This window comes from Pseudomonas sp. UBA6310 (genome assembly GCF_002438225.1).
Taxonomy (GTDB): domain Bacteria; phylum Pseudomonadota; class Gammaproteobacteria; order Pseudomonadales; family Pseudomonadaceae; genus Pseudomonas_O; species Pseudomonas_O kuykendallii.
Genome location: NZ_DJTK01000029.1, coordinates 1 through 56,417, shown reverse-complemented (window position 1 = coordinate 56,417; position 56,417 = coordinate 1). Strand labels below are relative to the sequence as shown.

At 66.3% G+C, this 56,417-nt stretch carries 50 protein-coding genes, 1 tRNA gene and 2 pseudogenes; 28 read left to right on the top strand and 25 right to left on the bottom strand.

Annotated elements, in window-relative coordinates:
- The 3 genes and pseudogenes from B3E91_RS06480 to fabF form a co-directional block, all read left to right on the top strand.
- Positions 1-483, top strand: a pseudogene (locus B3E91_RS06480) (translational GTPase TypA); the annotation flags it as partial.
- A 168-nt stretch (positions 484-651) separates the two neighbouring features.
- Positions 652-1,467 (top strand): SDR family NAD(P)-dependent oxidoreductase, encoded by an 816-nt coding sequence (locus B3E91_RS06475; protein WP_287028772.1) that lies wholly within the window; start codon positions 652-654, stop codon positions 1,465-1,467.
- Between the two features lie 111 nt (positions 1,468-1,578).
- Positions 1,579-2,853, top strand: coding sequence for a beta-ketoacyl-ACP synthase II (gene fabF, locus B3E91_RS06470; protein WP_287028771.1), 1,275 nt, complete (start codon positions 1,579-1,581; stop codon positions 2,851-2,853).
- A gap of 53 nt (positions 2,854-2,906) precedes the next feature.
- Here the strand turns inward: fabF and B3E91_RS06465 are convergent, their stop codons facing one another.
- The 6 genes from B3E91_RS06465 to rpsU form a co-directional block, all read right to left on the bottom strand.
- Positions 2,907-3,446: a PaaI family thioesterase gene (locus B3E91_RS06465; protein ID WP_287028770.1), complete on the bottom strand. Its 540-nt coding sequence runs from the start codon at positions 3,444-3,446 to the stop codon at positions 2,907-2,909.
- Between the two features lie 81 nt (positions 3,447-3,527).
- Positions 3,528-4,091: a TetR/AcrR family transcriptional regulator gene (locus B3E91_RS06460; RefSeq protein ID WP_287028769.1), complete on the bottom strand. Its 564-nt coding sequence runs from the start codon at positions 4,089-4,091 to the stop codon at positions 3,528-3,530.
- A 95-nt stretch (positions 4,092-4,186) separates the two neighbouring features.
- Positions 4,187-4,263 (bottom strand) — tRNA-Ile (locus tag B3E91_RS06455).
- Between the two features lie 139 nt (positions 4,264-4,402).
- Positions 4,403-6,247 (bottom strand): RNA polymerase sigma factor RpoD, encoded by a 1,845-nt coding sequence (gene rpoD, locus B3E91_RS06450; RefSeq protein WP_287028768.1) that lies wholly within the window; start codon positions 6,245-6,247, stop codon positions 4,403-4,405.
- Positions 6,248-6,313: 66 nt separating this feature from the next.
- Positions 6,314-8,260 (bottom strand): DNA primase, encoded by a 1,947-nt coding sequence (dnaG, locus tag B3E91_RS06445; protein ID WP_287028767.1) that lies wholly within the window; start codon positions 8,258-8,260, stop codon positions 6,314-6,316.
- Between the two features lie 148 nt (positions 8,261-8,408).
- Positions 8,409-8,624: a 30S ribosomal protein S21 gene (gene rpsU / locus B3E91_RS06440; RefSeq protein ID WP_010795989.1), complete on the bottom strand. Its 216-nt coding sequence runs from the start codon at positions 8,622-8,624 to the stop codon at positions 8,409-8,411.
- Between the two features lie 203 nt (positions 8,625-8,827).
- Between rpsU and tsaD the strand changes: the two genes are divergently transcribed.
- Complete coding sequence (gene tsaD, locus B3E91_RS06435; RefSeq protein WP_287028766.1) at positions 8,828-9,853, top strand: tRNA (adenosine(37)-N6)-threonylcarbamoyltransferase complex transferase subunit TsaD; 1,026 nt, start codon at positions 8,828-8,830, stop codon at positions 9,851-9,853.
- An 18-nt stretch (positions 9,854-9,871) separates the two neighbouring features.
- Here the strand turns inward: tsaD and plsY are convergent, their stop codons facing one another.
- Positions 9,872-10,441, bottom strand: a complete 570-nt coding sequence (plsY, locus tag B3E91_RS06430; RefSeq protein WP_090225225.1) for a glycerol-3-phosphate 1-O-acyltransferase PlsY — start codon at positions 10,439-10,441, stop codon at positions 9,872-9,874.
- Positions 10,442-10,514: 73 nt separating this feature from the next.
- Here plsY and folB point away from each other — a divergent pair, with 73 nt between their 5' ends.
- Together folB and folK are read left to right on the top strand one after the other, a co-directional pair.
- On the top strand, positions 10,515-10,868 hold the full coding sequence (gene folB / locus B3E91_RS06425; protein WP_287028765.1) for a dihydroneopterin aldolase: 354 nt from the start codon (positions 10,515-10,517) through the stop codon (positions 10,866-10,868).
- Entirely contained in the window at positions 10,865-11,398 is a 534-nt protein-coding gene (folK, locus tag B3E91_RS06420) for a 2-amino-4-hydroxy-6-hydroxymethyldihydropteridine diphosphokinase (RefSeq protein WP_282344505.1), read from the top strand. The genes folB and folK overlap by 4 nt, the downstream gene beginning before the upstream one ends.
- Before the next feature lie 3 nt (positions 11,399-11,401).
- Here the strand turns inward: folK and B3E91_RS06415 are convergent, their stop codons facing one another.
- The 11 genes from B3E91_RS06415 to B3E91_RS06365 form a co-directional block, all read right to left on the bottom strand.
- Complete coding sequence (locus tag B3E91_RS06415) at positions 11,402-12,628, bottom strand: multifunctional CCA addition/repair protein (protein WP_287028764.1); 1,227 nt, start codon at positions 12,626-12,628, stop codon at positions 11,402-11,404.
- 103 nt (positions 12,629-12,731) lie between these two features.
- Positions 12,732-14,297: a SpoVR family protein gene (locus B3E91_RS06410; RefSeq protein WP_273234165.1), complete on the bottom strand. Its 1,566-nt coding sequence runs from the start codon at positions 14,295-14,297 to the stop codon at positions 12,732-12,734.
- Positions 14,297-15,565, bottom strand: a complete 1,269-nt coding sequence (locus tag B3E91_RS06405) for a YeaH/YhbH family protein (RefSeq protein ID WP_273234166.1) — start codon at positions 15,563-15,565, stop codon at positions 14,297-14,299. Before B3E91_RS06405 ends, B3E91_RS06410 begins: the two co-directional genes overlap by 1 nt.
- Positions 15,566-15,651: 86 nt before the next feature.
- Positions 15,652-17,574 (bottom strand): PrkA family serine protein kinase, encoded by a 1,923-nt coding sequence (locus B3E91_RS06400; RefSeq protein ID WP_273234167.1) that lies wholly within the window; start codon positions 17,572-17,574, stop codon positions 15,652-15,654.
- A gap of 280 nt (positions 17,575-17,854) precedes the next feature.
- A complete protein-coding gene (gene glpE / locus B3E91_RS06395; protein WP_273234168.1) occupies positions 17,855-18,184 on the bottom strand; it encodes a thiosulfate sulfurtransferase GlpE in 330 nt (109 codons plus the stop codon).
- Between the two features lie 17 nt (positions 18,185-18,201).
- Complete coding sequence (locus B3E91_RS06390; protein WP_287028763.1) at positions 18,202-19,014, bottom strand: symmetrical bis(5'-nucleosyl)-tetraphosphatase; 813 nt, start codon at positions 19,012-19,014, stop codon at positions 18,202-18,204.
- On the bottom strand, positions 19,014-19,394 hold the full coding sequence (gene apaG / locus B3E91_RS06385) for a Co2+/Mg2+ efflux protein ApaG (protein ID WP_273234171.1): 381 nt from the start codon (positions 19,392-19,394) through the stop codon (positions 19,014-19,016). Before apaG ends, B3E91_RS06390 begins: the two co-directional genes overlap by 1 nt.
- Before the next feature lie 39 nt (positions 19,395-19,433).
- A complete protein-coding gene (rsmA, locus tag B3E91_RS06380) occupies positions 19,434-20,237 on the bottom strand; it encodes a 16S rRNA (adenine(1518)-N(6)/adenine(1519)-N(6))-dimethyltransferase RsmA (protein ID WP_273234173.1) in 804 nt (267 codons plus the stop codon).
- 133 nt (positions 20,238-20,370) lie between these two features.
- The gene (gene pdxA, locus B3E91_RS06375; protein ID WP_287028762.1) at positions 20,371-21,372 is read right to left on the bottom strand and encodes a 4-hydroxythreonine-4-phosphate dehydrogenase PdxA; all 1,002 of its coding nucleotides are present in this window, start codon (positions 21,370-21,372) and stop codon (positions 20,371-20,373) included.
- A gap of 102 nt (positions 21,373-21,474) precedes the next feature.
- The gene (locus tag B3E91_RS06370; protein ID WP_287028774.1) at positions 21,475-22,767 is read right to left on the bottom strand and encodes a peptidylprolyl isomerase; all 1,293 of its coding nucleotides are present in this window, start codon (positions 22,765-22,767) and stop codon (positions 21,475-21,477) included.
- Complete coding sequence (locus B3E91_RS06365; RefSeq protein ID WP_287028761.1) at positions 22,748-25,540, bottom strand: LPS-assembly protein LptD; 2,793 nt, start codon at positions 25,538-25,540, stop codon at positions 22,748-22,750. The genes B3E91_RS06370 and B3E91_RS06365 overlap by 20 nt, the downstream gene beginning before the upstream one ends.
- Before the next feature lie 127 nt (positions 25,541-25,667).
- On the opposite strand from B3E91_RS06365, the gene B3E91_RS06360 reads away from it, so the two are divergent.
- The 3 genes from B3E91_RS06360 to B3E91_RS06350 are packed head-to-tail and all read left to right on the top strand — an operon-like array spanning position 25,668 to position 28,130.
- Entirely contained in the window at positions 25,668-26,690 is a 1,023-nt protein-coding gene (locus B3E91_RS06360; RefSeq protein WP_287028760.1) for an aminoglycoside phosphotransferase family protein, read from the top strand.
- Positions 26,687-27,355 carry an N-acetylmuramate alpha-1-phosphate uridylyltransferase MurU gene (murU, locus tag B3E91_RS06355; RefSeq protein WP_287028759.1) on the top strand — a complete coding sequence of 223 codons (669 nt, stop codon included), beginning with the start codon at positions 26,687-26,689 and terminating at the stop codon, positions 27,353-27,355. The genes B3E91_RS06360 and murU overlap by 4 nt, the downstream gene beginning before the upstream one ends.
- Positions 27,324-28,130 (top strand): TerB family tellurite resistance protein, encoded by an 807-nt coding sequence (locus tag B3E91_RS06350; protein ID WP_287028758.1) that lies wholly within the window; start codon positions 27,324-27,326, stop codon positions 28,128-28,130. The genes murU and B3E91_RS06350 overlap by 32 nt, the downstream gene beginning before the upstream one ends.
- A gap of 175 nt (positions 28,131-28,305) precedes the next feature.
- On the opposite strand, the gene B3E91_RS06345 is transcribed toward B3E91_RS06350, so the two are convergent.
- Complete coding sequence (locus B3E91_RS06345) at positions 28,306-29,232, bottom strand: alpha/beta hydrolase family protein (RefSeq protein WP_287028757.1); 927 nt, start codon at positions 29,230-29,232, stop codon at positions 28,306-28,308.
- A 116-nt stretch (positions 29,233-29,348) separates the two neighbouring features.
- Here B3E91_RS06345 and B3E91_RS06340 point away from each other — a divergent pair, with 116 nt between their 5' ends.
- The 17 genes and pseudogenes from B3E91_RS06340 (at position 29,349) to trpC (ending at position 49,754) form a co-directional block, all read left to right on the top strand.
- Positions 29,349-31,736, top strand: a complete 2,388-nt coding sequence (locus B3E91_RS06340) for a PAS domain-containing sensor histidine kinase (RefSeq protein ID WP_287028756.1) — start codon at positions 29,349-29,351, stop codon at positions 31,734-31,736.
- Entirely contained in the window at positions 31,733-32,362 is a 630-nt protein-coding gene (locus tag B3E91_RS06335) for a response regulator (RefSeq protein ID WP_090225096.1), read from the top strand. The genes B3E91_RS06340 and B3E91_RS06335 overlap by 4 nt, the downstream gene beginning before the upstream one ends.
- 350 nt (positions 32,363-32,712) lie before the next feature.
- Positions 32,713-33,822, top strand: coding sequence for an ABC transporter ATP-binding protein (locus B3E91_RS06330; RefSeq protein WP_282342384.1), 1,110 nt, complete (start codon positions 32,713-32,715; stop codon positions 33,820-33,822).
- A 47-nt stretch (positions 33,823-33,869) separates the two neighbouring features.
- On the top strand, positions 33,870-34,901 hold the full coding sequence (locus tag B3E91_RS06325) for an ABC transporter substrate-binding protein (RefSeq protein ID WP_287028755.1): 1,032 nt from the start codon (positions 33,870-33,872) through the stop codon (positions 34,899-34,901).
- Positions 34,902-35,054: 153 nt separating this feature from the next.
- Positions 35,055-36,302 carry an ABC transporter permease gene (locus tag B3E91_RS06320; protein ID WP_287028754.1) on the top strand — a complete coding sequence of 416 codons (1,248 nt, stop codon included), beginning with the start codon at positions 35,055-35,057 and terminating at the stop codon, positions 36,300-36,302.
- Between the two features lie 10 nt (positions 36,303-36,312).
- Positions 36,313-37,140 (top strand): ABC transporter permease, encoded by an 828-nt coding sequence (locus B3E91_RS06315; protein ID WP_287028753.1) that lies wholly within the window; start codon positions 36,313-36,315, stop codon positions 37,138-37,140.
- A 195-nt stretch (positions 37,141-37,335) separates the two neighbouring features.
- Positions 37,336-38,706 carry a sigma-54 interaction domain-containing protein gene (locus tag B3E91_RS06310; protein WP_287028752.1) on the top strand — a complete coding sequence of 457 codons (1,371 nt, stop codon included), beginning with the start codon at positions 37,336-37,338 and terminating at the stop codon, positions 38,704-38,706.
- Between the two features lie 167 nt (positions 38,707-38,873).
- Positions 38,874-40,022 (top strand): iron-containing alcohol dehydrogenase, encoded by a 1,149-nt coding sequence (locus tag B3E91_RS06305; protein ID WP_287028751.1) that lies wholly within the window; start codon positions 38,874-38,876, stop codon positions 40,020-40,022.
- A gap of 78 nt (positions 40,023-40,100) precedes the next feature.
- A complete protein-coding gene (locus B3E91_RS06300) occupies positions 40,101-41,543 on the top strand; it encodes a hypothetical protein (RefSeq protein WP_287028750.1) in 1,443 nt (480 codons plus the stop codon).
- 10 nt (positions 41,544-41,553) lie between these two features.
- Complete coding sequence (gabD, locus tag B3E91_RS06295; RefSeq protein WP_414708201.1) at positions 41,554-43,014, top strand: NADP-dependent succinate-semialdehyde dehydrogenase; 1,461 nt, start codon at positions 41,554-41,556, stop codon at positions 43,012-43,014.
- 350 nt (positions 43,015-43,364) lie between these two features.
- On the top strand, positions 43,365-44,039 hold the full coding sequence (gene rpe, locus B3E91_RS06290) for a ribulose-phosphate 3-epimerase (protein ID WP_287028749.1): 675 nt from the start codon (positions 43,365-43,367) through the stop codon (positions 44,037-44,039).
- A pseudogene (locus B3E91_RS06285) lies at positions 44,036-44,855 on the top strand (phosphoglycolate phosphatase). Before rpe ends, B3E91_RS06285 begins: the two are co-directional and overlap by 4 nt.
- A 67-nt stretch (positions 44,856-44,922) precedes the next feature.
- Complete coding sequence (gene trpE / locus B3E91_RS06280; RefSeq protein WP_287028748.1) at positions 44,923-46,410, top strand: anthranilate synthase component I; 1,488 nt, start codon at positions 44,923-44,925, stop codon at positions 46,408-46,410.
- Positions 46,411-46,483: 73 nt separating this feature from the next.
- Positions 46,484-46,984 (top strand): hypothetical protein, encoded by a 501-nt coding sequence (locus B3E91_RS06275; protein WP_287028747.1) that lies wholly within the window; start codon positions 46,484-46,486, stop codon positions 46,982-46,984.
- A gap of 300 nt (positions 46,985-47,284) precedes the next feature.
- Positions 47,285-47,881 (top strand): aminodeoxychorismate/anthranilate synthase component II, encoded by a 597-nt coding sequence (locus tag B3E91_RS06270; protein ID WP_273234214.1) that lies wholly within the window; start codon positions 47,285-47,287, stop codon positions 47,879-47,881.
- On the top strand, positions 47,878-48,924 hold the full coding sequence (trpD, locus tag B3E91_RS06265; protein ID WP_090225115.1) for an anthranilate phosphoribosyltransferase: 1,047 nt from the start codon (positions 47,878-47,880) through the stop codon (positions 48,922-48,924). The genes B3E91_RS06270 and trpD overlap by 4 nt, the downstream gene beginning before the upstream one ends.
- Positions 48,921-49,754 (top strand): indole-3-glycerol phosphate synthase TrpC, encoded by an 834-nt coding sequence (trpC, locus tag B3E91_RS06260; RefSeq protein WP_273234219.1) that lies wholly within the window; start codon positions 48,921-48,923, stop codon positions 49,752-49,754. Before trpD ends, trpC begins: the two co-directional genes overlap by 4 nt.
- Positions 49,755-49,809: 55 nt before the next feature.
- On the opposite strand, the gene crp is transcribed toward trpC, so the two are convergent.
- Positions 49,810-50,454, bottom strand: a complete 645-nt coding sequence (crp, locus tag B3E91_RS06255) for a cAMP-activated global transcriptional regulator CRP (protein WP_090225118.1) — start codon at positions 50,452-50,454, stop codon at positions 49,810-49,812.
- Between the two features lie 391 nt (positions 50,455-50,845).
- On the opposite strand from crp, the gene B3E91_RS06250 reads away from it, so the two are divergent.
- Positions 50,846-51,268 (top strand): OsmC family protein, encoded by a 423-nt coding sequence (locus B3E91_RS06250; protein WP_090225120.1) that lies wholly within the window; start codon positions 50,846-50,848, stop codon positions 51,266-51,268.
- 65 nt (positions 51,269-51,333) lie between these two features.
- On the opposite strand, the gene coq7 is transcribed toward B3E91_RS06250, so the two are convergent.
- Positions 51,334-51,981: a 2-polyprenyl-3-methyl-6-methoxy-1,4-benzoquinone monooxygenase gene (gene coq7 / locus B3E91_RS06245; protein ID WP_090225121.1), complete on the bottom strand. Its 648-nt coding sequence runs from the start codon at positions 51,979-51,981 to the stop codon at positions 51,334-51,336.
- 86 nt (positions 51,982-52,067) lie between these two features.
- Complete coding sequence (locus B3E91_RS06240) at positions 52,068-52,409, bottom strand: histidine triad nucleotide-binding protein (RefSeq protein WP_090225123.1); 342 nt, start codon at positions 52,407-52,409, stop codon at positions 52,068-52,070.
- A gap of 83 nt (positions 52,410-52,492) precedes the next feature.
- Here B3E91_RS06240 and B3E91_RS06235 point away from each other — a divergent pair, with 83 nt between their 5' ends.
- On the top strand, positions 52,493-53,974 hold the full coding sequence (locus B3E91_RS06235) for an AAA family ATPase (protein WP_287028746.1): 1,482 nt from the start codon (positions 52,493-52,495) through the stop codon (positions 53,972-53,974).
- Positions 53,975-53,977: 3 nt separating this feature from the next.
- Here B3E91_RS06235 and B3E91_RS06230 read toward each other — a convergent pair whose 3' ends face one another.
- From B3E91_RS06230 to B3E91_RS06220, 3 genes are all read right to left on the bottom strand, one after another.
- Positions 53,978-54,766 carry an SDR family NAD(P)-dependent oxidoreductase gene (locus B3E91_RS06230; RefSeq protein ID WP_287028745.1) on the bottom strand — a complete coding sequence of 263 codons (789 nt, stop codon included), beginning with the start codon at positions 54,764-54,766 and terminating at the stop codon, positions 53,978-53,980.
- Positions 54,767-54,825: 59 nt separating this feature from the next.
- Positions 54,826-55,806: a DUF805 domain-containing protein gene (locus B3E91_RS06225; protein WP_287028744.1), complete on the bottom strand. Its 981-nt coding sequence runs from the start codon at positions 55,804-55,806 to the stop codon at positions 54,826-54,828.
- A 135-nt stretch (positions 55,807-55,941) separates the two neighbouring features.
- On the bottom strand, positions 55,942-56,417 hold a 476-nt coding region (locus B3E91_RS06220; RefSeq protein WP_287028743.1), incomplete at its 5' end, for an NAD(P)H-dependent flavin oxidoreductase.

Genomic DNA, 56,417 nt, shown 5'->3' with positions numbered 1-56,417 from the left:
CCGGCACGTGGCCTGATCGGTTTCCGTAACGCCTTCCTGACCATGACCTCCGGCAGCGGCGTGCTGACCAGCACCTTCAGCCACTACGGTCCGATCAAGGTCGGCGACGTCGGCCACCGCCTCAACGGCGTGCTGGTTTCGATGGCCACCGGCAAGGCGCTGACCTATTCGCTGGAAACCCTGCAGGATCGCGGCAAGCTGTTCCTCGAGCCTGGCCAGGACATCTACGAAGGCCAGCTGTGCGGCATCAACAGCCGTGACAACGACCTGGTGATCAACCCCACCAAGGGCAAGAAGCTCGACAACATGCGCGCTTCGGGCAAGGACGAAACCATCGCCTTGGTTCCGCCGATCAAGTTCACCCTGGAGCAGGCGCTGGAATTCATCGACGACGACGAGCTGGTCGAAGTGACGCCGAAGTCGATCCGTCTGCGCAAAAAGTTCCTCAACGAAAACGACCGCAAGCGCGCCAGCAAAAGCTGATAACGCTCGCGTTCGACGATGAAGGCGCCTTATGGCGCCTTTTTCGTTTCCGGATTTCCAATTTCGCTCACTCGTATGGCCGTTTCGTGATTGCTTATCAAAGGCTTGGCGATCATTAGATTATGGTATTAATATAAGCCCACGATCCCTTACTTGCGGAGCAACAACATGAGCGTCCCTTCACCAAAAGGCGTGGCACTGGTTACCGGAGCTTCCAGCGGAATCGGCGCCGGCTATGCGCAGCGCCTTGCTCAGCGCGGCTACGATCTGCTGCTGGTGGCGCGCGACGAGCAGCGCCTGAATGCGCTGGCTGCGCGTCTGGGCGGCGAGGCCGGGGTGAAGGTCGAGGTGCTGCGCGCCGACCTCACCGACAAGGCGGATCTGCTGCGCGTCGAGCAGCGCCTGCGCAGCGATGACTCGATCAGCCTGCTGGTGAACAACGCCGGCATCGCGGTGAAGGGTACGACGCTGGAAACCGATCTGGACGCCTTCGAGCAGATGGTCCAGCTCAACGTGGTCGCCCTGACGCGGCTGGCGATGGCCGCCGGCACGCGTTTCGGTGCGGCTGCCGGCGGCACGCTGATCAACATCGCCTCGGTGCTGGCGCTGGCGCCGGAGTTGTTCAACGGCCCCTACAACGCCACCAAGGCTTATGTGCTGAGCCTCACCCAGAGCCTGCAGAATGAGCTGGTGCCGCTGGGCGTTCGCGTCCAGGCGGTGCTGCCGGGCGCGACCCGGACGGAAATCTGGGAGCGTGCCGGTCTGGACGTGGACGGCTTCCCGGCGAGCATGGTGATGGAGACCATGGAGATGGTCGATGCCGCGCTGGCCGGTCTCGATCTGGGCGAGAACGTCACCATCCCTGCGCTGCCGGACGTTGCCGACTGGGAGGCGTTCGCTGCCGCGCGCCTGAAGTTGATGCCCAACCTGTCGTTGAGCCAGGCTGCCAAGCGCTACAAGTCGGCGGGCGAAGACGCCGCCTGAAGTTCCCCCGGACGCTGCGGGTACGCAGCGCCCTTACGCCTGCCGTGAACCTTTGCGGCGGGCTTTTTATTATCTGGGTGTCCGGTTTTTCCGGCGCCCCGGAGGCTGGATATGACTGCAACGAGAATCGTGGTGACCGGCATGGGGTTGGTTTCGCCGCTGGGTTGTGGGACCGAAATCGTCTGGCGCCGCCTATTGGCCGGTCAGTCGGGCATCGGGCGTCTGCCTGACGATGTCGTCGCCGACCTGCCTACGGCGATTGGCGGTGCGGTGCCGACGTTGGAGGAAGACGCAGAGGCCGGTTTCGACCCGGAGCGCGCCGCGCCGGCCAAGGAGCGCAAGAAGATGGATCGCTTCATCCTGTTCGCCCTCGCCGCCGCCCGCGAGGCGCTGGAGCAGGCGAACTGGTTCCCGCGAAGCGCTGCGCAGCAGGAGCGCACGGCGACCATCATCGCGTCCGGTATCGGCGGTTTCGGCACCATCGCCGAAGCGGTGAGGACGACCGACAGCCGGGGCCCGCGGCGCCTCTCGCCGTTCACCATTCCGTCCTTCCTGGTCAATCTCGCGGCGGGTCACCTGTCCATCCAGCATGGTTTCAAGGGACCGCTGGGTGCGCCGGTCACCGCGTGCGCGGCGGGCGTGCAGGCGATCGGCGATGCGGCGCGGATGATTCGTGCGGGTGAGGTGGACATCGCCGTGTGCGGTGGCGCCGAGGCGGCGATCGACCGTGTCAGCCTGGGCGGTTTCGCCGCGGCCCGGGCGCTTTCGAGCGATTTCAACGAGACGCCCGAGCGCGCCTCGCGGCCCTTCGACCGTGATCGCGACGGCTTCGTCATGGGCGAGGGCGCCGGTGTGCTGGTGATCGAATCGCTCGAGCATGCGCTGGCCCGGGGCGCGCTGCCGATCGTCGAGCTGGTCGGCTACGGCACCAGTGCCGATGCCTATCACCTCACCGCCGGGCCGGAAGATGGCAATGGCGCGCGTCGCTCGATGGAGCTGGCGCTGCGCCAGGCCGACATCGCGCCTGCGCAGGTGCAGCACCTCAACGCCCACGCCACCTCTACACCGGTCGGTGACAAGGGTGAGTTGGCGGCGATCAAGGCGCTGTTCGGCGCGGAAGGCGGTATTGCGGTGACGTCCACCAAGTCCTCCACCGGCCACCTGCTCGGCGCGGCCGGCGGTATCGAGGCGATCTTCACTGCCCTTGCGCTGCGCGATCAGAAGGTCCCGGCGACGCTCAACCTGGAGCACCTCGACGAGGCGGCGCAGGGTGTCGACATCGTTCATGGGGCGGCGCGCCCGATGCGCATCGAGCATGCGCTGTCCAATGGCTTCGGTTTCGGTGGGGTGAACGCCAGCGTGCTGTTCAAGCGCTGGCAGGGCTGAGCCAGTGGGCGGTATCGATCACCCCGCGGGGCGATCGATACCGGTAGGCTCCGTCAGCCTCGGGGACCGAGGATCATGCAGGTCGTGGTGCCGGTGGCGTAGAGGCGGTCGTCCACGTCGTAGATGCGGCCTTCGGCGAGGGCGATGGTGCGTCCGATGTGGACGATCGTGCCTTCCGCCCGGACCGGTCCGGTATCGCTGGTCAGGGCGCGTACGTAACTGATGCGCAGATCGACGGTGGTGTAGGCCTGGCCTTTCTTCAGCCCAGTGTGCACCGCGCAGCCCATGGCGGAGTCCAGCAGCGTCGCGGCATAGCCGCCGTGCACGCTGCCGAGCGGGTTGTAGTGGCGCTTCCCGGGCGTGCCCTGGAAGACAAAGCACCCCTCGGACCATTCGATGGGGTAGAAACCTATCAGGTCGCCGATGGCCGGGCTGGGGAAGTCGCCGCTGCCTATGCCGGCAAGGTAGTCCGTCGGTGCCAGTTCAAGCAGCTGCTCGATGCTGGTGCTGCCAGGCGCGGCGAGGCGAGCACGCATGGCGGCCTCCACGGCATTCCACTCCTCGATTTTGCGGGTGCGTTCGGCTTCGTTCATGGCTGTTCCTTTATTAGCGTTGTATGACGGTCAACATGCTGCTGCGCAAGGGCTCGCTCTCCTGAGAGAGCAAGCGGGGTGTCAGTCGCGGGGGTTGCAGGTTTGCTCGATGAGCCAGTCGCGGGTCGTGTCGAGGATGCGTTCGGACAGCTCGGGATCGACCACGCTGCGCGAGATCATCAGCGCGCCGAGCATGGCACAGAAGGTACCGATGCTGTCGCGTTCGGCTTGGGCGCCACCGATCTTGCCTTCGAGATTCGCCAGGCGGTTGCGCACCAGTTCATCGGTCGTGCTGCTGGGTTGGCCGCGCTGGCCCAGCTCGGAGGACATGGTCGGCAGCGGGCAGCCCTTGCCGGGATTGTCGCGGTGCGCGGTGGATAAATAGCCGGTGATCAGCGTGCGCAGGTCGCCGCTCAGGGTATTGTTCTGGGCGCTGTTCAGGTTGCTGGATGCCGCGCGAAGCGCTTCTTCGACCAGCTCGTCCTTCGACTTGAAGTGCGCATAGAAGCCGCCGTGGGTCAGCCCCAGCGCCTTCATAAGGGGCTGCAGCCCGGTGGCGCCGATGCCGTCGCGACGGAACCGCTCGGAGGCTTCGTCGATGATGCGCTGATGGGTACGCGCCTTGTGGTCTTCCGAATATCGCACGGACATGCCTCCGCTTAGATTGTGACCGTAATTTAACACGGAATGGGCGGTGTACGAAAAGCAGGACGCGGTGTTTCGGCGGGGTGCTGAAGAAATGGTGGGCCTTCCCGGGCTCGAACCGGGGACCGAGCGATTATGAGTCGCGCGCTCTAACCAACTGAGCTAAAGGCCCTTATTGCGATGCCGACGACCAATGTCGCTCGGCGGTGGCGGGTCGCCCGTGAGGGCCGGCGGATTATAGGGCGCGCGTCGCCACGCGCCAAGCCATTGAGCAGAAAGCAAAACCCCAGCTTGCGGCTGGGGTTCTGTTGTTACTCGTCGAGGAACGAACGCAGGTGCTCGCTTCGCGACGGGTGGCGCAGCTTGCGCAGCGCCTTGGCTTCGATCTGGCGGATACGCTCGCGGGTGACATCGAACTGCTTGCCGACTTCCTCGAGGGTGTGGTCGGTATTCATGTCGATGCCGAAGCGCATGCGCAGCACCTTGGCTTCACGAGCGGTCAGCCCGGAGAGCACTTCGCGGGTCGCTTCCTTGAGGCTTTCCACGGTCGCCACGTCGATCGGCGACTGCATGCTGGAGTCCTCGATGAAGTCGCCCAGGTGCGAATCTTCGTCGTCGCCGATGGGTGTTTCCATGGAGATCGGCTCTTTGGCGATCTTCAGTACCTTGCGGATCTTGTCCTCGGGCATCTCCATGCGCTCGCCCAACTCTTCCGGAGTGGGCTCGCGACCCATCTCCTGCAGCATCTGGCGGGAGATGCGGTTGAGCTTGTTGATCGTCTCGATCATGTGCACCGGAATACGGATGGTGCGCGCCTGGTCGGCGATCGAGCGGGTGATCGCCTGGCGAATCCACCAGGTGGCGTAGGTCGAGAACTTGTAGCCGCGGCGGTATTCGAACTTGTCCACCGCCTTCATCAGGCCGATGTTGCCTTCCTGGATCAGATCGAGGAATTGCAGGCCACGGTTGGTGTACTTCTTGGCGATCGAGATCACCAGGCGCAGGTTCGCCTCGACCATCTCTTTCTTGGCACGACGGGCCTTGGCCTCGCCGATGGACATGCGACGGTTGACGTCCTTGATCTCGGCGACGGTCAGCTCGGCTTCGTCCTGCAGCGCGGCCAGCTTGCGCTGGGCGCGGACGATGTCGTCCTGCAGACGGCCGATGGCTTCGGCGTACTTGCTCTTGCCCTTGGCCAGTCCGGCGGCCCAGGTTTCATCGGTTTCATGGCCGGGAAACTGGCGCAGGAAGTCGGCTCGCGGCATGCGGGCATCACGAACGCACAGCTGCATGATCGCGCGTTCCTGCTGGCGAACAAGATCCAGGGCGCCACGGACGCGGCTGACCAGCACTTCGAACTGCTTCGGAATGACCTTGATCGGCATGAACAGCTCGGCCAGCGCCTGCAGTTCGGCGACGGCCTGCTTGCTTGCGCGACCGTGCTTCTTCAGGGCTTTCTTGGCCTTGTCCAGCTGTTCGGAAACGGCGGTGAAGCGGCGCAGCGCTTCCTCCGGGTCCGGGCCGCCGTCGCCTTCTTCCTCGTCTTCGCTGTCGCTATCGTCCTCTTCCTCGTCGTCCTTGGCGGCAGCGGCGTCGGTTTGCGGCTGCACGGGCTCGACTTCCTCGGCCGGCGCGCTGCCGTCATCGGGGTCGATATAGCCACTGAGGACGTCGGACAGGCGGCCACCTTCGCTGGTGACGCGCTGGTATTCGCCGAGGATGTAGTCGACGGTGCCGGGAAAGTGGGCGATGGCGCCCATGACTTCGCGGATGCCTTCCTCGATGCGTTTGGCGATTTCGATCTCGCCTTCGCGGGTCAGCAGTTCCACGGTGCCCATTTCGCGCATGTACATGCGCACCGGGTCGGTGGTACGGCCGATGTCGGTTTCCACGGCAGCGAGAGCGGCAGCGGCTTCTTCGGCGGCGGCTTCGTCGGTGTCGGCTTCGGCCAACAACAGGGCATCCGCATCCGGAGCACTCTCGAATACGTTGATCCCCATGTCGTTGATCATGCGGATGATGTCTTCCACCTGTTCCGGATCGGAAATATCCTCCGGCAGGTGGTCGTTGACCTCCGCGTAAGTCAGGTAACCCTGCTCACGACCGCGGGCGATCAACTCTTTCAAACGAGACTGCTGTTGCGCTTTTCCGGACATAACACCCTATCCACTTAGGTCTTGGCGGGCAAAAAATAAGCTGAGCATTATAGCTGAGCCTTGACCTCACGCGCCAGTTGAGGTCGGGGAGACGGGAGATGCATTTCGACTGAGCAGGTCCCGAAGCTGGTCTTTCTCTTCGGCGGTCAACTCACTTTGACGTGCTTTACGAAGCAGGTGTTCGAGGCTTCGCTCGCGTTGGCGGGCTGCAAGCCTAGTTATAGTGTCGAAAAACTGTTGTTCAAGGTTATCGGCCGAAATCAGCCATTCCTTCTCGGCCAGCGCCCGCAGCAGCCGACCCTGTTCTGTGCCGTGCCAGCGCGCGATCAATTGCAGCGAGCGCAGCTTGGGGTTCTTCTGCATCGCTTCGAGCAGCGATACCAAAAGCTGCGCGTATGTGTCGTCTTCCGCGGCGAAATGGCTGGCATCTTCGACCTTGTGCGCGAGTTGCGGATGGTGAAGAAGCGTCCGCAGTGCGGTCAGCGTCGGTGATTCGACGGCGGTTGGAATGCGTGGGCCGCGCGGTTTCGGCTCCCCCTTGCGTCCGTCCTTCTTCCAGTCCTTCTTGCCATCCCACTTCTTTCTCTCGCCGGTGCCTGGGTTGGGCCTCTCGAAAGCGGCCGGCTCGTAATCGTGTTCGTGCGCCGGCATGGCTTCGTAGTAGGCGCTGCCGTCGTCCAGCGGTGGCGGGCCATCGACCGCGGGGGCGCTGTGCGCCATATGCTGCAATGCATCGCCCTGCAGGCCGGTGATCTCGCTCAGGCGCTGGCGCATCAGTGCGCGCAGATTGGCGCCGGGAATCTTTTCGATCAACGGTGCCGCGAGTGTGGCCAGATGGGCCTTGCCTTCGAGCGAGCGCGGGTCGGCTTCGTCGGTCAACTGCTGGAAGAAATAGTCCGCCAGCGGTTGCGCATGCTGGTTGATGCGCGCGTGGAACGCGTCGGTACCTTCGGCGCGTACCAGGCTGTCCGGGTCCTCTCCCTCGGGGAGGAACAGGAAGCGCGCCCGGCGTCCGTCCTGCAGGCTCGGCAATGCCGATTCGAGGGCGCGCCAGGCGGCCTTGCGCCCGGCGGAGTCGCCGTCGAAGCAAAACAGCACGTTGGGCACCAGGCGAAACAGTCGCTTGATGTGCTCCTCGCTGGTCGCGGTGCCGAGGGTGGCGACGGCGTTGCGCAGGCCCTGCTGGGCCAGCGCGATGACATCCATGTAGCCTTCGACCACCATGATTTCGTGCAGGTCGCGGTTGTTCTGGCGCGCTTCATAAAGGCCGTACAGCTCCTGGCCTTTGTGGAACACCGGCGTCTCCGGGGAGTTCAGGTACTTCGGCTTGTCGTCACCGAGCACCCGGCCGCCGAAGGCGATCACGCGTCCGCGGCTGTCGCGGATGGGGAACATCACTCGATCGCGGAAGCGGTCGTAGCGCTTTCCAGTTTCGGCGTTCTCGATCAGCAGGCCAGCATCGATCATGGTCTTCTGCTGCAATGCATCGCCGCCGAAGTGCTTGAACAGATTGTCCCAGCCGGGCGGGGCGAATCCCAGGCCGAAGTCGCGGGCGATCTCGCCGGTCAGTCCGCGTCCCTTCAGGTAGGTGACTGCAGCCTTGCGCGTGGGGTGGCTTTTCAGCGCCTGGCGATAGAACTCCGCCGCGGCCGCGAGCAGCGGGTAGAGCGGCGAGTCGGTGGGTTGCCGGGCTTTCTGACCGCGGCCGCCTTCCTCGCGCGGCACCTCCATGCCGGCACGCTTGGCCAGGTCCTCGACGGCCTGGACGAAGTCCAGGTGGTCGTGGTCCATGATGAAGCCCAGGGCGTTGCCGCCAGCGCCGCAGCCGAAGCAGTAGTAGAACTGCTTGTCCGGACTGACCGTGAAGGACGGCGTCTTTTCCTTGTGGAACGGGCAGCAGGCGCTGTAATTCTTCCCGGTCTTCTTCAGCGAGATGCGCGAGCTCACCACGTCGACAATGTCGGAGCGGTTGAGCAGATCATCGATGAACGACTGGGGAATCAGTCCGGCCATGGGTGCGTCGGGCGCTCGCTATCAGCGGTGGGCGAAAACGAAAAAACTCCGACCATCGCCAATCGGCGAAGCGGAGTCTGTCGGCGCTTGAAAAGCAAAGCCCGGCAGAAGCCGGGCAATGCGGGGCGTCAGCGGCGCAGGCTGTAACTCAGTACAGGCGCTCGCGACGGCGCTGTTCGCGCTGCACTTTCTTGGCGTGACGCTTGACTGCAGCAGCAGCCTTGCGCTTGCGCTCGGAAGTGGGCTTCTCGTAAAACTCGCGGCTGCGGACTTCAGCCAGTACACCGGCTTTTTCGCAGGAGCGCTTGAAACGACGCAGGGCTACGTCGAAGGGTTCGTTCTCTTTAACTTTGACGGCGGGCATCCAGGTCGTACCTTCATTAATACCGGTGGTGGAACGCTCTCCCGGCAATCGGCTCTGGGAGTACGTCGGTTTTCAAGGGTTGCGGATAGTAACGTCTCATGCCGCAGAATGCAAAGCCCTTCAGTCGAAAAGCACTGGTCTGCCCTCGGGGCGGCGATTATCATGCGCGCCTTCGAATTTGCCTAGCGGGAAGCTCACTGCCCATGCGTGTGCTGGGATTGGAAACCTCTTGCGACGAGACCGGTGTCGCGCTCTACGACAGCGAGCGCGGTCTGCTGGCCGACGCGCTGTTCAGCCAGATCGACCTGCACCGCGTCTACGGTGGCGTGGTCCCCGAGCTGGCCTCGCGCGACCACGTCAAACGCATGCTGCCGCTGATCCGCCAGGTTCTCGCCGAGGCCGATTGCGGCACCGGGCAGGTCGACGCGATCGCCTACACCGCCGGCCCCGGCCTGGTCGGCGCGCTGCTGGTGGGCGCTTCCTGCGCCCAGGCGCTGGCGCTCGCCTGGGGTATCCCGGCGCTCGGCGTGCACCATATGGAAGGTCACCTGCTGGCGCCAATGCTGGAAGAGCAGCCCCCCGAGTTTCCGTTCGTCGCCTTGCTGGTTTCCGGGGGGCACACCCAGCTGGTTCGCGTCGACGGCATCGGGCGCTACCAGCTGCTTGGCGAGTCCCTCGACGATGCGGCGGGCGAGGCGTTCGACAAGACCGCCAAGCTGATGGGCCTGAATTATCCGGGTGGGCCGGAAATCGCCCGGCTGGCCGAGGCCGGTACGTCGGGCCGGTTCACCTTTCCGCGGCCGATGACCGATCGCCCCGGCCTGGATTTCAGCTTCAGCGGGCTGAAGACCTTCGCCCTGAATACCTGGCAGCACTGCCGAGCCTCGGCTGACGACGGCGAGCAGACGCGCGCCGATGTGGCGCTGGCGTTCCAGCAGGCGGTTGTCGACACGCTGACCATCAAGTGCCGCCGCGCCCTCAAGCAGACCGGCCTGAGCAGCCTGGTGATCGCCGGCGGCGTCAGCGCCAACCAGGCCCTGCGCCAGTCGCTGGAGCGCATGCTCGGCGAATTCGGCGGCCATGTGTTCTATGCCCGCCCGCGGTTCTGTACCGATAACGGTGCGATGATCGCCTACGCCGGCTGCCAGCGGCTGCTTGCCGGGCAGCAGGACGGTCCGGCGATCAAGGTGCACGCGCGTTGGCCGATGGAGTCCCTTCCAGCGATTTGATCTGCACTTTCCGGTCGTTCAGAAGTGCCGTTCGCGGCCGCCGAACAGGTCGCGCAGGTTGCCGCGATGGCGCCAGACAATCAGCGCGCAGAGTGCGCTCATCGGCAGCAGGGCGCCGGGTTGCTGCCAGGCCAGCAGTGGCAGCGTCAGCGGCGTGGCCACCAGCGCGGCCAGCGAACTGATGCGGGTGAGGGCGAACGTCAGCAGCCAGGCGGCCGCGGCGAGCAGCGCCGCCGGTGGATAAAGACCGAGCAGCATGCCGGCGGCGGTGGCGACACCCTTGCCACCACGAAAACCGAAATACAGCGGATACAGGTGCCCGACCACCGCCGCCAGGCCGATCCAGGCCTGCTGCTGGACGGAGAAGCCGAGCAGCTTGACGATCAATACCGGCAGGCAACCCTTGAGCAGATCGCCGAGCAGGGTGAGGATGGCCAGGCGTTTGCCGGCCACACGCAGCATGTTGGTGGCGCCCGGGTTGCCCGAGCCGCTGGCGCGAGGGTCCGGGCCGCCGGCCACGCGGCTGAGCAGAATGGCGAAGGACAGCGAGCCGAGCAGGTAGGCGAGGGCCGCCAACAGCCAAAACATGGTATCCATCCCGGGGCGAGAGAGTCCCGATTCTAGCGGGGCGCAGGCCCCTTGTCGTGCCGCGGAGAGCGAAGTGGACAGAGTGTTTATCGACGGGCTGGAAGTCGACACCGTGATCGGTGCCTACGACTGGGAGCGGGAGATCCGCCAGTGCCTGAGGCTCGATCTGGTGTTCGCCTGGGACAACCGGGCGCCCGCCGAGCAGGACGACCTGAGCAAGGCGCTGGACTACGCCACGGTTTCCGAGCGGATCGCCGCCTTCGCCGCCGAGGCGCGCTATGAGCTGGTGGAAACCTTCGCCGAGCGGCTCGCCGCCTGCCTGATGGACGAGTTCGGCATGCCTGGCCTCTGGCTCAAGGTGACCAAGCCTGGCGCGGTGCCCAGCGCGCGCGGGGTCGGTGTGGAAATCCGCCGGGGTAACCTGTGACGCCGATCCTGCTGGGCCTTGGCAGCAACACCGAGCGCACCGCGCACCTCAGCGCCGGACTGGAGGCGCTGGACGGCTTCCTGCAGAACATCGCCTGTTCGCCGGTGTTCGAGAGCCTGCCGGTGGGCATCAAGAGCGGACCGTTCTACAACCTGGTGGTGTCGGCGCAGACCGATCTTCCGCTCGGCGAGCTGGATCGCCGGCTCAAGTTCATCGAGGCCGACAACGGTCGCTATGCGCCGGATCGGCGCGGCTTGCCCCTGGACATCGACGTGCTGACCTACGGCCAGATGACCGGCAACTTCGACGGCCTGATCCTGCCGCGCGGGGAAATCCTGAAGAACGCTTTCGTGCTCTGGCCGCTGGCGCTGCTGGTGCCGGAGGGACTGCATCCCGGCAGCGGCATCAGCTTCGCCGCGCTCTGGCGCGACGCGCAGATCGAACAGACCCTGTGGCCGGTGGCCTTCGAGTGGCGCGGCGTCGCGCTGACGCCCGCGAGCCTGATCGAGCGCCATCCGCGCCCGGTCTGAACGCTACTCGCGGTTCTGCTTGTAAGCCTTCAGCGCCGCCAGTCGCTCACGGTTCAGTGCCTCGCCCAGCTGTGCGCCCTGGAAACCCTTCTCCAGCAAGGGCCGCACCGCCACCGCCCGCGCCGCGTCGGCCGCGCCGCGCAGGTAGTCGGCCTGCGGATAGTCGCGCTGTTCGAGGCCCAGGCGCCCGCGCGCATCCATCTCGCTGGCCGCGATGAACTCCTCGAAGCGCTGCGGGCGGCGGTAGATGTCGAATTGCTGGAGCAACTCGAACAGCGTCGAGGGGCGCAGCTCCAGGGCCCGATGGGCATGGGTGTGGTATTCGCCCACCAGCAGCGCTAGCTCGGCGCACTCGCGCGGCACCTTGCAGCGCGCGTTCACCGCAGCGATCGGCTTGCGCCCCTTGTGTTCATGGGCGATGTGCTTCGGCCATTCCTCCGGCGGGGTGAGGCCCTTGCCGAGATCGTGCAGCAGGCAGGCCCAGCGCACGGTGAGCGGCTGGCCGTGTTCGGCGCATTGGCGCAGCACGGCCAGCACATGGGCGCCGGTATCGATCTCGGGATGGTGCTGCGGCGGCTGCGGCACGCCGAACAGGGCGTCGACCTCCGGCAGCAATTCGGCGAGGGCGCCGCAGTCGCGTAGCACCTGCACGAAGACGTCGGGGCGCGGCTCCATCAGCGCCCGGGAGATTTCCTTCCAGCTGCGCTCGGGCGTCAACGCCTGCAACTCGCCGGACTCGGCGAGCTGCCGCATCAGCGCCTGGGTTTCCTCGGCGACGCGAAAGCCAAGCGGGGCATAGCGCGCGGCGAAGCGGGCGACGCGCAGCACGCGCAGCGGGTCTTCGGCGAAGGCGGGGGAGACGTGCCGCAGCAGCCTGGCTTGCAGGTCCTGCTGGCCGTGGTAGGGGTCGATCAACTGACCGTGGTCATCCTCGGCCATCGCGTTGATGGTCAGGTCGCGGCGGATCAGGTCTTCCTCCAGGGTGACCCGTGGATCGGCGAAGAAGGTAAAGCCGCCATAGCCCCGGCCGCTCTTGCGCTCGGTGCGCGCGAGCGCGTATTCCTCGCCGGTCTTCGGATGCAGGAAAACCGGGAAATCGGCGCCCACCGGGCGAAATCCCAGGGCTTGCATCTCCTCCGCCGTCGAACCGACCACCACCCAGTCGACCTCGGTAACCGGTCGCCCCAGCAACCGGTCACGCACGGCCCCACCCACCTTGAAAATCTGCATGTTCACCTCCGAGCCGCGGAGGATAACGGTTGGCGGCCGACGACACACCTGCGTCGCGGTACGCGAGAGACGGCCGGGGCGATCGCGCGCTCCGGCCGGTGGGTCAGATCGGCGGCAGGGCCAGATCGAGTCGCGGGTAGCCGCCGTCGTTGTCGTGCTCGCCCTTTGCCGGAACGTGATGGGTGTGCATGACCTTGTCGCCCTGCACGGTTTCCAGGTGCACGTCGAAGCCCCACAGCCGATGCAGGTGCTTGAGCACCTCTTCGGTCGACTCGCCCAGCGGTTTGCGGTCGTGCTGGGTGTGGCGCAGGGTCAGCGAACGGTCGCCACGGCGGTCGACGTTCCAGATCTGCACGTTGGGTTCGCGGTTGCCGAGGTTGTACTGTGCTGCGAGCAGCTCGCGGATGGTGCGATAGCCGCTCTCGTCGTGGATCGCCGGGACCAGCAGCTCGTCCTTCTGGTCATCGTCGAGGATGCCGAACAGCTTGAGGTCGCGGATCACCTTGGGCGAGAGGAACTGCAGGATGAAGCTCTCGTCCTTGAAGCTGCTCATGGCGAATTTCACCGTGGTCAGCCAGTCGCTGCCAGCGATCTCGGGGAACCAGCGGCGATCCTCGTCGGTGGGGTTCTCGCACATGCGGCGGATGTCGGTGTACATGGCGAAACCCAGCGTGTACGGGTTGATGCCGCTGTAATAGGGGCTGTCGAAACCGGGCTGGAAGATCACGCTGGTGTGCGACTGCAGGAACTCCATCATGAAGCCGTCGCTGACCAGGCCCTCGTCGTAGAGGTCGTTCATCAGCGTGTAGTGCCAGAAGGTCGCCCAGCCTTCGTTCATCACCTGGGTTTGCCGCTGCGGATAGAAGTACTGCGCGATCTTGCGCACGATGCGCACCACTTCGCGCTGCCAGGGCTCCAGCAGCGGCGCGTGCTTCTCGATGAAATAGAGGATGTTCTCCTGCGGTTCGGGCGGAAACCGCTTGCTGTCGTGGCCATCCTCCTTGCCGGCGCCTTTGGGGATGGTCCGCCAGAGGTCGTTGATCTGCTTCTGCAGGTGTTCCTCGCGGTCCTTCTGCCGGCGCCGCTCTTCTTCGGCGGAGATCGGGTAGGGGCGCTTGTAGCGGTCGACGCCGTAATTCATCAGCGCGTGGCAGGAGTCCAGCAGGTCCTCCACGGCGTCGATACCGTGGCGCTCCTCGCACTGCATGATGTACTGCTTGGCGAACACCAGGTAATCGATGATCGAGCTGGCATCGGTCCAGGTGCGGAACAGGTAGTTGCCCTTGAAGAAACTATTGTGCCCGTAGCAGGCGTGGGCAATCACCAGCGCCTGCATGCAGATGGTGTTTTCCTCCATCAGGTAGGCGATGCACGGGTCGGAGTTGATCACGATCTCGTAGGCCAGGCCCATCTGCCCGCGCGTGTAGGACTTTTCGGTGCTGAGGAAGTGCTTGCCGTAGGACCAGTGGTGATAGCCGAGCGGCATGCCCACCGACGCGTAGGCGTCCATCATCTGCTCGGCGGTGATCACTTCGATCTGGTTCGGATAGGTGTCCAGCGCGTAGCGCTCGGCGATCCGGCCGATCTCGCGGTCGTAGGTGCGGATCAGGTCGAAGGTCCATTCCGAGCCGGTGGAAAGGGGCTGGGCCCTGCGTTCACGTGCGCTCATCAGGCGAGCCTCCGTTGGAACAACTCGCGGAATACCGGGTAGATGTCGCCGGCCGAAACCAGTTGCTGCTGGGCGAAGCTGTCGTCGAAGGCCTCGCGCACGGCCTCGTACTCGTACCACAACGCCTGGTGTTCACGCGGGGTGATCTCGACATAGGTGAAGTACTGGACGAAGGGCATGATCTGCTTGATGAGGATGTCCCGGCAGATCGGCGAGTCGTCGTTCCAGTTGTCGCCGTCCGAAGCCTGGGCGCCGTAGATGTTCCATTCGTTGACCGGATAGCGCTCTGCCATGATTTCCTGCATCAGCTTCAGTGCGCTGGAAACGATGGTGCCGCCGGTTTCCCGCGAGTAGAAGAACTCTTCCTCGTCCACTTCGCGGGCGCTGGTGTGGTGACGGATGAACACTACTTCGATCTTGTCGTAGCTGCGCTTGAGGAACAGGTAAAGCAGGATGAAGAAGCGCTTGGCGACGTCCTTGGTCGCCTGCGTCATCGAGCCGGAGACGTCCATCAGGCAGAACATCACGGCTTTGGAGCTGGGATTGGGTTGCTTGGTCAGCAGGTTGTACTTGAGATCGAAGGTGTCGAGGAACGGCACCCGTGCGATGCGCCCGCGCAGCCGGGCGATCAGTTCCTCGGTCTCGCGGATGTCGCTGAAGTTGTCCGGCTCCTCGAGCCGGAGCCGCTCCAGTTCGATCTCCGCCGCGCGCAGCTTGGCGCGGCTGCTGCCGGACAATGCGATGCGCCGGGCATGGGCCGAACGCAGGGTGCGGATGATATTGATACGCGACGGGTTGCCCTCGCTGCTGATGCCGGCGCGGACGGTCTTGAAGGTGTCGCTGCCTTCCAGGTGGCGTTTCACCAGGTTCGGCAGCTCCAGGTCCTCGAACATGAACTCGAGGAATTCCTCCTGGGTGATCTGGAAGACGAACTCGTCCATGCCTTCGCCGGAGTTGCTCGCCTTGCCCTGGCCGCCGCCACCGCCGCCGCCCTGAGGGCGCGGGATGCGTTCGCCTGCGGTGAACTCCTTGTTGCCCGGATGGACGATGGACTGCTTGCCGCCGCGCCCATGGTGCAACACGGGCTCATCGATATCGCGGCCAGGAATGCTGATGTTCTCGCCATGCTCCATGTCGGTGATGGAGCGGCGGCCGACGGCCTCCTCGACCGCCTTCTTGATGTGATCACGGTAGCGCCGCAGGAATCGCTGGCGGTTCACCGTGCTCTTGTTCTTACCGTTCAGGCGTCGGTCGATCACGTAACTCATAGGCCCCTCCGAGGAGCAAGCTCCGGCTACGCACCCACGGGCGATCCCCGGGGGCGCGTAGCCGGGTGCTTATGGCTTGAGGCGGGTTACTGCGATTTGCGCACCCGCAGATACCACTCGGAGAGCAGGCGCACCTGCTTCTCGGTGTAACCGCGCTCGACCATGCGTCTTACGAAATCGCTGTGTTTCTGCTGATCCTCCTTGCTTGCCTTGGCGTTGAAACTGATGACGGGCAGCAGGTCCTCGGTGTTGGAGAACATCTTCTTCTCGATCACCACCCGCAGTTTCTCGTAGCTGAGCCAGGTCGGGTTCTTGCCGTTGTTGTTGGCGCGGGCGCGCAACACGAAGTTGACGATCTCGTTGCGGAAGTCCTTCGGATTGCTGATGCCGGCGGGCTTCTCGATCTTTTCCAGTTCCTCGTTGAGCGCCACGCGATTGAGGATCTCGCCGGTTTCCGGGTCGCGATACTCCTGATCCTGGATCCAGAAGTCCGCGTACAGCACGTAGCGGTCGAAGATGTTCTGCCCGTACTCGCTGTAGGACTCGAGGTAGGCGGTCTGGATTTCCTTGCCGATGAACTCGATGTAGCGCGGCGCCATGTATTCCTTCAGGTAGCGCAGGTAACGCTCGCGCACCTCGGCGGGGAACTGTTCCTGCTCGATCTGCTGTTCGAGGACGTAGAGCAGGTGCACCGGGTTGGCCGCCACTTCGTTGGGGTCGAAATTGAAGACCTTGGAAAGAATCTTGAAGGCGAAGCGCGTGGACAGCCCGGTCATGCCCTCGTCGACGCCCGCGCTGTCGCGGTACTCCTGAATCGACTTGGCCTTGGGATCGGTGTCCTTGAGGTTTTCTCCGTCGTAGACGCGCATCTTCGAATAGATGTTGGAGTTTTCAGGCTCCTTCAGGCGCGACAGGGTGGAGAACTGCGCCAGCATCTTGAGCGTGTCCGGCGCGCAATGGGCCTTGGACAGCGAGCTGTTGATCAGCAGTTTGTCGTAGATCTTGATTTCATCGGACACGCGCAGGCAGTACGGCACCTTGACGATGTAGATGCGGTCGATGAACGCCTCGTTGTTCTTGTTGTTGCGGAAGGTGTGCCACTCGGATTCGTTGGAGTGTGCCAGCAGGATGCCGTTGAACGGGATCGCGCCGAGGCCCTCGGTGCTGTTGTAGTTGCCTTCCTGGGTGGCAGTCAGCAGCGGGTGCAGCACCTTGATCGGCGCCTTGAACATCTCGACGAATTCCATCAGGCCCTGGTTCGCCCGGCACAGGGCGCCCGAGTAGCTGTAGGCGTCGGCGTCGTTCTGCGGGAATTCCTCCAGCTTGCGGATATCCACCTTGCCCACCAGCGCGGAGATGTCCTGATTGTTCTCATCGCCCGGCTCGGTCTTGGCCACGGCGATCTGGTTGAGAATCGAGGGGTAGAGCTTGACCACGCGGAACTGGCTGATGTCACCGCCGAATTCCTGCAGGCGCTTGGTCGCCCAGGGGGACATGATGGTGGACAGGTAGCGGCGCTGGATGCCGTAGTCCTCTTCGAGGATGTCGCCATCCTCCGTGGCGTTGAACAGGCCGAGGGGTGACTCGAAAACCGGCGAGCCCTTGATCGCGTAGAACGGCACCTTCTCGATCAGTTGCTTGAGTTTTTCCGCCAGGGAGGATTTACCGCCGCCGACCGGGCCGAGGAGGTAGAGGATCTGTTTCTTCTCTTCCAGGCCCTGGGCCGCGTGACGGAAGTAGGAAACGATCTGTTCGATGCAGTCTTCCATGCCGTGGAAGTCGGCGAATGCCGGGTAGCGGCGGATGACCTTGTTGGAGAATATCCGCGACATCCGCGAGTCCACCGAAGTATCCAGCACCTCCGGTTCGCCGATGGCCATGAGCATCCGTTCCGCCGCGCTGGCGTAGGCGCTTTTGTCCTGCTTGCACAGGTCGAGGTATTCCTGGAGGGACAGCTCCTCCTGGCGCGTGGATTCGAAGCGTTGTTGGAAGTGGCTGAATATACTCATTACATCACCTCGCTCGATGCTCGGAGCCGATGCGAGCTCGCTCTTGCGGGCGCTGGCAATCAGTCGACAAGTCGGCCGATCAATCCCCCAGTACACCTAAAAGGTCGCTCCCGCTCCGGTAGCCGGTGGGCCGGCTTTTCCCCTGATTTGGATGGCCTGCAGTGAAGGATAGTTCGATATCGCGATGATCAAGAACGCTGAAGCTTGTCCTCATATTGCGCTCCTTCCCCGCGCAGCGGAAGACCAGGCGGGACAAGGCATTGCGTCATTGCAAAAAAAATTATTCGGCGTGCGCCTGGGAGGTTTGTTCGGGGTAGGTGACCCGCCAGAGCTCGAATCCGCCATCCAGGCTGTACACCTCGGCGAAGCCCTGGTTGACCAGATAGGCGGCCGCGCCCTGGCTGGAGTTGCCGTGGTAACAGGTGACGATCAGGGGCTTATCGAGATCGGCCTGGGCGATGAAATCGGCCAGGGAGTAGTTGTCCAGGTGCCGCGAGCCGCTGATGTGGCCGGCCGCGAAGCTCTGCGGGTCGCGCACGTCGACCACCACCGCGCCCTGTTCGCGCAGCGTCTGTGCCTGTTGCGGGGGAATGCGTTTGAACTCGGTCATGGGAGGCTCGCTGACGGTTACTGACAATCGCAATGATGGCGCTGGCCGCTGCCCAGGTCGAGTAGCGTCAGACTGCCACCCCATACGCAGCCGGTGTCCAGGGCGAACAGGCCCGGCTCGTCGCAGCGCCCTTCGAGCGCCGCCCAGTGGCCGAAGATCAGCTTCTGGCCGAGGGTCTTGCGCTCCGGGAAGCTGAACCAGGGTGCGAAGCCGGGCGGCGGGTTGTCGGCGCTTTCCTTGCTGTTCAGGTCCAGCGTACCGTCCGCGGTGCAGAAGCGCATGCGGGTGAAATAGTTGGTGATGGTGCGCAGCCGGGCGACGCCTTCGAGGTCGCTGTTCCACTTCGCCGGCTCGTTGCCATACATGCCGTCGAGGAACAGCGGCAGGAGCCGATCATCACGCATCACGTCCTCGACCTCGGCCGCGCGCTTGAGCGCCTTTTTCAGCGTCCATTGCGGCGGAATGCCGGCGTGGACCATGGCGAAGCCGAGCACCGGATCGTGGTGTAGGAGCTTTTGCCGACGCAGCCAGTCGATCAGTTCCTGGCGATCGGGTGCGTCGAGGATTTCGCGCAGGGTGTCCTGCTTCTTCAGCCGCTTGACGTTGTGCGCGACCGCTAGCAGGTGGAGGTCGTGGTTGCCCAGGACGATCACCAGCGCGTCGCGCATGACGTACAGGTAGCGCAGCGTCTCCAGCGATTGCGGACCGCGGTTGACCAGGTCGCCGGCCAGCCAAAGGCGGTCCTTGAGCGGGTCGAAGGCCACCCGTTCGAGCAGGCATTTCAGCGGATCGAGGCAGCCTTGCAGGTCGCCGACGGCATACACCGCCATCAGTGCAGGGCCCCGGGCACCGCCAGGCGGAAGGGCGCGATCGGTGCATCGAAGCGGGTGCCATCGTCGGCCAGCATCTGATAGCTGCCGTGCATGTTGCCGACCCGCGTGGTCATCATGGTGCCGCTGCTGTAGGTGTGGCTCTGTCCGGGTTCCAGGCGCGGCTGCTGGCCGATGACTCCGGAACCGCGCACTTCCTGCACATTGCCGTTGCCGTCGGTGATCACCCAGTGGCGCGAGAGGAGCTTGGCCGGCAGCTCGCCGGCATTGCTCAGGGTGACGGTATAGGCGAAGGCGAAACGCTCCTGCTCCGGCTGGGACTGCTCGGGGAGGAAGCGCGAAATCACCGTGACGTCGATGTGGTAACGCGGATCGGGCATGCGCAAGAACTCGAAGGTGTCTGTGGCGAGTCTAGGGTGTTAGGCGGTGCTTGTCTGCTCGCAGAGCTTGTCGGCGAGGCGAACGAAGGCGGCGAGGTCGAGCTGCTCCGGGCGCAGGCTGCCATCCACGCCGGCGGCTTCGATCGCCTGGGCATCGAGCAGGCCCTTGAGCGTGTTGCGCAGGGTCTTGCGGCGCTGGTTGAAGGCGTCGCGGACCACGCGCTCGAGCTGGCGATGATCCCTGGCCGGGAACGGCAGGACATCGTGCGGCACCAGGCGCACGATGGCGGAGTCGACCTTGGGCGGCGGGTTGAAGGCTCCCGGGCCGACGTTGAACAGGTGCTCCACGCGGCAGTGATACTGCACCATGATTGACAGCCGGCCCCAATCGCCGCCGCCGGGGCCGGCGGCGAGGCGCTCGACGACCTCCTTCTGCAGCATGAAGTGCATGTCGCGGATCAGCCCGGCGTGATCGAGCAGGTGGAAGATCAGCGGCGTCGAGATGTTGTAGGGCAGGTTGCCGACCACGCGCAGGCTGTGCGGCTGATCGCTGAGGCGGGCGAAGTCGAACTTCAGCGCGTCGCCCTGGTGCAGGCTGAAGTTCGGCCGGCTGCCGAAGCGCTCGCGCAGGATCGGGATCAGGTCGAGGTCCAGCTCGATCACGTCGAGCTGCGCGCCGCTGTCGAGCAGGCCCTCGGTGAGGGCGCCCTGGCCGGGGCCGATCTCCACCAGGCGCTCGCCTTCGCGGGGATGAATGCCGCGCAGAATGCGGTGGATTACCCCCGCATCGTGCAGGAAGTTCTGGCCGAAGCGTTTGCGGGCGCGGTGTTGGTACTCGGACATTGCGAAAAGGCTCCAGGCTTCGGCTGCAGGCGACAGGCCAGAGCGGAAGCTAAACGACGAAGGCGCGCAGTTTAGCAGCATTGCCCCGGGCGCCGATTCGCCGGGGCGCAGCCCGCAGCCGGAAACGGCGTGCTCAGCGCCGCGCGGCGCGGGCTTCAGCCATCTGGTAGGCGGTTTCCAGCGCGACCGCCAGGCTGCCGCTGTCGATCCGGCCGCTGCCGGCGAGGTCCAGCGCGGTGCCGTGGTCGACCGAGGTGCGGATGATCGGCAGGCCCAGGGTGACGTTCACCGCCGCGCCGAAGCCCTTGTACTTGAGCACCGGCAGGCCCTGGTCGTGGTACATGGCGAGTACCGCGTCGCACCGCTCGAGGTGCTTGGGCGTGAACAGCGTGTCGGCGGGCAGCGGGCCGATCAGGTCGATCCCTTCCGCGCGCAGCTGCTCCAGGGTCGGTTCGATCACCTCGATTTCCTCGCGCCCGAGATGACCGCCTTCGCCGGCATGGGGATTGAGGCCGCACACGAGGATGCGCGGCCGGGCGATGCCGAACTTGTCGCGCAGGTCGGCATGCAGGATGCGCGTGACGCGCGTCAGGCGCTCGGCGGTGATCGCATCGGCGACATCCCTGAGCGGCAGGTGAGTGGTCACCAGTGCCACCCGCAGGCCGCGCGTGGCCAGCATCATCACCACCTGCTCGGTGCCGGTGAGGTCGGCGAGAAACTCGGTGTGCCCGGAGAACGCGATGCCGGCATCGTTGATCACGCCCTTGTGCACCGGCGCGGTGATCATCCCGGCGAAGTCGCCCGCCAGGCAGCCCTGGCCGGCGCGGGTCAGGGTTTCCAGCACGTAGGCCGCATTCGCGGCGTCGAGCTGGCCCGCCGTCACCGGGGCGCGCAGCGGCGTATCCCAGACGTAGAGGCTGCCGGCCGGCGCGGCTTCTTCCGGCCATTGGCCCGGCCCGACGGGAATCAGCTCGACGTTCAGCGCGCGCTGGAGCGCACGCTCGCCAAGCAGCGCGAGGCTGGCGATGGCCACCAGCGGATGTGGCTGTGCCTGCCCGGCCAGCAGCAGGCAGAGGTCCGGTCCGATGCCGGCGGGTTCGCCCGGGGTGAGCGCAAAAACGGGTTGAACGGTCATTGGAAGACTCTCCGGTGGCAGGGGCATTACTGTAAACCCGGGGGCCGCGAAAACGAAAAAGCCCGGCGGCTGCCGGGCTTTCTCAACGCTGCGGGTTGCCCCTCAGAGTTTGATCTCCACGTAAGCCTCGTCGCGGATCTGCCGCAGCCAGGCCTGCAGTTCCTCGTCGTACTTGCGGTTGCGCAGCGCGTTCATCGCCTGTTGCTCGCGGAACTGCGCGCTGTTGTCGGTGGCGCGGCGTCCGAGCACTTCCAGCACGTGCCAGCCGTACGGGCTCTTGAACGGTTTCGACACCTGCCCGCTGGGCGTGTCCGTCATCACCTGACGGAATTCGGGAACCAGCGCGTTGGGGTCGACCCAGTTCAGGTCGCCGCCGTTGAGCGCGGAGCCCGGGTCTTCGGAGAAGTTCTTCGCCAGCTCGGCGAAATCCTCACCGGCGCGGATGCGCTCGTAGAGGCGCTCGGCGAGGCGCTGGGTCTCGGCTTCGCTGCGGATTTCGCTGGGCTTGATCAGGATGTGGCGGACATGCACTTCGTCACGAACCTGGGTGTCGCCGCCGCGCTTCTCGACCAGCTTGAGGATGATGAAACCGCCCGGCGTGCGCAGCGGTTCGGTGACTTCGCCCGGGTTCATCGCACCGATCATGGTGTCGAACGGCTGCGGCAGCTGGGCGGCCTTGCGCCAGCCCATGTCGCCACCTTCCAGCGCGTTCTCGCTGGCGGAATGGGCGATGGACAGCTGGGCGAAGTCGGCCCCCTTGAGCAGTTGCGCGTGCAGATCCTGGGCCTTGCGCTCTGCGGCCTGGATGGCGTCCGCCGACGCGGCGTCGGGAACCGGAATCAGGATGTTGGCCAGGTGGAACTCTTCGGACAGCTGCATCTTGCCCATGTCGGAGGCAAGGAAGTTCTGCACTTCCTGGTCGGTGACCTGGATGCGCTCAGCCACGCGACGTTGCCGCACGCGGCTGATGATCATCTCGCGACGGACCTGCTCGCGGGCGTCGTCGAACGACAGGCCATCCTGCTTCAGCGCGGCGCGGAACTGGTCGACGGTCATGCCATTACGCTGGGCGATGGTGGTGATCGCGTCGTTCAGTTCGTCGTCGCCGATGCGGATGCCCGAGCGTTCGCCCATCTGCAGCTGCAGGTTCTCGATGATCAGCCGATCGAGCACCTGCGGGTCCAGCACGTTCTCGGGCGGTAGCTGGCCGCCCCGTTTGGTGATGGTCTGCTCGACTTCCCGTACGCGCTGGTCCAGCTGGCTCTTCATGATCACGTCGTTGTCGACGATGGCGACCACGCGGTCCAGCGATTGCACCTGGGCGTGTGCCAGGGTACCGACAAACACTGCGCCCAACAGCAGCGGGCGCAGACACTCAGAAAGCTTGGTCTTCACGTTCACGATAACCTTCGATGCCTTTGTCGAGGAAAGTCTCGACACCATTGCCAAGTACCCCACCGAGGCCCTTGAACACGATCTGGAGGAAGATGCCGCGGTCCGCTTCGTCGTTGCGGTCCGGGTTCAGGCTGGCTTCGTCGTAGTCGATCCAGTAGCGATTGACCAGACGCAGCTTCCAGCAGCAGCTGTCGTATTCGAAGCCGCCGAATGCCTCCAGCGTACGGTTGCGGTTGTAGTCGTACTGCCAGCGCGCGATGACACTCCACTGCGGGACGATCGGCCAGATGGTCGAGAAGTCATGCTGGCTGATCTTGTAGTAGTCCTTGATGTAGTTCGGGTTCGGCGAGCCATCTTGCAGAGTAGGAGTTCCGAAATCCTGCGAGTAGTCCCAGGTACCCGAGGCCTGGTCGAAGCGCACGGTGTCGGCGCGGTAGCGGTAGCCGGCGTTGATCACCTTATTCGGGTTGTCTTCGGGCTGGTAGTGGAACATCGCGCTGCCGGAGCGGGTTTCACGCGAGTCCGGGTCCCAGTTGAAGTCCGAGGTCAGGCGCCAGTCGCGGTTGAAGCGATACATGTACTCCAGCGCGTAGGGCGATACCGAGGACTGCGATTCGTTGCGGTCGCGGTAGTCGATGCCCGGCATCTGTACCTTGCGATCCTCGAAGTAGATCGCCTGGCCGATGCTGAAACGCTGCCGCTCGAAACCGTTCGGCTCGATCCAGCGGTTGGTCACGCCGAGGGACAGCTGGTTGGCGTCGCCGATGCGGTCGCTGCCGGAAAAGCGGTTTTCGCGGAACAGCGAGGCATAGTTGAAGGTGCTTTCGCTGGTGTCGAACACCGGAATGTCGGTCTGGTCTTCCTCGGGTACGTAGAGGTAGAACAGGCGCGGTTCCAGAGTCTGGCGGTAGGAGTTGCCGAACAGCTGGGTGTTGCGGTCGAAGTACAGGCCGCTGTCGACGCTGTAGATCGGTACGCTGCGGCTAGGTGAGTCGTTGAAATTTGTTACGCCGTTGAAAGCTGGGTCCTGTCCCCTGGAGTCCAGATCAAGATCGTATCTGGTGTAGGCGTACTTGACCGACGGCTTGAGGTAACCGAAGGACCAGTTGAGCGGCAGGCTTACGCCCGGCTCGACGTGGAGGCGGTTGCCGTCGGCGCGCGCCAGTCCGGTCAGGTTGTTGTCGTACCAGGATTCGAGCTGGTTGTCGCGGTTGGTGAAGAAACCGCTACGCAGATCGCGGTCGAAACGGACGATTTCGGTGTTGTACGAGAAGTTCAGGCCCGCCGGCTGGAACGGCAGGGTGCCGTTCAGGGTGAGTTGCGGCAGACGCTCGTACGGGGTGATGTCGGTGACGGTCGCGCGCTCGTAGCCCTGCACGTTGAGGCGGGCGGTGTAGCTGTCGCCGCGCCAGGTCAGGGTGCCACGCTTGTCGAGGTAGTCGCCGGTGTTGATGCCCAGCTGGGTTTCCAGATCCTGGAAGTAGTAGGGATCGCTGATCTCGGTGTAATCGACTTCGCTCAGCAGGCGAGTATCCAGGCCGCCCTTGTGCTGCCAGCTGTACATCCAGCGGGTGTCTTCGTATTCCGACTGGTTCTTGCGCTGGTCCTCCTCGTCGTTGAGGAAGGAGGCGCCGACCTGGCCCTCGGTGCTCTTGGTCAGGTAGCGGACCTCGCCTTCCATCTGCAGACCGCGCTTGGTCATCAGGGTCGGATAGAGCGTGGCGTCGTAGTTCGGCGCCAGGTTGAAGTAGTACGGCGTGAGCAGCGAGAAACCGGTGTCGCTGGAATTGCTGATGCTCGGCTGGAGGAAGCCGGACTGGCGACGGTCGTCGATCGGGAACTGGATGTACGGCGTGTAGAACACCGGCAGGTCTTTCACCCGCAGGGTCACGTTGGTCGCCGTGCCGAAACCGGATGCCGGGTTCAGGGTGATGTTGTTGCCCTTCAGGTACCAGGTGTTCTCGCCCGGTTCGCAGCGGGTGTAGGTACCGTCCTTCAGGCGGATGATCGCGGTCTCTTCACGCTTGGCGTACTGCGCGCTGCCGCGGATGTGCGACTTGTGCAGCACGTACTCGGCGTTCTCGATCTTGGCTTCGCCGTTGTCCAGCTGCAGCTCGGCGCGATCGCCGACCACCAGGGCACCGTTGTCGCGCAAGCGGACGTTGCCGACCAGTTCACCCTTGTTTTCCAGCTGGTGCAGATTGGCTTCGTCGGCCTCGACCTGCAGATGGCTCTGGCGCAGCACGACATCGCCAGCGAGGGTCGCGACCTGTTCGGTCTGCTCGTAGCGAGAGGCCTTGGCGGAAACGAACATCGGCGCTTCGCTCAGTGGCGTCTTGTCATCCATGCCCGGGCGCAGCGGCTCGACATAGGCGCCGGCGCAGTAAGGACCGGCTTCGGCCAACTGGGCAGGCGTGAGCTTTTCGCGCGGGACCCAGTCGATATGGCTGTAGTCCGCACTGCGTGCCGTCAGGGCCTTGCCCTTGTTCTCCGTTACCAGGCGGGTGCCTGCGGGTTGCGCCGCGGCGGCCGTCGCGGGCTCGGCGGCCGTGGTGCCGACGGTGGAGCTGACCGCCGAGTTGCTGTGCACCGGGCGTGGAGGCAGGTTCGCCGGCTCGCTTTTCGGTGCGCAGGCCCAACTACCGGCGGAAGCCTGGCAATCGTATTGCTCGGCGGCGACAACGTATTGGGTAGCGACGGGCTGCAGGGCCAACAGGCTTGCGGACACCAACAGAGGAAACTTCTTGCGAAACGCGGGGGACTTTACTGCCATCTTATTAATCCAGGCTTCCTGCGCGCCATCGGCCGCGGGGGGCCGCACGCCTCTCGATGGGCTGAAAAAGATGCTGGATAATAAAGCATGACCCGCGCAACGGCTAGCGCCGTCGGAGAGCCCTGCAATGCCCGATGAAGATGTACGTCTGCAACAAATAAGCGCCTGGCTGGATCAGTGCCTTCCCGAGGCCTGCGCCTCTCTGGGCTGGGCTGCTCCGGCAGGAGGACGGCTAACGCCCGCCAGCAGCGACGCCAGTTTTCGGCGTTACTTTCGCTGGGAAAGCGAGGGTCGCAGCCTGATCCTGATGGACGCTCCGCCGCCGCAGGAAGACTGCCGGCCCTTCGTACGGATGGCGCAAATGCTCGCCGGAGCCGGTGTTCACGTGCCGAAGATTCTCGCTGCCGACCTCGAGCGCGGCTTCCTGCTGCTCGACGATCTCGGCCGGCAGACCTACCTCGAGGTGATCGCCCCGGACAACGCCGACGCGCTGTTCGAGGATGCCCTGCAGGCCCTGCTGGCGTTCCAGCGGCTGCCCCTGGACGGCGATCTGGCGCAGTACGACGACGCCTTGCTGCGCCGCGAGCTACAGCTCTTCCCCGACTGGTACCTGCAGCACGAGCTGGGCGTGTCCCTGGACGGCGAGCGCCTGGCGGCCTGGCAGCGCATCAGCGCGTTGCTGATCGACAGTGCCCTGGCGCAGCCGAAGGTGCTGGTGCACCGCGATTTCATGCCGCGCAACCTGATGCTCAGCACGCCCAATCCCGGCGTGCTGGATTTCCAGGACGCCGTCTATGGCCCGGTCACCTACGACATCACCTGCCTGTTCAAGGACGCCTTCCTCAGCTGGCCGGAGGCACGTGTGCGCGGCTGGCTGGAGGACTACTGGCAGCGCGCCCGCGCCGCCGGCATCCCGGTGCAGGCCGAGCTGGACGACTTCCTCCGCGCCAGCGACCTAATGGGCGTGCAGCGTCACCTCAAGGTGATCGGCATCTTCGCGCGCATCTGCCACCGCGACGGCAAGCCGCGCTACCTCGGCGACGTGCCGCGCTTCTTCCGCTACATCGAGGCGGTGGTCGCACGGCGACCGGAACTGGCCGAACTCGGCGAACTGATCGCCAGCCTGCCGAACCCGGAGAAGCGCCGATGAGGGCGATGATCCTCGCCGCCGGCAAGGGCGAGCGATTGCGTCCGCTGACCCTGCACACGCCCAAGCCGCTGGTGCGTGCCGGCGGCGTGCCGCTGATCGAGTACCACGTACGCGCGTTGGCGGCTGCCGGTTTCCGCGAACTGGTGATCAACCATGCCTGGCTCGGCGAGCAGATCGAGGACTACCTCGGCGACGGCGCGCGCTTCGGCGTGACGATCCGTTATTCCGCCGAGGGCGAGCCGCTGGAAACCGGTGGCGGCATCTTCCGCGCGCTGCCCCTGCTGGGCGATCAACCCTTCCTGCTGGTCAACGGCGACGTCTGGGGCGACTTCGATTTCGCCGCCTTGCGCAAGCCTCTCGACGGCCTGGCCCACCTGCTTCTGGTGGACAACCCGGCGCACCATCCGCAGGGCGATTTCAGCCTGCACGACGGCCTGGTCGGCGACGCGCAGGAGGGCGAGAACCTGACCTACAGCGGCATCGCGGTGATCGATCCGCAGCTGTTCCTCGGTTGCGAGGACGGTGCCTTCAAGCTGGCGCCGTTGCTGCGCCAGGCGCTGCGCGAGGGGCTGGTCACGGGCGAGCGTCACGCCGGAGCCTGGGTCGACGTCGGCACCCACGAGCGCCTGGCCGATGTCGAGCGTCTGCTCGCGGCGCGGGGCTGAGGTGTTCTTCTGGCCGATCACCTTTCTGGGCGCCGGCGTCGGCTGGGCGGTGGCGAGCATTCCGGGCGCGCTGCTCGGCGCGGTCCTCGGCCAGGTGCTGGACCGGCGCCTGAAGATCGACTCCTGGGCCGGCCTGCGCGAGCTTCTCGGCGGCGCGGCGCTGCCACTCGAGGAACTGCTGTTCGTCCTGCTCGGGCGGCTGGCGAAGAGCGAGGGCCGCGTGCTCGAAGTGCACATCGAGCAGGCGCGGGCGGAGATGCGCCGGCTGGGGCTGGACGCCGCCGCCTTGAAACGGGCGATCGCCGCGTTCTCGCGGGGCAAGCGCGACGAGCTGGGCCTGCGCAAACCGCTGATGCGCCTGCGCACCGACCAGGAACGGGTGCGCGAGCTGCTGCGCGCCTGCTGGCGCATGGCGCTGGCCGACGGCAAGCTCGGTGAGCGCGAACGCGAGCTGATCCTGCTCTGGGGGCGCTGGCTCGGGTTGTCCGCCGCCGAGGTGGAGGACCTGCAGCCGCCGCGCAAGAAGCGTGCATCTGGTGGCGTTTCGCCGCGAACGTTGAACACCTACGAAAGCGCCCTGAAGCTGCTCGGCATTCCCGCCGACAGCGACCTGGCGGTGATCAAGCGCGCCTACCGCCGGCTGCTCAGCCAGCATCACCCGGACAAGCTGGCCGGTGGCGGCGCCAGTGAGGCTCAGGTTCGCCAGGCCACGGAAAAGACCCGCGAGTTGCATGCGGCCTATGCGCTGGTGCGCGAGCGGCAGGGACTTCGTTAGGCGAGTTTCGCGCTGCTTCGGTGTGTGCGTCACGGTGCGCGCGGCGCACCCTACCGCTCAGTCGTTGCCGGAGCGTCGCATATCGACTGTCGTGATAGGGAGGACGCGGCGCACCCTACGGCGTCGCGCTACTTGGCGTTGGGGTGCGCCATGCGCACCCATCAGAACGCACGCCTCACTTCTTGGCTTCCCCGACATTGCGCGTCAGCCAGCCGCGGACGCGCCGGGCGAGCTGTTCCTGCTCGGCGTCGGGGTTGGCCGGCAGGGCGTCCAGGCCGATCAGCGCGTAGGCCGGATGCTGCAGGCGCTTGCTGGCCTGCAGCCGCGCGAGGGCGGCGTCGGCGTTGCGGTCCTTGTAATAGAAGTCGCCGGTGGCGAGCTTGAGCGGCGGCACCAGCTCGTCCAGCGGCGGTGCATAGCCGGCCGGGACCGAGGCTTCCACCATCAGCAGTTGATGGATCTGCGCCGGCTTGCGTTCGGCCAGGAAACTCGCCGCCCACCAGGCGCCGCTGCCGTGCCCGAGGAGGACGACCGTCTTCGCCTGCTTGTCGGCGGCGAAGTCCAGCGCCGCCTGGATGCGGGCCATGACCCGCTCGCCGTGTGCCTTGCGCTGATCCTCCGCGGAGGCCGCCGGCGGCGTTTCCCCGGTGGCGGGCGGCGGGTCGGTTTTTGCCGCGTCGTCTTTCTTCGCCGGTTCGGTGGCCTCGGGCGCGCGCGCCGGCAACGGGTCGCCGAGCGGATCGGGCAGGCTCAGGCTGAGGGTGTGCCAGCCGGCGTCGGCCAGCTTGCTGCGCAACGGACCGATCACCCGCGGCCAGTCGGGGTGCTCGCCCTCGCCGGGCAGGAGGATCACCAGGCCGCTCGGGGTGGCGCTGTTGGCCGGCTTCCAGAGCGCGAGGAAGCGCTCGCCGACGGCCTCCAGCTGCTGCTGCTCTGCCGTCGGCAATTGCCGTTGAAGGGCGATGGCCTCGTCCTGGCTGCGTTCTTCCAGGGGCGCGCGCTCGGCCGGCGCGGCGGGCGCGGCCGCGGGTTCCGCGCCGCGAACGGCACTGGCGCCGAGCAGCAGGGCGATGCACAGCGGGGGCAGGATAGAGCGCGACATCGGCGGTCCGGACGGGCGAGTGGGTGATGCCCCAGCGTACTGGCGCGCCGGCGATTTGTCAGGCGTAGCGGCCTCTGGAGTACTCTATGCCGGCGACCCGTCCTGGTAACTCTCGCATGATCCGCCTGTTTTCGCTGCTCCTCGTCCTCTGCCTGCCGCTTTCCGCGATCGCCGCGGCGGCGCCGGCGCACCCGCCGCTGAGCGCCGCGCAGCGCGACTGGCTGGGTGAGCATCCGCAACTGCGCGTCGGCGTCGTGCTGCAGGCGCCCTATGCCGAGCTGGACCGCCGCCGCCAGCAACTGTCGGGGCTAAACGTCGAACTGATGAATCAACTGGCGGCGGCGCTGCAGGTGCAGCTGAGCTGGCGCAGCTATCCGGACGCCGCGGCCCTGGAGCGCGGCCTGCGCTCCGGGCAGATCGACATCGCGCCGGGCCTCAGCCAGACGCCGGCCGGGCTGCGCCTGTGGCTGTTCTCCGATCCCTACCTGCGGGTGCCGCAGTTGCTGGTCGGCGAGCGCGAGGGCGGCGCGGCGGTGGACATGGAACAACTGGTCGGCGTCAGCGTGGCGCTGCGCCAGCCGAGCGCGGTGAGCGACTACCTGCGCGACACCTATCCCGCCATCGCCCAGGTCGCGGTGAACAACGAGCGCCAGGCGTTGCGGGCGCTGCTCGAGCGGCAGGTGGACTACGCCGTGGTCGACGAGGCCCAGCTCGGCCGGCTGTCCCGCGAGGCGGAGTTCGCCGGGCTCGCGGTGGTCGGCGATGTCGGCTTTCCGCAGTTGCTGCGCGTCGCCAGCCGGCGCGACTGGCCACAGCTCTCGGCGATCGTCGACGCCGGGCTGCGCAGCCTGCCGGCCAAGGATCTGGAGCAGCTGCACGAACGCTGGCTGCAACCGCGCTATGCGCGGCTCGGCGAGTCGCCCGGCTTCTGGCAGAACCTCAGCCTGCTGCTCGGCATCCTGTTCTGCTGCGCGGCCTTTCTCGTCTATTGGCAGCGTCGCCAGCAGCGCGGGCTGGAGAAACGGCTGGCCGAGGCACGGCTGGCGATCCAGTTGCGCGAAGCCGCCGAGGAAGCGCTGCGCCTCACCCAGTTCTCCATCGACCAGAGCACCGTGGGCATCCTCTGGGTGAACTGGGACAGCCACATCCGCTACGCCAACCGCGCCGCCGAGGCGATGTTCGGCTACCCGCCCGGCGCCCTGCTGGAACGCCCGCTGGGTGATTTCGATCCGCAGCTGAACATGGACCGCTGGCTCGGCCTGTGGCGCCGCGCGCGCAGCGACGAAGGCGGTGGCCTGAGTTTCGAGACCGCCTGCCGCCGCGCCGACGGCGGCTGGCTGCCGACCGACGTGTCGCTGAGCTTCCTGCGCTTCGCCGATTCGGAATACCTGGTGGTGTTCCTCAGCGACGTCACCGAGCGCCGGCGGGCCATCGCCGCGTTGCAGGAGAGCGAGGCGCGGCTCAAGGGCATCGCCTCCAACGTGCCGGGCCTGGTGTTCCGCCTGGAGCGCCCGCATGCCCAGGCGCCGGCCGCATTCGCCTTCATCGGCGAGGGTAGCGAGGTGCTGGCCGGCTACGCGGCGAGCGAACTGATCGAGGGCGGCCGCGGGATTCGCGGGCTGGTGCATCCCAATGACCTCGACGACTACCGCGCGACCCAGCAGGCGGCGCTGGACAACGACCGCGACTGGCATTGGCAGGGGCGCATCCTGACGCGCGACGGCTCGCTGCGCTGGGCCGACCTCAAGGCCGGCGCGCGCTTCTTCGAGGACGGCCGCGCGGTGTGGGACGGGGTGGTCTGGGACATCAGCGCGAACAAGCGCATCGAACTCGAACTGGCCGAATCCCGTGCCCAGCTGCGCCAGTTGTCGGCGCACCTGGAAAGCGTGCGCGAGGAGGAAAAGGCGCGCATCGCCCGCGAGGTGCACGACGAGCTGGGGCAGATGCTCACCGTGCTCAAGCTGGAAACCTCGATGTGCGAACTGGCCTACGCCGACCTCGACAGCGGCCTGCGCGAGCGGCTACAGAGCATGAAGAAGCTGATCGCCCAGCTGTTCCAACTGGTGCGCGACGTGGCCACCGCGCTGCGCCCGCCGATCCTCGACGCCGGCATCGCCTCGGCGATCGAGTGGCAGGCCCGGCGCTTCGAGGCGCGCAGCGGAATTCCCTGCCTGGTCGAGGTGCCCGAGCACCTGCCGCCGCTGTCCGACGCCAAGGCCATCGGCCTGTTCCGGGTGTTGCAGGAAGCGCTGACCAACGTCATGCGTCACGCCCGCGCGCATACCGTCGAGGTGCGCCTGAGCGTCGAGCAGGGCTGCCTGTGCCTGCGCGTCAGCGACGATGGGCAGGGCTTCGGCGAGAATGCCGGGCAGGGCAAATCCTTTGGCCTGGTCGGCATGCGCGAACGCATGCTGATCCTCGGCGGCCAGTTGCACATCGACAGCAGCCCCGGCGAGGGGACGACCCTCAGCGTGCGGGTCGCTTTGGACGAGGAAATCGCATGATTCGGGTTCTGGTGGCCGAAGACCACACCATCGTCCGCGAGGGCATCAAGCAGCTCATCGCCCTGGCCAGGGACCTGCAGGTGGTCGGCGAGGCGGGCAACGGCGAACAGTTGATGGAGGTGCTGCGGCAGACGCCCTGCGAGGTGGTGCTGCTGGACATCTCGATGCCCGGCGTCAACGGCCTGGAGGCGATCCCGCGGATTCGCGCGCTGGCCAGGCCGCCGGCGGTGCTGGTGCTGTCGATGCACGACGAGGCGCAGATGGCCGCGCGGGCGCTGAAGATCGGCGCCGCCGGCTACGCCACCAAGGACAGCGACCCGGCGCTGCTGCTCACGGCGATCCGCAAGGTCGCCGCCGGCGGGCGCTACATCGACCCGGAGCTGGCCGACCGGATGGTCTTCGAGGTCGGCCTGACCGATTCGCGACCGCCGCACGCGCAGTTGTCCGAGCGCGAGTTCTCGGTGTTCGAGCGCCTGGCGCGTGGCGAGGGCGTCAACGAGATCGCCCAGCACCTGGCGGTCAGCGGCAAGACGGTGAGCACGCACAAGGCGCGGCTGATGCAGAAGCTCGGCGCGCATTCGGTGGCCGACCTGGTGCGCTACGCGATGGAGCACAAGCTGGTCTGACGCCGGCTTGGGCCCTGCTCGCACACCGGCCCACCCGACGCCCCTTCCGATGCAGGGTGGATCGGGGCGCGCAGCCCGTCGCGCGCAGCCCGCACTCTTCATCCGCCGTCGCACCGCCCGGTGGATCGATGAGGCGCGATCCACCCAACGGCCTGCTCGACCGTACCAATCTGGCGGGCAACGGTAGGGTGGTGCGGCGGCGCGTCGATTGTCCTTTCGTACTGTAGGGCGATGCCTACAGGGCATCTTCCGCGCGGCTGATGCGAATCTCTCCTGGCGCCCGATTTTTCCGCGCGGCGCGCTTCTCTAGTCTCTGCCCACGGCATACGACAGAGAGAAGGGTGCGGTTCATGGCCGAGATTCAAGGCAGCGACACACTGGTCAGTTTTCGCGGTGTGCAAAAGAGTTACGACGGCGAGTCGCTGATCGTCAAAGACCTCAACCTGGACATTCGCAAAGGCGAATTCCTCACCCTGCTCGGGCCGTCCGGCTCCGGCAAGACCACCAGCCTGATGATGCTGGCCGGCTTCGAGACGCCCACCAACGGCGAAATCCTCCTCGCCGGGCGCAGCCTGAACAACGTGCCGCCGCACAAGCGCGACATCGGCATGGTGTTCCAGAACTACGCGCTGTTCCCGCACATGACGGTGGCCGAGAACCTCGCGTTCCCGCTCTCGGTGCGCGGCATGAACCGCAGCGATGCCAGCGAGCGGGTCAAGCGCGCGCTGTCGATGGTGCAGCTCGACGCCTTCAGGCATCGCTACCCGGCGCAGCTCTCCGGCGGCCAGCAGCAGCGCGTGGCCCTGGCCCGCGCGCTGGTCTTCGAGCCGCAGCTGGTGCTGATGGACGAACCGCTCGGCGCGCTGGACAAGCAGCTGCGCGAGCACATGCAGATGGAGATCAAGCACATCCACGAGCGCCTCGGCGTGACCGTGGTCTACGTGACCCACGACCAGGGCGAGGCGCTGACCATGTCCGACCGCGTGGCGGTGTTCCATCAGGGCGAGATCCAGCAGATCGCCCCGCCGCGTGAACTCTACGAATTCCCGCGCAACACCTTCGTCGCCAACTTCATCGGCGAGAACAACCGCCTCAACGGCAAGCTGCTCAGCCGCGAGGGCGATCGCTGCACCGTGGCCCTCGCGCGCGGCGAGAAGGTCGAGGCGCTGGCGGTGAACGTCGGCGAGCCCGGCGAGCCGGTCACCCTGTCGATCCGCCCCGAGCGTGTTCGCCTGAACGGCACCAGCGAAAACTGCGCGAACCGCTTCTCCGGTCGCGTGGTGGAGTTCATCTATCTCGGCGATCACGTGCGCATCCGCCTGGAGGTCTGCGGCAACGCCGACTTCTTCGTCAAGCAGCCGATCGCCGAACTCGACCCGAGCCTGGCCGTGGGCGACGTGTTGCCGCTGGGCTGGCACGTCGAGCATGTCCGCGCCCTGGACCCGCTCGCCGCCGAGTAGCGGTGAGGCGTCACGTTTCATCCCACTAGCAGCTAGGAGAGAAGAACATGTCCAACCGCCTGAAACTGACTGCCCTCGCCCTCGGCATGACCTGTGCGGCCCACGCGATGGCTACCGACCTCACGGTGATTTCCTTCGGCGGGGCGAACAAGGCCGCACAGGAAAAAGCCTTCTACGCGCCCTACCAGAGCAGCACCGGCAACAAGATCATCGCCGGCGAGTACAACGGCGAAATGGCCAAGGTGAAAGCCATGGTCGACACCAACAGCGTGTCCTGGAACCTGGTGGAAGTGGAGTCGCCGGAACTGGCCCGCGGCTGCGACGAGGGCCTCTTCGAGGAACTCGACCCGGCACAGTTCGGCAAGGCCGAAGACTTCGTTCCTGGCGCCATCCAGCCGTGCGGCGTGGGCTTCTTCGTCTGGTCCACGGTGCTTGCCTACAACGCCGACAAGCTGAAGAGCGCGCCGACCGGCTGGGCTGATTTCTGGGACACTAAGAAATTCCCCGGCAAGCGCGGACTGCGCAAGGGCGCCAAGTACACCCTGGAATTCGCCCTGATGGCCGATGGCGTCGCCCCGGCGGACGTCTACAAGGTGCTCGCCACCAAGGACGGCCAGGACCGTGCCTTCAAGAAACTCGACCAGATCAAGTCGAGCATCCAGTGGTGGGAAGCCGGCGCCCAGCCGCCGCAATTCCTCGCCTCCGGCGACGTGGTGATGAGCTCCGCCTACAACGGCCGCATCGCCGCCGTGCAGAAGGAGAGCAACCTGCAGGTGGTGTGGACCGGCGGCATCTACGACTTCGACGCCTGGGCTATTCCGAAAGGCGCGAAGAACCAGGACGAAGCGGCCAAGTTCATCGCCTATTCGGTGCAGCCGGCGCAGCAGAAGACCTACTCGGAAAACATCGCCTACGGTCCGGCTAACACCCAGGCGGTGCCGCTGCTGGACAAGGCGCTGCTGAAGAACATGCCGACCACGCCTGAGAACATCAAGGACCAGGTCGCCATGGACGTCGCCTTCTGGGCCGACTTCGGCGAGCAACTGGAACAGCGCTTCAACGCCTGGGCCGCGAAGTAAGCGGCGAGTGCCTGCGTAGGATGGGTTGAGCTTGCGGTACCCATCGTGGTGGCGGCACGGGTATCGCTGCGCCCGACCCATCCCGCAACTGCATTCCACGCCGGCGGTTCGCGCTGCCGGCGTCATTCATCGCGCAAACCCTGTGGAGTAACCATGGCCATCGCCGTACCCCTGACCGAGGCCACCGGGCCAACCCTGAAGCAGCGCCTGGCGCGTGCCGAGCGGATGAACCGCCTGAAATCCCAGGCGCTGATCCTGCCGCTGCTGATCTTTCTGCTGCTGACCTTCCTGGTTCCGATGGGCGCGCTGCTCTACCGCAGCCTGAGCAACCCGGAAGTGGTCGGCGCACTGCCGCGCACTGTCGAGGCCATCGCCAGCTGGGACGGCAAGGCGTTGCCCGATGAGCCGGTCTACCAGGCGCTGGCCGCCGACCTCGCCGAGGCGCGGAAGAACCAGACCATCGGCGATCTCTCCAAGCGCCTGAACATGGAGCTGGCCGGCTACCGCAGCCTGATGGCGAAGACCGCCCGCGCGCTGCCGCTCAAGAGCGAGCCGGCCTCCTACAAGGACGCCCTCGAGGCGCTCGACGAGCGCTGGGGCGACCCGGCCTACTGGCAGGCGATCCGCCGCAACGCCAGCAGCCTGACCCCGTTCTACCTGCTCGCCGCCGTCGATCACCGCATCGACGACCTCGGCGAAGTGGCACCGGCGACGCCGGACCAGGCGATCTACCTGGACATCTTCGCGCGGACCTTCTGGATGGGCGCGGTGATCACCGCGATCTGCCTGGCGCTGGCCTATCCGCTGGCGTACCTGCTGGCCAACCTGCCGACGCGCACCAGCAACCTGCTGATGATCCTCGTGCTGCTGCCGTTCTGGACCTCGATCCTGGTGCGCGTCGCCGCCTGGATCGTGCTGCTGCAGTCGGGCGGGCTGATCAACGGCGCGCTGCTCAAGCTGGGCCTGATCGATCAGCCGCTGCAGCTGGTGTTCAACCGTACCGGCGTATACATCGCCATGGTCCACATCATGCTGCCGTTCATGATCCTGCCGATCTACAGCGTGATGAAGGGCATCTCGCCGACCTACATGCGCGCGGCCATCTCGCTGGGCTGCCACCCGTTCGCCAGCTTCTGGCGGGTGTACTTCCCGCAGACGGTCGCCGGCATCGGTGCCGGCTGCCTGCTGGTGTTCATCCTGTCCATCGGCTACTACATCACCCCGGCGCTGCTCGGCAGCCCGAACGACCAGATGGTCAGCTACTTCGTCGCGTTCTTCACCAACAGCACCATCAACTGGGGCATGGCCACGGCGCTCGGCGGCCTGCTGCTGTTCGCCACGCTGATCCTGTACGTCGTCTACAGCTGGCTGGTTGGCGCCGGCCGCCTGCGTCTGGGCTGAGGAGAGAGAAATGCTGAGTCCCTACATGTCCCCCGTCGAGCGCGTCTGGTTCCACACCCTGCGCCTGCTCTGCGGCCTGGTGCTGCTGTTCCTGATCCTGCCGGTGCTGGTCATCATCCCGCTGTCGTTCAACGCCGGGACCTTCCTGGTCTATCCGCTGCAGGGCTTCTCGCTGCGCTGGTACGCCGATTTCTTCGGTTCCAGCGAGTGGATGCGCGCGCTCTCCAACAGCCTGATCGTGGCGCCGGCGGCGACCCTGCTGGCGATGCTCTTCGGCACCCTGGCGGCGATCGGCCTGACCCGCGGCGAGTTTCGCGGCAAGGCGCTGGTGATGAGCCTGCTGATCTCGCCGATGGTGGTGCCGGTGGTGATCGTCGGCGTTTCCAGCTACCTGTTCTTCGCCCCGCTCGGGCTGGGCAACAGCTACCTGTCGCTGATCCTGGTGCATGCGGTGCTGGGCGTGCCCTTCGTCATCATCACGGTGTCGGCGACCCTGCAGGGCTTCAACCAGAACCTGGTGCGCGCCGCCGCCAGCCTCGGCGCCTCGCCGCTCACCGCGTTCCGCCGGGTGACCCTGCCGCTGATCGCGCCGGGGGTGATCAGCGGCGCACTGTTCGCCTTCGCCACCTCGTTCGACGAAGTGGTGGTGACGCTGTTCCTCGCCGGCCCCGAACAGGCCACGCTGCCACGGCAGATGTTCAGCGGCATCCGCGAGAACCTCTCGCCGACCATCGCCGCGGCGGCGACCCTGCTGATCGGCTTCTCGGTGGTGCTGCTCCTGACGCTGGAATGGCTGCGCGGGCGCAGCGAGAAACTGCGCACGGCGGTCGCCGAGTAACGCGCAGGTGTTGGTGCGCATGGCGCACCCTACTGTCCGGGCCGCGCGGGGCGGGTTGACCTGTCGCCGCGTAGCGTGCGGGTGTTGGTGCGCATGGCGGACGACCGTAGGGTGCGCCGCGCGCACCGCGTGTCTACTGCGCGCGCCGGCCGGTACACTCTGCGGCTTTTCCGCCCGCCTGGCAGGAGAGGCCGCATGGACCTCAACGATCCCAGTTTCGAAGAGTTGCTCGACGCCCTGCACGACGGCGTCTACATCACCGACGCCGCCGGCACCACGCTGAAGATCAACCGTGCCTACCAGCGCCTGACCGGGCTGAGCAGCGATGAGCTGGTCGGCCGCAACATGCAGGACCTGGTGAGCGAGGGCGTGATCTCGCAATCCGCTTCCCTGCGCGTGCTCAAGGAAGGCAAGCCATTCTCGGTGATGCAGAGCCTGGGCAACGGCAAGCAGCTGCTGGTCAGCGCCTCGCCGATCCTCGAGGCCGACCGGCGCATCCGCTACGTGGTCAGCGCGGTGCGCGACATGACCGAGCTGCTGCGCATGAAGCACGAGCGGGACGAGTTGCAGCAGCTCAAGCAGTTGCGCAGCAGCACCGCGCAGTTGCACGCCGGGCCGCGCGACGACCTGCTGCACTCCCCGCTGGTGGCCAGCCAGGAGGTCTCCGGCGCGGTTTTCGCGCTGGCCCGGCAGGTCGCCGCCAGTGACGTGAAAGTGCTGCTGCAGGGCGAGACCGGGGTCGGCAAGACGCTGGTCGCGCAGTTCATCCACAACGCCAGCGGGCGCGCCGCCGAACCCTTCCTCTCGCTGAACTGCGGCGCGCTGCCCGAGCACCTGGTCGAGGCCGAACTGTTCGGCTACGCGCCGGGTGCCTTCACCGGCGCCTCGGCGAAGGGCAAGCGCGGCCTGCTGGAGCTGGCCAACGGCGGCACCCTGTTCCTCGACGAGATCGGCGACCTGCCGCTGGCGCTGCAGGTGAAGCTGCTCAAGGTGCTGGAGGAGAACCGCTTCATCCCGGTCGGCGGCCTGGAGCTGAAGGAAGTCGACGTGCGGGTGATCACCGCCACCCACCGCGACCTGCGGCGGATGGTGGCCGAGGGCGGCTTTCGCGCCGACCTGTTCTACCGGCTCAACGTGGTGCCCATCGGCATTCCGCCGCTGCGTGAGCGCCGCGAGGAGATCCGCCCGCTGCTCGACTATTACCTGGAGCACTTCAACGCACGGCATCGGCGCGCGCTGCAGTGGAGTCTGGAGGCGGTCGACCTGCTGCTCGATTACCCCTGGCCGGGAAACATCCGCGAGCTGATCAACGTCGTCGAACGCCTGGTGGTGACCTGCGCCGGCACGCGCATCGAAACCCTCGACCTGCCGGAGGAATGCCGCGCGGGGCTGCTGCCGGCCGAGGGCGCCGACCTCGACCTGCGGCGCATCGTCGAGCGTGCCGAACGGCTGGCGATCCGCCAGGCGCTGCAGCGCCACAAGACCACCCGGCTGGCGGCCAAGGCGCTGGGCGTGAGCCAGGCGACGGTGGTGCAGAAGATGAAACGCTGGGAGCGCAGCGATTAGCTTTTCAATCAATGCCCGCTTCAGCGAGTAGAAAACCAATCATGCCCTTGCGTTCGCGAAGGGCTTGAGAGGGCTGCGTGCCAGGCGCAGCGCGGCCTGCGACAATCTGGCACAGCTTTGGCAATGGTCGGCGTCCACCTCCCATAACGAACAACAAGGTGAAGCCGATGACCATCGCCGCATTCAAGATCGCCAACAAGCTGCTGACCGGGCGCTCCGCCGTCGAGCAGCTGGATGCCGAACTGACCCGCCTGAACATCCACAACCCGCTGATCGTCACCGACGCCATCCTCGTGCAGTCGGGCACTGTCGACCAGGTGCTCAGCCAGCTCGGCGGGCGCCGCTACGGCCTCTTCGACCAGGTCAAGCCCGAGCCGGAAATCGCCATCGTCGAAGACTGCACCCAGGCCTATCGCCAGGGCGGCCACGACGGGCTGATCGGCGTCGGCGGCGGCAGCGCCATCGACATCGCCAAGAGCGTCGCCGCCTACGCCGGCCACGAGGGCAAGCTGGAAGAACTCTTCGGCGTCGACCAGGTGAAGCGCAAGGGCCCGCCGCTGATCGCCATCCCGACCACCGCCGGCACCGGCTCGGAAGTCACCAACGTGGCGATCCTCTCCGACAAGCAGGCGCAACTGAAGAAGGGCATCGTTTCCGACTACCTGCTGCCCGACGTGGCGCTGGTCAGCCCGCTGATGACCCTGACCTGCCCGCGCGGCGTGACCGCGGCCAGCGGCGTCGATGCGCTGGTGCACGCGATCGAGTCCTACCTGTCGCTGAACGCCTCGCCGATCACCGATTCGCTGGCCATCGGCGCGATCAGGCTGATCGCCAAGTCGCTGCCCAAGGCCTACGCCAACCCCAACGACATCCAGGCACGCGAGGACATGGCCACCGCCAGCCTGATGGCCGGGATGGCCTTCGGCAACGCCGGCGTCGGCGCCGTGCATGCGCTGGCCTACCCGCTGGGCGGCCGCTTCAACATCGCCCACGGGGTGAGTAACGCGCTGCTGCTGCCCTACGTGATGGCCTGGAACAAGCTGGCCTGCGTCGAGCGCTTCCGTGACATCGCCGAAGCCATGGGCGAGCCGGTGGCCGGGCTGTCCGACCTCGACGCCGCCGAGCGCGCGGTGCAGGCGATGGCCGCGCTGTGCGCCGCGGTGGAGATTCCCAAGGGCATGCGCGCCTTCGGCGTACCCGAGGACGCGATCCCGCAGATGGCCGAAGAGGCCAGCAAGATCGACCGCCTGATGCGCAACAACCCGCGCAAGTTCAACGCCCGCGACATCGAGCAGATCTACCGCGCCGCCTACTGAGTCACGTGAAATCCGGCCGCCAGCGAGGGGCGGCCGCGCTGCATCATCACCATCAATACCAATAAAAGGTGTTCCACCATGTCGCAAAACGAAGACTTGGGCGTCGAGGCGCCCTACATCCCGCTGGGCCCGTTCAAACTGCGCCTGCCGTTCATTCACTACCGTTTCGAGCTGCCGGACTACCTGCAGGGACTGCTGATGTGCGCGGTCGACCTGGCCGCCATCCCGATGATGACCGAGTTCCTCGGCATGCCTTTCGAGGTGGCGCTGGCGGTGGTCATGCTCAATGGGCTGCTCTATCTGCTCCACCACCTGCTCGGCGACCCGGTGGTGCCGGGCTGGATCACGCCGGCGATCCCGCTGCTGATGACCTACTGCACTCAGTTCCCGGAGGGCCCGGAGCGCATCCACGCGCTGATTGCCTTCCAGATGATGCTCGGGGCCTTCTCCATATTGCTCGGGGTGACGGGCTCGGCGCGCAAGGTCGTCGCGCTGGTGCCCTCGGCGCTCAAGGCCGGGATCATCATGGGCGCCGGCCTGTCCGCGGTGGTCGCGGTGTTCAAGGAGGGTGGGCGTTTCGACAGCTTCCCCTGGACCATCTCGATCGCCATCGGCCTGGCCTTCTACCTGATCTTCTCGCAGCACTTCCAGCACCTGAAGAAGAGCAGCGCCTTCTGGTGGAACTTCGCCAAGCTGGGGATCTTCCCGATCATCATCCTCGCCGTGCTCGTCGCGCCGCTATTCGGCGAGGCACCCTGGCCGAACCTGCAGTGGGGCATCAGCAAGCCCGACTTCGCCACGTTGTGGAACCAGTACACCGTGTTCGGCCTGGGCATGCCGCCGCTGATGATGTTCGTCACCGCCATCCCGACGGTGCTGGCCGCCTACCTTGTGGTGTTCGGGGACGTGCTCGGCGCCCGGGCGATCCTCGCCGAGGCCGATCACGTGCGGCGTGACGAGAAGGTCGACTTCAACCCGAACCGCTCGCACCTGATCTTCGGCGGACGCAACGCGCTGATGAGCGTCCTCGGTCCGGACATCGCCATGTGCGGCCCGCAGTGGTCTGCGATGCAGGTGGTGATCACCGAGCGCTTCAAGGGCGGCGCTAAGGCGATGAAATCGATCTACGGCGGCACCGGCTCGTTCCGCTGGGGCACCAACACCGGGCTGCTGCTGTTGCCGGTGGTGACCCTGGTGCAGCCGATCCTCGGCGTTGCCCTGGCGCTGACGCTGCTGATCCAGGGTTACGTCAGCGTGCGCCTGGGCATCATGGAGGCGCGCAGCCAGCGCGACCTGGGCATCGCCGGGGTGATCGGCGCTGTGCTGGCGATCAAGGGCGCCGGCTGGGCCTTCGCCATCGGCGTCGGCCTCTGCCTGCTGATCTACGGCGCGCGCTTCTTCAAGGGCGAGAACGACGGCACCTTCACCAAGGACCTGCCGGTGCCCGGCGATCTGCCTTTCGACGACATCCCCGATCCGGCGGCGCCGACGCCGGCCAAACGCCTCGAATCACTCGACTGAGGAGCCCTGCATGAACATCGTGTTGCAAGACTCGGCCCTGCTGCGCCAGCAGGCCTACCTGAACGGCGAATGGTGCGAGGCCGACGCCGGCGAGCGCAGCGAAATCCTCAACCCGGCGGATGCCTCGCCGGTGGGCTCGGTGCCGAACATGGGCGGCGCCGAAACCCGCCGCGCGATTCTCGCCGCCCAGGCCGCGCAACCGGCCTGGCGCACGCTCGCCGCCAAGGAGCGCTCGCTCAAGCTGCGCCGCTGGGCCGAGCTGATGCTGGAAAACCAGGAAGACCTGGCGCGCATCATGACCGCCGAGCAGGGCAAGCCGCTGAGCGAGGCGCGTGGCGAAGTGCTCTACGCCGCCTCCTTCCTCGAGTGGTTCGGCGAGGAAGCCAAGCGCGTCTACGGCGACACCATTCCCGGCCACCAGCCGGACAAGCGCATCATCGTCACCAAGGAGCCGGTGGGCGTCACCGCGGCGATCACGCCGTGGAACTTCCCGGCGGCGATGATCACCCGCAAGGTCGGCCCCGCGCTGGCCGCAGGCTGCGCGATGGTGCTCAAGCCGGCGCCGCAGACGCCGTTCAGCGCCCTGGCGCTGGCCGAGCTGGCGCAGCGCGCGGGCATTCCGGCCGGGCTGTTCAGCGTGATCACCGCCGACGCGCAGCGCTCGCGCGAGGTCGGCGCCGAGCTGTGCGCCAACCCGATCGTGCGCAAGCTGTCGTTCACAGGTTCCACCAGTGTCGGCATCAAGCTGATGGAGCAGTGCGCGCCGACGCTGAAGAAGCTCTCGCTGGAGCTGGGCGGTAACGCGCCCTTCATCGTCTTCGACGACGCCGACCTGGACGCGGCGGTCGAAGGGGCGATGATCTCCAAGTACCGTAACGCCGGGCAGACCTGCGTCTGCGCCAACCGCATCTACGTGCAGGCCGGCGTCTACGACGCCTTCGCCGAAAAACTGGCCGCCGCGGTTTCGCGCCTGGTGGTCGGCGACGGCACCCGCGAGGGCGTCACCACCGGTCCGCTGATCGACGCCAACGCGGTAGCGAAGGTGCAGCGCCATCTGGCCGATGCCACCGCCAAGGGCGCGCGGATACTGGCCGGCGGCAAGGCGCTGGGCGGCAACTTCTTCGAGCCGACCATCCTCACCGGCGTCACCGCGCAGATGGACGTGGCGCGTGAGGAAACCTTCGGCCCGCTGGCGCCGCTGTTCCGCTTCGATGACGAGGCCGACGTGGTACGCCAGGCCAACGACACTGAGTTCGGTCTGGCGGCGTATTTCTACGCCCGCGACCTGTCGCGCGTGTTCCGTGTCGCCGAGTCGCTGGAGTACGGCATGGTCGGCATCAACACCGGGCTGATCTCCACCGAGGTCGCACCGTTCGGCGGCATGAAGTCCTCGGGCCTCGGCCGCGAAGGCTCCAAATACGGCCTCGATGAGTACCTGGAGATCAAGTACCTCTGCCTGGGCGGGATCTGAAGCTTCGGTCATGGTGCGCGCGGCGCACCCTACGCTCGTCCGTAGGTGCGCCATGCGCACCGCGAGGCGGACGGAGCCTTGCACCGCCTCCGCACCGACGCATGGGTATCGGAGCGCGCGGCGCACCCCACGTTGGAGTCTGCGCTTCGTAGGGTGCGCCATGCGCACCGCGAGGCGGCGCACGATGTCTTGCGTTGCTTCCGCACCGACGCATGGGTATCGGAGCGCGCGGCGCACCCCACGTTGGAGTCCGCGTTCCGTAGGGTGCGCCACGCGCACCGCCGGCCTACGTCTGCCCGGGCGGAGCGGGTACAATGCGCGCCTTCCGTGACGAGCCCAGCAGGTGCCCCATGCAACCCTACGCCATCGCCCCGTCGATCCTTTCCGCCGACTTCGCCCGCCTGGGCGAAGACGTCGACAAGGTGCTCGCCGCCGGTGCCGACATCGTTCACTTCGATGTGATGGACAACCACTACGTGCCCAACCTGACCATCGGCCCGATGGTCTGCGCGGCGCTGCGTAAATACGGCGTCACCGCGCCGATCGACGCGCACCTGATGGTCAAGCCGGTGGATCGCATTATCGGCGACTTCATCGAGGCCGGCGCCAGCTACATCACCTTCCACCCGGAAGCCTCCGAGCACGTCGACCGTTCGCTGCAGCTGATCAAGAGCGGCGGCGCCAAGGCCGGCCTGGTGTTCAACCCGGCGACCTCGCTGGACGCGCTGAAGTACGTGATGGACAAGGTCGACATGATCCTGCTGATGAGCGTGAACCCCGGCTTCGGCGGGCAGAAGTTCATCCCCGGCACGCTGGACAAGCTGCGCGAAGCGCGCGCGCTGATTGACGCCAGCGGCCGCGATATCCGCCTGGAGATCGACGGTGGGGTGAACGTCGCCAACATCCGCGAGATTGCCGCCGCCGGGGCCGACACCTTCGTCGCCGGCTCGGCGATCTTCAGCCAGCCCGACTACAAGACGGTGATCGACGCGATGCGCGCCGGGCTGGCCCAGGCCCGCGGATGAACGGACTGCAGCGGCTGTTTCCCGGTGCGTTGCCGCGCCTGGTGATGTTCGACCTCGACGGCACGCTGGTCGACTCGGTGCCCGACCTCGCCGCCGCCATCGATGCCATGCTGCTGCAGCTCGGCCGCGCGCCGGCCGGCATCGAGCGGGTGCGCGACTGGATCGGCAACGGCGCGCCGGTGCTGGTGCGCCGCGCCCTGGCCGGGCAGATGGATCACGCCGGCGTCGATGCCGGCGAGGCCGAGCACGCGCTGGGGCTGTTCATGCAGGCCTATGCCGGCGGCCACGCGCTGACCACCGTCTATCCCGGCGTGGCGCACACCCTGGCCTGGCTCAAGGCGCAGGGCGTGGCGCTGGCGGTGATCACCAACAAGCCCGAGCGCTTCGTCGAACCGTTGCTGGATGAGCTCGGCCTGGGCGGCCATTTCCGCTGGATCGTCGGCGGCGACACGCTGCCCCAGCAGAAGCCCGACCCGGCCGGCCTGCAGCATGTGCTGCGCCTGGCCGAGGTCGAGCCGGCGCAGGCGCTGTTCGTCGGCGATTCGCGCAACGACATCCGCGCCGCGCGTGCGGCGGGGGTGGCCTGCGTCGGTCTGCGCTACGGCTACAACCACGGCGAGCCGATCGAGAACGAAAACCCGGACCTGGTGCTGGATGACCTGCGCGAACTGCTGCCGAGTTGATTCGCCCATGGCCCTGCGCTAACGTGGCCGCTCGTTTCAATCCCCCTCCTTGCGAGATCAGAACGTGGTGGTCACCGGCAAACTCTGGATGAAAGTGATCAAGGCTCTGGCCCGTTGGCGCTGGCGCGCCTGATCCGTTCCGGCCGGTCCTTCCGGCGTTTGCTGCGACCTTCTTACCTAGTTTTGCCACGAGACTGATCATGACCCGCGAAGAATTCCTGCGTCTGGCCGCTGCCGGCTATAACCGCATTCCCCTGGCCTTCGAAACCCTGGCCGACTTCGACACGCCGCTGTCGCTGTACCTGAAGCTGGCCGATGCGCCGCACTCCTACCTGCTGGAGTCCGTGCAGGGCGGCGAGAAATGGGGCCGCTACTCGATCATCGGCCTGCCGTGCCGCACCGTGCTGCGCGCCCACGGCAGCCAGGTCCGGGTCAGCGAGGACGGCCGCGAGGTCGAGGCGCTGGAAAGCGACGACCCGCTGGCCTTCGTCGAACAGTTCAAGGCGCGCTACCGGGTGCCGACGCTGCCCAACCTGCCGCGTTTCGACGGCGGCCTGGTCGGCTACTTCGGCTACGACAGCGTGCGCTACGTGGAGAAGAAGCTCGCCCATTGCCCGAATCCCGACCCGCTGGGCACGCCGGACATCCTGTTGATGGTTTCCGACGCGGTGGTGGTGTTCGACAACCTGGCCGGCAAGCTGCACGCCATCGTGCTGGTCGATCCGGCCGAGGAGGGCGCCTACGAGAAGGGCCTGGAGCGCCTGAAGGTCCTGCGCGCCACGCTGCGCCAGCCGATCGCGCCGCGCCTGGGGCTGGACTTCAACGCCGCCGCCGGCAGCGAGCCGGCGTTCCGCTCCAGCTTCAGCCGCGACGACTACGAGCGCGCGGTGGGCGCCATCAAGGACTACATCCTCGCCGGCGACTGCATGCAGGTGGTGATCTCGCAGCGCATGTCGATCCCGTTCAAGGCCGCGCCGATCGACCTGTACCGCGCGCTGCGCTGCTTCAACCCGACGCCGTACATGTACTTCTTCAACTTCGGTGATTTCCACGTGGTCGGCAGTTCGCCGGAAGTGCTGGTGCGCGTCGAGGACGGCCTGGTCACCGTGCGCCCGATCGCCGGCACCCGCCCGCGCGGCGCCAACGAGGAAGCGGACCTCGCGCTGGAGAAGGACCTGCTCTCCGACGCCAAGGAAGTCGCCGAGCACCTGATGCTCATCGACCTCGGCCGCAACGACGTCGGCCGCGTTTCCGAGACCGGCACGGTGAAGGTCACCGAGAAGATGGTGATCGAGCGCTACTCCAACGTCATGCACATCGTCTCCAACGTCACCGGCCAACTGAAGGGCGGCATGAGCGCGATGGATGCGCTGCGCGCGATCCTGCCGGCTGGCACCCTCTCCGGCGCGCCCAAGGTGCGCGCCATGCAGATCATCGACGAGCTGGAGCCGGTCAAGCGTGGCGTCTACGGCGGCGCGGTCGGCTACCTGGCGTGGAACGGCAACATGGACACCGCCATCGCCATCCGTACCGCGGTGATCAAGGATGGCGAGCTGCATGTGCAGGCCGGCGCCGGGATCGTCGCCGACTCGGTGCCCGCACTGGAATGGGAAGAGACGCTGAACAAGCGCCGCGCCATGTTCCGCGCCGTCGCCCTGGCCGAACAAAGCGTCGACGACGGCGTCTGATCCGGAGAAGGGGCCAGGGTTTCGCCACTACCGGCGGAACCTCCCGGCCCCCGTATCGACAAGGACTCAGACGATGCGAAAGACACCCCCGCTCCGCGCCCTGTTTTTGCTCTTCGCCGCCGCGCTCCTGCTCGGCGGGTGCGCGTCCACACCCATTGCCCACTCGCCTGCACCGATCAGCGAGGGCGAAGCGCGCCAGGTGATCGAGCAGGTGGTGCGCGCCAATCGCCCCGGCCTGCGCGCCGACGCCCTGGAATTCACCCAGACCTACCTGTGGTTCGGCAACGGCATCATCGCGCCGGTCACCGGCTTCGGCTCGGCGGCTTCGCTGGGTTCGGCGGCGCTGGCCTCGGACGTCGCCGGCGCGGAGCCGGCGGACAGCGAACGCCTGTATTTCGGCAACCTCGGCGAGGCGCGGCTGCTCGGCGGCGCGCGGAACTACGAAGTCCTGCTGATCAACACCGATGGCGCCGCGCTGAACGCCTTCCAGGTGGAAAACCGCGCCCAGGGCGAACGTTTCATCGACGCCCTGTACTTCTTCCGTGGCCGCGCGCGCGCCGTTCAGGACGCCTGATGAGCGTGTCGCGGCGGTCCGTTCGCCCACGGCGTTATTGCAGCGAAGGCCCCGGCTGGGCTACTGTGCGGGCAGCTCAATCCGAGACAAGCCCGTGACATCCAGCACCCTCCTGATGCGAGTCATCAAAGCCCACGCCCGCTGGCGCTGGCGCGCCTGATTCCGTTCGCCCGGACAATGCCGGGCTGCAACTCCTGCCTCCGCAAGACGATATCCACCGGCACCTTCGCTGCGATCAGCCAGCCGGCCCATCGATTCCCCTTGCCGAGGTGCGCGATCCGAATCCAGAGGTGGGCTCCAATGCTTTTAATGATCGACAACTACGACTCCTTCACCTTCAACGTGGTGCAGTACCTCGGCGAACTGGGTGCCGAGGTGAAGGTCGTGCGCAACGACGAACTGACGCTGGCCGAGATCGAGGCGCTGAACCCCGAGCGCATCGTGATCTCCCCCGGCCCCTGCACGCCGACCGAGGCCGGCGTTTCCCTCGAAGTGATCCGCCATTTCGCCGGCAAGCTGCCGATCCTCGGCGTGTGCCTCGGCCACCAGGGTATCGGCCAGGCCTTCGGCGGCGACGTGGTGCGCGCGCGCCAGGTCATGCACGGCAAGACCAGCCCGGTCTACCACGAACACCAGGGCGTGTTCGCCGGGCTCAACGACCCGCTGACCGTGACCCGTTACCACTCGCTGGTGGTCAAGCTCGAGACCCTGCCCGAGTGCCTGGAAGTCACCGCCTGGACGCGTCTGGACGATGGTTCGGTGGACGAGATCATGGGCCTGCGGCACAAGACCCTTAATGTCGAAGGTGTGCAGTTCCACCCCGAATCGATCCTCTCCGAACAGGGCCACGAGCTGTTCGCCAACTTCCTCAAGCAGACCGGCGGGGTGCGCGGGTGAACATCAAGGAAGCCCTCGACCGGGTGGTCAACCAGCTCGACCTGAATACCGCCGAGATGCAGGACGTGATGCGCCTGATCATGACCGGCCAGTGCACCGATGCGCAGATCGGCGCGTTCCTCATGGGCATGCGCATGAAGAGCGAGACCATCGACGAGATCGTCGGCGCCGCGCAGGTGATGCGCGAGTTGGCCGCGCCGGTGCACATCGACGCCGAACGCCTGGTCGACACCTGCGGCACCGGCGGCGACGGGATGAACATCTTCAACGTCTCCACCGCCGCGGCCTTTGTCGTCGCCGCGGCCGGCGGGCGCGTCGCCAAGCACGGCAACCGCGCGGTATCCGGCAAGAGCGGCAGTGCCGATCTGCTGGAGGCCGCCGGGGTCTACCTCGACCTCAAGCCGGAGCAGGTGGCGCGCTGCGTCGAGACCGTCGGCGTCGGCTTCATGTTCGCCCCGTCGCACCATGGCGCGATGAAGCACGCCATCGGCCCGCGCCGCGAGCTCGGCCTGCGCACGCTGTTCAACCTGCTCGGGCCGATGACCAACCCGGCCGGCGTGCAGCGCCAGGTGGTCGGCGTGTTCAGCCAGGCGCTGTGCCGGCCGATGGCCGAGGTGCTGGCGCGCCTGGGCAGCGAGCACGTGCTGGTGGTGCACGCGCAGGACGGGCTGGACGAGATCAGCCTGGCCGCGCCGACCTACGTCGCCGAGCTGTTCGAGGGTTCGGTGCGCGAATACCAGATCCAGCCGGAAGACTTCGGCATCAAGAGCCAGAGCCTGATCGGCCTGACCGTGGCCAGCGCCGCCGACTCGCTGGCGCTGATCCGCGACGCCCTGGGCCGCCGCAAGAGCGACAACGGCCACAAGGCCGCCGAGATGATCGTCCTCAACGCCGGCGCCGCGCTCTATGCGGCCGGGCATGCGAGCAGCCTCGAGGACGGCATGCGCCTGGCGCACGACGCCGTGCATACCGGCTTGGCCTGGGAAAAACTGAACGAGCTGGTCGCCTTCACCGGCATATTCAAGCAGGAGAACGAAGCATGAGCGTGCCCACCGTGCTGGAGAAGATCCTCGCCCGTAAGGCCGAGGAAGTCGCCGAGCGCCGCGCGCGCGTGAGCCTCGCCGAGCTCGAACGACTGGCTGCAGCTGCGGATGCGCCGCGGGGTTTTGCCGAGGCCCTGAAAGCGCGGGTCAAGCGCAAGGAAGCGGCAGTGATCGCCGAGGTGAAGAAGGCATCGCCGAGCAAGGGCGTTATCCGCGAGCAGTTCGTCCCGGCCGAGATCGCCAGCAGCTACGAAGCCGGCGGCGCGACCTGCCTGTCGGTGCTGACCGACATCGATTTCTTCCAGGGCGCCGACGTCTACCTGCAGCAGGCGCGTGCCGCCTGCAGCCTGCCGGTGATCCGCAAGGACTTCATGATCGATCCCTACCAGGTGGTCGAAGCCCGCGCCCTGGGCGCCGATTGCATCCTGCTGATCGTCTCCGCGCTGTCCGATGCGCAGATGGCCGAGCTGGCGGCGACGGCCAAGGGCGTCGGCCTCGACGTGCTGGTGGAAGTCCACGACGGCGACGAACTGGACCGCGCGCTGGCCACCCTGGACACGCCGCTGCTGGGCATCAACAACCGCAACCTGCACACCTTCGAGGTGAGCCTGGAAACCACCCTCGACCTGCTCCCGCGGATTCCCCGTGAGCGCCTGGTGATCACCGAGAGCGGCATCCTCAATCGTGCCGACGTGGAGCTGATGCAGATCAGCGAGGTGCATGCCTTCCTGGTCGGCGAGGCGTTCATGCGCGCCGACGATCCGGGCAGCGAGTTGCAGCGCCTGTTCTTCCCCGAACGCAGCCGCGGACTGGGCAGCGACGCCTCCTGAGCGATTCGCGCGCGAGAAAAAGCCGGCCAAGCGCCGGCTTTTTCATGCGCCGGATTCAGCGTGTGCCAAACACCACCATGGTCTTGCCCTTCACGTGGACCAGGCCCTGTTCCTCGAGGCTCTTGAGGACGCGACCGACCATCTCGCGGGAGCAGCCGACGATGCGGCCGATTTCCTGCCGGGTGATCTTGATCTGCATGCCGTCCGGATGGGTCATCGCATCCGGCTGCTTGCACAGCTCCAGCAGCGTGCGCGCGACGCGGCCGGTGACGTCGAGGAAGGCCAGGTCGCCGACCTTGCGCGTGGTCGCGCGCAGCCGCTCGGCCATCTGCCCGCCGAGGATGTAGAGGATTTCCGGGTCGCGTTCGGACAGTTCGCGGAACTTGGCGTAGCTCAGCTCGGCGACCTCGCACTCGGTCTTGGCGCGGACCCAGGCACTGCGGGCCTTTTCCGCATCGTCCTTCTCGAACAGGCCCAACTCACCGAAGAAATCCCCGGCGTTGAGGTAGGCGATGATCATCTCGCGACCGTCGTCGTCCTCGATGAGGATGGTGACCGAGCCCTTGATGATGAAGAACAGGGTTTCGCAGCGGTCGCCGGCATAGATGATGGTGCTTTTGGCGGCGTAGCGGCGGCGATGGCAATGCGAGAGGAGTCTGTCGAGGTTCTTGATCTTTGGAGCGAGGGTGATTGCGACCATGCCTGATTTCCGAGAGAGGGATGAGCTGTCCAGACGCCGTGAGAATATCCGAAGCGGCAGGTTATCGAGGCAAGGTTGATACACGTAGCCGCGCCCGAATCGTTCCAGGCCGCCGGCTTCCGCGGGGTGACCGGCAATGCGCCAGTCGATGCAGCATTCCGCCTCGCCATGGCGAGGGCAGAGGTCCACGCGGTCCTGTCGTGTTTGCAGGCAGATTCTTTGGAATACGTCCCGGCTTCGAGCCGGTGGTCTGGCGCCAGCTTAACAGAGGTCCCGGAGCGGGCAATCCGTTTTCTGGCCGCCCAGGTGTCACCCGTTGTCCAGCCTCGCGCTGCGGCGTCGCGGAGGCGGCATGTTAAGCTGGCGCACTTTTCAGCAGCGGAGCGCGGCGATGAAAGCACGCATTCAGTGGGCCGGTGAGGCCATGTTCCTCGGTGAATCCGGCAGCGGCCACGTGGTGGTGATGGACGGCCCGCCGGAAAACGGCGGCCGCAACCTGGGTGTCCGGCCGATGGAGATGGTGCTGATCGGCCTGGGCGGCTGCAGCAACTTCGACGTGGTCAGCATCCTGAAGAAGTCGCGCCAGCCGGTGGAAAGCTGCGAGGCGTTCCTCGAGGCCGAGCGCGCCAGCGAAGACCCGAAGGTGTTCACCAAGATCCACCTGCATTTCGTGGTCAAGGGCCGCGGCCTGAAGGAGGCGCAGGTCAAACGTGCCATCGAGCTGTCGGCGGAGAAGTACTGCTCCGCGTCGATCATGCTCGGCAACGCCGGCGTCGAGATCACCCACGACTACGAGATCGTCGAGCTGGGCTGACGGGCGAAGGCATCGGGCAAAAAGAAAGGGCGCTTCGGCGCCCTTTTCTTCGTCTGCATCGGGGATCAGATGCGGTAGGTGCTCTTCGTCATCACCTTGGACAGCAGGGTCATGCCGAACTTCACCGGCGCCGGGAAGCGGAAACCGCCGGCGGCGATGGCGTTGGTCGAGTGCTGCTCCTCGTCGATGCGCATCTGCTCGAGGATCGAGCGGGATTTCTGGTCTTCCGGGGGAATCTGCTTGAGGTGCTCGTCCAAGTGCTTGCAGACCTGGTCCTCGGTGGCGGCGACGAAGCCCAGGCTGACCTTGTCGCTGATCAGCCCGGCGACCGCGCCGACGCCGAACGACAGTCCGTAGAACACCGGGTTGAGCACGCTGGTGTGGCTGCCTAGCTCGCGGATGCGCTGCTCGCACCAGGCAAGGTGATCGATTTCTTCCTCGGCGGCGTGTTCCATCGCCTTGCGGATCGCCGGCAGCTTGGCGGTCAGCGCCTGGCCCTGGTAGAGGCCCTGGGCACAGACCTCGCCGGTGTGGTTGATGCGCATCAGGCCGGCGACATGACGGGTCTGGCTGGGTTCGAGGGCCACTTCGTCCTTGAGCAGGGCCGGCGATGGGCGATAGGGCTGCCCGGTGAACGGCAGCAGGGTGCGCAGGGCGGTGTTGGCCTGTAGCAGCAGGCGATCGACCGGGGTGTAGTGACGCGCATCGGACATGACGAACTCCAGAACGAACGAGGGCGGCAAGTTTAAGCCGCGGGGCTTGGCGCCGGGTTGGGACAGATCAACGCAGAGGCCGTTGGCTAGCCCGGCGGCCAGCTCATCGGGCGTTTGCCCAGTACGTGCATATGAATGTGGTAGACGGTCTGGCCGCCCAGTTCGTTGCAGTTCATCACCACCCGGAAACCCTCGTCGCAGCCCTGCTCGCGGGCGAGTTTCTGCGCGGTGAAGAGGATGTGCCCCGCGAGGGCCTTGTCCTCCTGCTCGCCGAGGTCGTGCAGGGTGGCGATGTGTTTCTTCGGGATCACCAGGAAGTGCACCGGCGCTTTCGGGTCGATGTCGTTGAAGGCGATCACCTGGTCATCTTCGTAAAGCTTGCGCGCGGGAATCTCACCGGCGACGATCCTGCAGAATAGGCAGTCCACGGACGGCTCCAGGTCTGATGGAAGAGCGAGGAGTGTAACCACGCGCGCAGTACCGGCCAACCCGCGCGCCACAAGGAGTCAGTGTGAAGAACGATATCCACGATCTCGGCCTGGTGCTGGAATCCAAGGTCAAGCTGATCGTCATCGAGTCCTGGGACGAGCCGCGGGTCCTGCAGACCCTCACCGGCCTGGCGGTGCGGCGCAATCTCGGGCTGTTCCTCTGGTCGATCACCGAAGGCCTGCAACGCCTGGGCTTCGGCGCGGCGCCCGCGAACGAGGAACCGACCCACGAGCCGGAGGCGGCGCTGAAGCTGATCAAGGCTGATCCGCAGCCGAACCTCTACGTGCTCTGCGACCTGCATCCGTTCCTCGACGACAACCCGAAACTGGTGCGCCTGCTCAAGGAAATCGCCATGGCCGAGGGCGCGCAGCGGCCGACCCTGGTGCTGGTCTCCCACGCGCTGAAGCTGCCGCCGGAAGTGCAGCGCTACGCCGCCCGCTTCGACCTGGCGCTGCCGTCGGAGGAGGAACTGCTGGCGATCGTCCGCGATGAAGCCACGCGCTGGAGCGAGCGCAATCGCGGCGCCCGCGTGCGCACCGACAACCGCACGCTTCAGCAGGTGGTGAACAACCTGCGCGGGATGAGCCACGGCGAAGCCCGCTCGCTGGCGCGCAACCTGATCTGCGACGATGGCGCGATCACCCAGGAAGACCTGCCGGAGCTGAACAAGGCCAAGTTCCAGCTCCTCGACCTGGAGGGTGTGCTCAGTTTCGAGAACGACACGGCGCGCTTCGCCGAGGTCGGCGGGCTGGCATCGCTCAAGCGCTGGCTGGCCGAGCGCCAGGACGCCTTCCTCAACGACAGCGGCATCGGGCGCCCGAAGGGCATGCTGCTGGTCGGCGTGCAGGGCGGCGGCAAGAGCCTGGCGGCGAAGGCGGTGGCCGGACTCTGGGGCCTGCCGTTGCTGCGCCTGGACTTCGCCTGCCTGTACAACAAGTTCTTCGGCGAGACCGAGCGCAACCTGCGCGAGGCGCTGAAGATGGCCGAGCAGATGGCGCCTTGCGTGCTGTGGATGGACGAGATCGAGAAGGGCCTGGCCAGCGGCGATCAGGACGGCGGGGTCAGCCAGCGGGTGCTCGGCACGCTGCTGACCTGGATGGCCGAGCACAAGGCGCCGGTGTTCATGGTCGCCACCGCCAATGCGATCCAGCGCCTGCCGCCCGAGCTGGTGCGCAAGGGGCGCTTCGACGAACTGTTCTTCGTCGACCTGCCGGATGCGAGCGTGCGCGCGGATATCTTCCGCATCCACCTGCAGCGTCGCGAGCTCGATCCGGAGGCGTTCGACCTGCCGGCTCTGGCGTCGGCCAGCGCCGGTTTCTCCGGTGCGGAAATCGAACAGGCGGTGGTCAGCGCGCTGTACGCCGCGCAGGCGCGTCAACAGGCGGTCGATCAGAGCCTGCTGCTGACCAGCCTGCAGAGCACCTCGCCGTTATCGGTGGTGATGGGCGAAGACCTCGCGGCGCTGCGCGCCTGGGCCCATGGGCGGACGGTGGCCGCGGACTGAGTCTCAGCCGGGCAGCAGGCCGCGATTGATCCGCGCCGCGAGCTTGCGCACCAGCCAGCGCGGCGCGAAGCGCGGGCCCAGGGCGGCCAGGCGGTTGCGCCAGCCGGGGATGATCAGCGCGCGGTTCTTCTCCAGCGCCCGCACGGTGTAGAGGGCGACTTCCTCCGCGCTCATCATCAGCTTGCTGCCGCTCAGGTGGCCGATTTCCAGCTGCGCCGAGCGCCAGAACGCGGTGCGGATCGGCCCCGGACAGAGCACCGATACCTTGATCCCGCGGCCGCCGAGTTCCTCGCGCAGCCCCTCGGAAAAATGCAGGACGTAGGCCTTGCTCGCGTAGTAGTTGCTCATCCAGGCTCCGGGCTGGAAGGCCGCGACCGAAGCGACGTTGAGAATCTGCCCGCCACCGTTCGCCAGCATGTGCTGGCCGAGCGCATGGCACAGACGTGCCAGGGCCAGCACGTTCACTTCGATCAGGGTTTTCTCGCGGCTCCAGTCCTGCTCCAGATAGGCGCCGCCGGAGCCGATCCCGGCGTTGTTCACCATTAGGTCGATACGCCGCTCGCTCTGCTCCAGTTCGTGGAGCAGCCCGGACAGCTGGATCGGCTCGGCGAGATCGCAGGTGCGGAACAGCACTTCGACACCGAAGCGCTGTGTCAGCTCGCAGGCGATGCTTTCCAGCGCATCGCGCTGCCGCGCCACCAGGATCAGCTTGCGCCCGCGCCGTGCCAGGGCTTCGGCCAGGGCCAGGCCTATGCCGCTGGAGGCACCGGTGATCAGGACGTAATGGGGCATTTGAATCTCCACGCAGGAGCCGTTTGGACAGCCGGCTCCCGGGGTTGGTGCGGCGCGCGTCAGCTGCCGAGGGCGGCCCAGTACATGGCGAGCATGGCGAAACCGCCGAAGGCGAACATCATCAGCAGCGACAGCAGCAGAATGGCGATCAGTACGCCGGAAATGACTTTCACCGACAAGCTGTTGGCCGGTGGCGGCGGGCCGTAGCGGTTGACGCCTTCACTGCCGGGCACGACCAGCATCAGCAGGGAGAACACACTGCCGACCACGGGGATCAGGTTGATCAGCAGCAGCCAGCCGGTCCAGCCGATGTCGTGCAGGCGCTGGACGGCGATCATAACGCTGGTGACTGCGACTCCGATCGACACGACGATGATCAGCAGCGCGCCGACGATCTCGGAGACGTTGCTGCCGAGCGCGGCCACGCCCAGCAGTAGCAGGAAACTGAAGATCATCACCAGCGACCAGGCCAGGTAGCGCAGGCGCCCGATGCGGCCTTTGATGCTGAACACCTTGAGCTCGCCGAACGCTGGAAGTGTCTCGCCGACGTCCGCGCGGGGCGGTGCGTAAGGCGTGGCTGCTGACGCCGTGGCGGGTTTCTCCGCGGCGGCGGGGGCGGGCAGTTCACCGCTCTCGGCGAGCTGCGCCTGGCGCGCGAGGTACTTCTCGATGACGACGCCACAGGCGCTGCACTCGATCGCCTTGGCCTGCGCGTGGCCGCACTTGGGGCAGATCATGTCACCGCTGGCGGCGAGCGCGGCGGCATCGCTCGCCTCTTCAACTTCGACCAGGCTCAGCTCCGAGCTCTGCTCGCGCTCCTTGCGGACCTGCGCACCGGCGCGCTGAAGGGCGCCCAGATACTTGTCCGCCAGGTCTTCGGTGAGGTCGCGCTTGATGGCCTGGGGCCGACCGCCGAACAGCGCCTCGATGCGTTCGCGATCGCTCTTGAACAGTCGGGCGAGGTTGTCCTTGACGGTCTCCAGCGCCATGTCCGGCATGATCTGGCCATCGAATACGATCTTGTAACGCGCTTCGGTCATGCGGGGCTTCCTTGTCACGAGCTGGGAACCGGCACAGCGTAATAACCGGCCGACGGCGGCACAAGCGGACTCGCACGAAGAAAGGCCCGGCAGCGCCATGGCGCTCCGGGCCCGTGTGCTGCGTCACACGCTGGGTTAGCGCGGCCAGCGTTGGCCGAGTTGAGCGCAGCGCGACAGCGAGTCGCGGTACTCCTGGTCCAGGCGCGTGATCAATTGATCGACGCTGGGCAGGTCGGCGATGTCGCCGGCGCCCTGGCCGGCGGACCAGACGGTTTTCCAGGCCTTGGCTTCGTCGTTGATCGGCTTGAGCTTCTCGCCGTAGTCCACCGCGCTCTTGTCGTTGAGTCGCTTGAGGTCATAGCCGGCGCGCTCCAGGCTCTGGCGCATGAAGCTCGCCGGTACGCCGGACACCGCCGGGGTGTGGACGATATCGGCGGCGCGGGCGTCGACGATCATCTGCTTGTAGTCGGCTCCGGCACCGCTTTCGGCGGTGGCGATGAAACGCGTGCCCAGGTAGGCGAGGTCGGCGCCAAGCAGCTGCGCTGCGAGAATCTCGTGGCCGTGGTTGAGGCAGCCGGCGAGCAGCAGCGTCTTGTCGAAGAACTGCCGGA

What these genes read in the sequence shown, in the direction of transcription:
- B3E91_RS06475 (WP_287028772.1), top strand. Translation starts at nt 652, where the DNA reads ATGAGCGTCCCTTCACCAAAAGGCGTGGCACTGGTTACCGGAGCTTCC.
- fabF (WP_287028771.1), top strand. Translation starts at nt 1,579, where the DNA reads ATGACTGCAACGAGAATCGTGGTGACCGGCATGGGGTTGGTTTCGCCG.
- B3E91_RS06465 (WP_287028770.1), bottom strand. Translation starts at nt 3,446, where the DNA reads ATGAACGAAGCCGAACGCACCCGCAAAATCGAGGAGTGGAATGCCGTG.
- rpoD (WP_287028768.1), bottom strand. Translation starts at nt 6,247, where the DNA reads ATGTCCGGAAAAGCGCAACAGCAGTCTCGTTTGAAAGAGTTGATCGCC.
- dnaG (WP_287028767.1), bottom strand. Translation starts at nt 8,260, where the DNA reads ATGGCCGGACTGATTCCCCAGTCGTTCATCGATGATCTGCTCAACCGC.
- rpsU (WP_010795989.1), bottom strand. Translation starts at nt 8,624, where the DNA reads ATGCCCGCCGTCAAAGTTAAAGAGAACGAACCCTTCGACGTAGCCCTG.
- tsaD (WP_287028766.1), top strand. Translation starts at nt 8,828, where the DNA reads ATGCGTGTGCTGGGATTGGAAACCTCTTGCGACGAGACCGGTGTCGCG.
- plsY (WP_090225225.1), bottom strand. Translation starts at nt 10,441, where the DNA reads ATGTTTTGGCTGTTGGCGGCCCTCGCCTACCTGCTCGGCTCGCTGTCC.
- B3E91_RS06415 (WP_287028764.1), bottom strand. Translation starts at nt 12,628, where the DNA reads ATGCAGATTTTCAAGGTGGGTGGGGCCGTGCGTGACCGGTTGCTGGGG.
- B3E91_RS06410 (WP_273234165.1), bottom strand. Translation starts at nt 14,297, where the DNA reads ATGAGCGCACGTGAACGCAGGGCCCAGCCCCTTTCCACCGGCTCGGAA.
- B3E91_RS06405 (WP_273234166.1), bottom strand. Translation starts at nt 15,565, where the DNA reads ATGAGTTACGTGATCGACCGACGCCTGAACGGTAAGAACAAGAGCACG.
- B3E91_RS06400 (WP_273234167.1), bottom strand. Translation starts at nt 17,574, where the DNA reads ATGAGTATATTCAGCCACTTCCAACAACGCTTCGAATCCACGCGCCAG.
- glpE (WP_273234168.1), bottom strand. Translation starts at nt 18,184, where the DNA reads ATGACCGAGTTCAAACGCATTCCCCCGCAACAGGCACAGACGCTGCGC.
- B3E91_RS06390 (WP_287028763.1), bottom strand. Translation starts at nt 19,014, where the DNA reads ATGGCGGTGTATGCCGTCGGCGACCTGCAAGGCTGCCTCGATCCGCTG.
- apaG (WP_273234171.1), bottom strand. Translation starts at nt 19,394, where the DNA reads ATGCCCGATCCGCGTTACCACATCGACGTCACGGTGATTTCGCGCTTC.
- rsmA (WP_273234173.1), bottom strand. Translation starts at nt 20,237, where the DNA reads ATGTCCGAGTACCAACACCGCGCCCGCAAACGCTTCGGCCAGAACTTC.
- pdxA (WP_287028762.1), bottom strand. Translation starts at nt 21,372, where the DNA reads ATGACCGTTCAACCCGTTTTTGCGCTCACCCCGGGCGAACCCGCCGGC.
- B3E91_RS06365 (WP_287028761.1), bottom strand. Translation starts at nt 25,540, where the DNA reads ATGGCAGTAAAGTCCCCCGCGTTTCGCAAGAAGTTTCCTCTGTTGGTG.
- B3E91_RS06360 (WP_287028760.1), top strand. Translation starts at nt 25,668, where the DNA reads ATGCCCGATGAAGATGTACGTCTGCAACAAATAAGCGCCTGGCTGGAT.
- murU (WP_287028759.1), top strand. Translation starts at nt 26,687, where the DNA reads ATGAGGGCGATGATCCTCGCCGCCGGCAAGGGCGAGCGATTGCGTCCG.
- B3E91_RS06350 (WP_287028758.1), top strand. Translation starts at nt 27,324, where the DNA reads ATGTCGAGCGTCTGCTCGCGGCGCGGGGCTGAGGTGTTCTTCTGGCCG.
- B3E91_RS06345 (WP_287028757.1), bottom strand. Translation starts at nt 29,232, where the DNA reads ATGTCGCGCTCTATCCTGCCCCCGCTGTGCATCGCCCTGCTGCTCGGC.
- B3E91_RS06340 (WP_287028756.1), top strand. Translation starts at nt 29,349, where the DNA reads ATGATCCGCCTGTTTTCGCTGCTCCTCGTCCTCTGCCTGCCGCTTTCC.
- B3E91_RS06335 (WP_090225096.1), top strand. Translation starts at nt 31,733, where the DNA reads ATGATTCGGGTTCTGGTGGCCGAAGACCACACCATCGTCCGCGAGGGC.
- B3E91_RS06330 (WP_282342384.1), top strand. Translation starts at nt 32,713, where the DNA reads ATGGCCGAGATTCAAGGCAGCGACACACTGGTCAGTTTTCGCGGTGTG.
- B3E91_RS06325 (WP_287028755.1), top strand. Translation starts at nt 33,870, where the DNA reads ATGTCCAACCGCCTGAAACTGACTGCCCTCGCCCTCGGCATGACCTGT.
- B3E91_RS06320 (WP_287028754.1), top strand. Translation starts at nt 35,055, where the DNA reads ATGGCCATCGCCGTACCCCTGACCGAGGCCACCGGGCCAACCCTGAAG.
- B3E91_RS06315 (WP_287028753.1), top strand. Translation starts at nt 36,313, where the DNA reads ATGCTGAGTCCCTACATGTCCCCCGTCGAGCGCGTCTGGTTCCACACC.
- B3E91_RS06310 (WP_287028752.1), top strand. Translation starts at nt 37,336, where the DNA reads ATGGACCTCAACGATCCCAGTTTCGAAGAGTTGCTCGACGCCCTGCAC.
- B3E91_RS06305 (WP_287028751.1), top strand. Translation starts at nt 38,874, where the DNA reads ATGACCATCGCCGCATTCAAGATCGCCAACAAGCTGCTGACCGGGCGC.
- B3E91_RS06300 (WP_287028750.1), top strand. Translation starts at nt 40,101, where the DNA reads ATGTCGCAAAACGAAGACTTGGGCGTCGAGGCGCCCTACATCCCGCTG.
- gabD (WP_414708201.1), top strand. Translation starts at nt 41,554, where the DNA reads ATGAACATCGTGTTGCAAGACTCGGCCCTGCTGCGCCAGCAGGCCTAC.
- rpe (WP_287028749.1), top strand. Translation starts at nt 43,365, where the DNA reads ATGCAACCCTACGCCATCGCCCCGTCGATCCTTTCCGCCGACTTCGCC.
- trpE (WP_287028748.1), top strand. Translation starts at nt 44,923, where the DNA reads ATGACCCGCGAAGAATTCCTGCGTCTGGCCGCTGCCGGCTATAACCGC.
- B3E91_RS06275 (WP_287028747.1), top strand. Translation starts at nt 46,484, where the DNA reads ATGCGAAAGACACCCCCGCTCCGCGCCCTGTTTTTGCTCTTCGCCGCC.
- B3E91_RS06270 (WP_273234214.1), top strand. Translation starts at nt 47,285, where the DNA reads ATGCTTTTAATGATCGACAACTACGACTCCTTCACCTTCAACGTGGTG.
- trpC (WP_273234219.1), top strand. Translation starts at nt 48,921, where the DNA reads ATGAGCGTGCCCACCGTGCTGGAGAAGATCCTCGCCCGTAAGGCCGAG.
- crp (WP_090225118.1), bottom strand. Translation starts at nt 50,454, where the DNA reads ATGGTCGCAATCACCCTCGCTCCAAAGATCAAGAACCTCGACAGACTC.
- B3E91_RS06250 (WP_090225120.1), top strand. Translation starts at nt 50,846, where the DNA reads ATGAAAGCACGCATTCAGTGGGCCGGTGAGGCCATGTTCCTCGGTGAA.
- coq7 (WP_090225121.1), bottom strand. Translation starts at nt 51,981, where the DNA reads ATGTCCGATGCGCGTCACTACACCCCGGTCGATCGCCTGCTGCTACAG.
- B3E91_RS06230 (WP_287028745.1), bottom strand. Translation starts at nt 54,766, where the DNA reads ATGCCCCATTACGTCCTGATCACCGGTGCCTCCAGCGGCATAGGCCTG.
- B3E91_RS06225 (WP_287028744.1), bottom strand. Translation starts at nt 55,806, where the DNA reads ATGACCGAAGCGCGTTACAAGATCGTATTCGATGGCCAGATCATGCCG.